Below are 53663 nucleotides of genomic sequence, written 5' to 3'. Positions count from 1 at the left end.
CTGGCCGCACCCGGCGCCAATTTTTGCCGCACTACTGCGAGCACAAGGTTGCTCAGCAGTGGCCCCTGCCGGTCAGTCATTGCATCGCGGAAACGCAGCAGGTCGCCTTCCACAACGGGCAGCATGTCATCGGCCCCACGCATAGTTAGTGCCACCCCGACGTGCCAGAGAACAAAGGCGATGTCGTCAGCGTAACGCGTGCCCGCCTGAAAGTGCTCGTGGTTGCGCATCGACTTATACGCCGCCACAATCAGGTCGGTATCAAGGAAGTCCATTACAAAACTGTATAGGTTAAAGTCGTACATCCCCCACACGTGCCCATCAATCAGCACGTGGGCAATCTGGCGCTGGAGTGTTGCCGGCATCCGCAATTCCTCGTTGGCCGCGAAGCTATCAATCATCCAGTCGAACACGGCGACATTCAGGTCGCGCATAAAGTACGCATGATCCGCCGTATCACGCCGGTAATCCGCAGCCGCCACCCGCGCTTTGGCAACGGGCAAGCCCACGCGGAGTGCCTTAATGCGCCCGAGTGCCTTGATGAACGGCGAATGAAACATCAGTGAATCAATCCGCAAATCGCTGGGTGCCACACCAATGTTGGTCATCACCGCATTGAGTGCCGTGTTGCTCAGGTTTGACTCGCCTCGTTCAAAGCGCGACAACACGGACACCGAGGTGCCAAAACTGGCTGCTTCCAGTGTAATCCCCCGTGTTTCCCGGAACTCCTTCATGGTGCTACCGAGATCCGAGTAGACATTCTGTTTAGTCAAAAGCATTGCCTCCGTTCATAACGGTCTCAAATTTGCTTTTATTGTACGCCATTATTAGTCAAAAAAACCGGCAATTCACGATGAATACGCCGGTTTTGGGGTGCTACATTAATTTATTTGTCGTCCTGCAGAATGAAATGGTGAATTGCTTCCGCGACGCCCGTCTCGTAGTTCGCCTGGGTGACGTACTTGGCCAGCTGCTTCACGTCGTCAATGCCGTTGCTGACGGAAACCGGCATGCCGACCACCTTCAGCATCGGAATGTCATTGGCATTGTCGCCAAACGCCATGATTTCGTCTGGCTTAATACCAAGACGCTCAGCTAGCTGCAACGTCGCACTGCCCTTGTTCACGCCGTGGTGGTTGAACTCACCGTAGCGGGCAGAGGAATACGTTAGGTCTACTTTGTCCCCCAGCGCTGCCTTTACTTCTTCAGCCACCGCGTGCCGAGTCGTGATGTCGGGGTTCATGAAGATGACCTTCATGATGTGCTTATTGGCGAACCGGGTGAAATCGCGGTCTGGCATGTCGATGTACTCCACGCCGCGGCTGGCAACATAGTCCAAGTCGTCCTGGCGTTTGTTGTAGATGTACAGGTGGTTGAGCGTGTAGACGTGGATGTCAACTTCCGGGTGGTCAGCGAGCAGGTCGAAAATCTGCTTGGCATCGGCGTACGGCATCTCGCCGGTGGCCAGCACCTGGTTATCCTTGTTCTCGATCACCGCGCCCCCATTGTAGGAAATCACGTATTGACCGGCCTGCTGGTAGGTCCCAATCGCCTGCAACAACTTCTGCACGGAGGCAAATCCGCGGCCAGTGTTCGGCACAAATTTGATGCCGCGCGCGAGCACCGCCTTAATTGCGGCGGCATTTTCTGGGGAAATACTCCCATCGGCCCGCACGAGTGTTTCGTCCAGGTCACTAACTAATAATTTATACATGGAACAGTCCCCCTAGTATTCATCCCCGCCGCATTGGACGCGGATGTGATGGTAGAATTAATCCCCACCAATGTCCACTGCCTAGATTACCATATTTTGACGAAAGCGTTTTTGCAAATTTGCTTTTTTCGCCGAAACTTGTGCCACCCGCAGCTTACATCCCGTCAATTTTTGCAAAAATCACCGCCGTCCGCAGCAAAATGGTAGGATAAGGGTAGTAAACAAATCTGCGCCAATCGCAACCAAAGGAGCCACAATTATCATGGAACCAATTACCGTCTACCTCGTTCGCCACGGCCAGACCCTGCTCAATCGCTACAACCGCATGCAGGGCTGGTGCGACTCACCACTCACCGATAAGGGAATTGAAGATGCAAAGCGCGTCGGCCAATACCTCGCCCGCACCGAATTCACCCACGCGTACTGCAGCGACACCATGCGCGCCCAGAACACCATCAAGTATATCCTCGCCGCCAACCACTACCAAAAGACGACTGGCTTGACGGTGACGCCGAACTTCCGGGAAGAGTGCTACGGCTATTTTGAAGGTGAAGATTCCGCCCGCACCTGGTACATGGTCGGCATGCCCCACGGTGGTCACCGCACCTTCTCCGCGATTATCGCGGCCCTCGGCGTGGACGCCTCTAAGGACCTGATGCACGAAACCGATCCGTGGCACGATGCCGAAGACGCCCGCACATACTGGACCCGCCTGATGCACGGCTTCGCGGAACTGCGCCGCGATAACGTGAACGGCGGCAAGGTGCTCATGGTCAGCCACGGCACGACCATCCGCAGCATCGTCGACAAGTTCGGCAAGCAGGACGGCTTTGTCGTGACGGAAAGCCCGAAGAACGGCTCCATCACCAAGATTGAACTCAACGACGAAGGCATCAAGGTGCTGTCGTACAACGAATTACCATAACGCAAAAAAGTGCTGACCCCCATTTTCAGGAGCCAGCACTTTTATTATGCCCAAATTTCCCGGGAAATATTAGCCACAGACTACAGTTCAGCCAGGAGCCGAACCAATGTGTCCTCAGCCTCATCAGGAAGCGCGTTATAGCCCGCATTTGCGGTCTTTTGCGTCTTCACGTACTCTAGCCGGTCGTGCATCCGCGCACGCAGACGGGCCGTGTAATCGGCGTCAGTGAAGTCCACGGGGTAACCCGGCACGTCGAGGTAGGACACGTTCTGAATGTCGCCGAACGGAGTGAACGCTGCCTGGTTCTCGACAATTTTTTCAATGGAACCCAGGGTCACACCCGGTGTCACTTTCTTGCCGTTGAAGAAGCCGGTGTTCAGAATGTAGCACGCCGTCTTGCCGTCCGCGAAGATGCTGCGGAAGTCCGCGTAGTCTTCACCCAGTGGGTAGCAGCGGAACGGGTTGGCAAATGGTTCAATCACCAGCGCGTTCATGTCCACCTTCCCCACGAGGTTCTCGGCGGTCGAGCGCTTAGTCGCCAACGTCGCGCCGAACACCGCCGCGAGCGTCGGGTCAGTAATCTTGAGCACCGCCGGCAGCGTGTCGTCCTTCATAATCCAGAACACGGCGTTCAGTGGTTCTGCGAGGTGATCCACCCGGTTTGGCGTCAGGAAGCGGGACTTGATTGCCCGGCCGTTGTTGTTGCGCACTTCTTGGGTCACGAGTACTTTTTGCCCCGCATCATCCAGCGTCACCCCCACGTTCTGCGCGGTCAGGAAATACTGCAGTGCCGGGTCACTTGGCGCGTAGTCCGCGGTTTTATCGAAGTACGCGGGTTCCAGCGCGGTGGTCGTCCCGGTCTGGCGGTTAATCACGAAGGCATCATCGTGCAGCACGTCCACCTTGTACTTACCGTCGTGCTTGGCCAGGGTGATGGTCGATTTGCCGGACCCAGACAAGCCGAACGCCGCCATGGTGAACTTGCGGGTGCCCAAATCGTAGCGTTTCATCCCCCCGTGGCATGCGGTGAACCCATTCCGGTGCGCCGTCGCCCAGGCCAGCGTCAATGTGGACTTCTTCAGTTCACCGAAGTACCGCAGGCCCAGGATCGCCGCAACGTTGTGCGTCGGGTCAAACAGTGCCAGTCCGTTCGGGAAGTCCGGGTGCGCCCAGTCAGGATCAGCGTAGATGTAGATGTCGTTTTCAGGCAACGGATTTGAGTGGGCGTACCGCTCCAGCACCGTCGTGGTTGCGATTTGGAAGTTCAGTAAGTAGGAGTAGAAGTTCGCCGCGTAATCCTTATTCAGCAGCAGGTGCGCACGGACGGAGAATTCCTTGTCCAGACCCACAACCACATCGCCGGTGAAAAACTGCCGCCGGGTACCAGCAAATACGGCTTCCCGCAGAATGTCCGCGTAGTACTTAGCGTCAATCCCGGGTTGGCCGATGATGCGCCGCGCCGCTGCCGTCCGGCCAACCACGCGGCCGTCGTTAGAGACGAGGACTTTGGCGTCCGCCGGCAAGCCTAATTCATCGGTATGGGCAATTGGCATATCCGTCGTCACCACTCCCGGTGCCCGCCGCGCGTTCGCGTACGCCGTTGCCAGGTCGGTTACGCGCTCCACGTTGTTGCCATAGAACGCCGATTCCACCATGACCTTGAAGTTGGAAAACAGCGGGTTGTTCGGGCCAATATTGGTACGTGCAAATTCACGATTAGTAGCCATAACTCATACCTCCGTAATATAAGATTAATTAAGCTCATGCATAGCAACTAACTTAACTATATATTTAGTTTATCCGGTCGATGTATGCGCTGTCAAATCTATTGCAGAGGCATTTTGCGAATTCTGTTGTACCGGGATTTCTACTGGTTGCCGCGGCAAACTGCATAAAAAATGGGGGCCAACCTTGCATTATCTGCAAGGCAGGCTCCCATTAATCGCTAAGCAATCAGCTTTTCGCTGGCCTTAGCCGTGGCAATGTGGCGGATCTCAAATCCAGTTACCGGCATGCCGCTTTCAATCAATCCCTGGTGCAATTCATTATCGTCGAAGTTCTTGGCGTCGGCCACTTCGAGAAGCAAGGTGTTGTGTTCAGGGTTCCAGCACCAATTGCCAAGCTTAGCTAATTTCGCATCAGCTGTGGGGTCGAATTCGCTGTAATCTGCATCACTGTAAAAGATTACCCGAACGAATTCACCATTCTTATCTTCCTTAGCTGCGTCGAAAAACTTCTCGGCCTCATTCTTATCACTCATCACATATGCCTCCGTATTTTAACTAGTTAAAATCAAAGCATCGAAATGGCGTAAGCGGAAAAACCGTAGTGCGTGTCCCGGTGTACACGTTTAGTTTAGTTCTGCATTGCGGCAAGTGCAAGTATTCACGCACTGGCAAACCTGCCATGAACGAAAAAAAAAGAAGCCGCACACGGCGACTTCAATCTGGTTAGAACTTGTTAACGTCAACAGCGACACCAGGGCCGAATGTAGAAGTTACAGACAAGCTCTTAACGTAACCACCCTTGACAGATGCAGGACGCACCTTGTTCAGAGTGTCGTTAAGGGTAGTGAAGTTTTCCATCAACTTAGCGGTGTCGAAACTTACCTTACCGATAGGAGCGTGGATGATACCAGCCTTATCAACACGGTAGGTTACCTGACCAGCCTTGATGTCGTTCACTGCCTTGGTAACGTCCATCGTCACGGTACCAGTCTTAGGGTTTGGCATCAAACCCTTAGGACCGAGCACGCGACCAAGACGACCAACCTTAGCCATCATTGGTGGGGTAGCAACAGCAACGTCGAAGTCGAGCCAGCCGTCAGAAATCTTCTGAACGAGGTCATCGGCACCAACGAGGTCTGCACCGGCTGCTTCAGCCTGCTTTGCCTGTTCGCCCTGAGCGAAGACAATCACACGCTGAGTCTTACCAGTACCGTTAGGAAGGACAACAGCACCACGGAGCTGCTGGTCAGCCTTCTTTGGGTCCAGGTTGAGGCGGTATGCTACTTCAACCGTTTCGTCAAACTTTGCGAAGCTAGCCTTCTTTACGAGTTCCAGAGCTTCCTCTGGAGCGTACGTTGCGGTCTTGTCGACCAGCTTGGCAGCTTCGATGTACTTTTTACCTTTTTTAGCCATTCTGGGTTTTCCTCCTTGCAAATGTGGTCAACGGGAAATTATCCCTTCCACTCTGATTGTGACGGTTTTCACCGTCCATCCGGATAGCTGGGTTTAGCCTTCGACAACGAAGCCCATGGACCGAGCAGTCCCTTCAACCATGCGCATTGCAGCTTCGACGCTGGCAGCGTTAAGGTCTTGCATCTTCGTTTCAGCGATCTGCTGAACCTGAGCCTTGGTTACCGTAGCAACCTTCTTGGTGTTAGGTTCGCCAGAGCCGTGTTCTACGCCAGCGGCCTTCTTAAGAAGAACAGCTGCTGGAGGAGTCTTGGTTACGAATTCGAAAGAACGGTCTTCGAAAACGGTGATTACAACAGGGATGATCATGCCGGCCTGATCTGCAGTCCGTGCGTTGAAGTCCTTGGTGAAGCCCATGATGTTAATCCCGGCCTGCCCAAGAGCAGGACCAACTGGAGGAGCAGGAGTTGCTTTCCCAGCAGGGATCTGAAGCTTAACAATGTTTGCTACTTTTTTAGCCACGAGACATTACCTCCTTAGTCCGTGATGTGGTTAGATGACCATCATTTTTGGTCTCCCACATGTATGCAAAAACATACTTGTATAACTTAGCATAGAAACCGCCACTTTTCAAGGCACGCACCAAACTGTATCCGTCTCCAAGTGCGCACCCCCGGAAATATTTCCCGGGCAATAACTAACGGCCACTCGTAACTTTGATGCCAACAATGCTAATGATGAGCAGGCCCACAAACATCATGGTTGTAAGGCTCAGGTGTTCTCTAAACAACACCACCCCGGCCAGAACGGCCCCGACCGCGCCAATGCCCGTCCAGACGGGATACGCAATCGCCAAATCAATCTGACTGGTCGCCTTGGCCAGCAGCACAAAGCTAATAATCATCCCCACCACTGTCGCGATAGTGTACGGCAAGACGGTGAAGCCACGGCTTAATTTCATGAACGACGACCAGACCACTTCGAAGAGGCCGGCAATAATCAGGTAAATCCACGTGAGCATGTTTGTTTCCTCCATTAGTTGAATTCAGACAAAAAAACAGCACTACCCCCGCTGCGACTAGACCTAACGCAGTGGACGTAATGCTGTTGGTACCCGGTGGCACCATTGGTTAATTAATTATTGGCAAGGCACAAAGAAAAAGATATGGAAGTATCTTCGCTCGTTCCTCGCTACGAGTTAAGTGACAGTACGCCGCAAGCGGCTACTGTCACTAAATTTTATCTGCCTGGTTGAAGTCGAGTTCAGCGGCAGTTTCGCGGCCAAACATGTCGATGTTCACACGCAGCTTGTACTTGTCGTGATCCACTTCGGTTACCTTACCCGTCATGTTAGAGAAGGCACCATCGATAATCTTCACGGTTTCGCCAACTTCGAAGTCGACGTCGGTGTGGCGTGTTTCCATCCCGATTTCGCGCAGAATCTTCTCGATTTCCTCAGGCATCAGTGGTGCAGGCTTGCTGCCGGCACCGTGACTACCAACGAAGCCGGTCACGCCAGGGGTGTTCCGCACAACGAACCAGGATTCGTCGGTCATCACCATTTCGACCAGAACGTAACCAGGGTAGGTCTTTTCCTTTTCGACCTTTTCCTTACCGTTCTTCATCGTGTGCTGTTCTTCTTCAGGTACGATTACACGGTAAATGTAGTCGTCCATCCCCATTGAGCTTGCACGTGATTCCAAGTTCGTGCGGACCTTGTTTTCGTAACCGGAGTACGTGTGCAGTACGTACCACTGCTTCTCTGATGATTCCATGTTGGCCATCCTTTCAATTTTCGGGCAAAATAAAAAACCTCTACACGCGGGTATTGGTTCGTCTGCAAGTATCATATCACACTGGCAGACAATCGCCAACGTAATTCGGCGCAAATAAAAAACGCGGGGCAAATGCGCCCCCGCGTTTTGGGTTTAGAAGACAAACTTGTTTAGAATCGCAATCAAGGCCCAGTCAACTACTGCGAAGTAGATGGCGAACAGGATGGAGGTAAGAATAACCGTACTCGTGTCCCGCCGTGTCTCTTTTGCCGTTGGCCAGGTGACCAACTTCATTTCGTCAATAACGCTCTTCAAGAACTTCATGTCCGACCTCCTTACTTCGTTTCGCGGTGGCTCGTAACCTTGCCACAGTACTTGCAGTATTTATTCAACGTCAAGCGTTCGGTGCGCTTCTTGTTTTCGGGAATGAAGTAATTCCGCTGACCGCACACGCTACATGCTAGCGCCACTTTTTTAACACTCATGGTGGTCCTCCTATAATCGAGTCAATCAATAATTAATTGTCCTCAGCAAGGTGGAATTTCCACCCAATTCTATAGCAGTGTACCATTTTCACGAGGTGCAAACAAGTGCCGGTGGCATAACTACACGCAATCAAGCAGAAAAACTAACCCTCATCCGCCATGAACTTCGCCCACTTGGCCCGCACCCGCTCCCGGGCCCGGGCATTGCTACGCCCATGTTCCTCGGTGCCCGCCACCCAGTCGCGGACAGCACCGAGCTCTTTAGCTGACAACTGCTTCAGGAAAATCGGAATGAGAATCCGTGAATGGACGTACTCGTCAAACGAGTAGCCCATCTCGTTGATTCCCTTGCCCAGGTTCATCTCGTCCTGTGCGTCCCCAAATGGCAGCGTCCGCATTTGCCCTTCGCGCTTCTTGGCCCGCGCATCCCGCATCATGGAGAGGTAATGCTTGTTTAGAATCATGCGGTAGTAGGATCCGAACTGGGAACCGTGCGTCCCATCGAACTTAAAGCAGGTCTGATGCATCACCTGCATGGCCTCCGCCGTCCAGTCCTCGCGCGACATCCCCGCCAGGTAGAACCGGCGAATTATCTTATTCACCAACCCGTGGTATTGCTCAAACAAAATTACCAATGCATCTGAATCGTAACGGGCGCGCACGATTAGCTCGAGCTGTTCTTGCTCCACGTTATCATCCCCTTTTTTTGATTTGGCAACCGCGCCGGTGCACACCAGCAACCATTGCCTACACATAATGTTAAGGGGGTGTCTAGGTATGCGGTAGCGAACGTATATTTGCAAAGGCTTACAAGTGCTTTTGAAATGCCTTTGCACCGGCGTTTTGCCGCCCGCATCCTAGAATCAACTTTTTTTGCGATTTTTTCTAATTATAGAATAAGCAATGTTATGAATCAGAAAGGTGTAGATTTGACCAACATTTTTGCTATTTTTCGGCCGGAATCAAAGCATTGCTCCAGGCCAGATTGCCCCTGATTTAGCCGCGAAACGGCACTAAAAAACGCCGCTCAATTTTGAGCGACGCTTTTACTTCAGTTAAGTTATTCCGCACTTTCACGCGACGTGAATGCTTGGTAGAGCAGAATCCCGGTTGCCACGCTGGCGTTCAGGCTCTGTACGTGCCCAACCATCGGAATCGAAATCGTGGCGTCCATGAGCTTGGCCACACCAGGGGAAATCCCCTTGCCTTCGTTACCGATGACCAGACCCACGGAACCCTGTGCGTTCCACTTACGGTAGTCCTGACCTTCCATCGCGGTGCCGAAAATCCACATGCCGCGCTCCTTCAGCTGGCGAATGGTTGCGGCCAGGTTGGTCACCCGCGCAACAGGCACGTGTTCAATCGCCCCCGTGCTAATCTTAGCCACGGTACTCGTCAGGCCGACCGCCCGGTGCTTGGGAATAATAATCCCGTGCACACCGACCGCATCCGCCGTCCGCAAGATTGACCCCAAGTTGTGGGGATCTTCCAGGTTATCCAGCAGCAGGAAAAATGGCTCCTGGTTGGCCTTGGCCGCATTCGCGAAGAGGTCATCAATGCTAGCGTAAGCGTAAGGCGTCATCGCGAGCATCACCCCTTGGTGGTTCCCGCGGTCGCTCAGCAGGTCGAGCTTAGACTTAGGTACCTGGCTGACGATGATTTTCTTCGTCTGGGCCGTCTTCACGATGTCGTGAATCTGGTCCCCCTTCAGCTCGGATTGGACAAATAATTTGTTAATCGTCGCCGCACTGCCTTCACGCAAAGCTTCCTGGACGGCATGGCGCCCGAAAATGAATTCGGAGTCATCATCGCCTTCAGTTGCCGGCACTTCGCGCTGCTTGCGGTCAACTTTGCCTTTACCCTGGCCATCACGCTGGCCGCGAAAATTGCCCGGTTTGCGGTTGCGCTGCTGACCTTCGTCGCGTGCGCCGTTATTGCGGCCACCAGCATTTTTGCCTTGCCGTTCGCCGCCGCGTTTATTATTCCAATTTGCCATGCCCAGTTTGCCCACTTTCTACGTAATCAATGCACCACTGCGCCAGTTCGGCAACCCGGTCGGTGCGCCCGAGCATCTGCAGGGTGCCGAACAATGCTTCGAACCCAGTGGAGATACGGTATGTGACGACATCAGTGTTCTTGGCGTGCGTGTAGCTCTTCGCATTGCGCCCGTGCTTGAACATCGCCCACTCGTCCTCAGACAGCAACTTTTCTTGCTCCATGCCGTCAATCAGGGCTGCCTGCGCCTTGGCGGAGACGAAATTCTTCGCTTCCCGCTGCAACTGCGCCGGTTTGGTGAGGCCCCGGTCCAACATGCGCTGCCGGATGAAGACCTCGTACACCGCGTCACCCAGGTAGGCCAGCGCGATGCCGTTTAACATTTCTGGATTCACACTCATGCGCGGCGCCACCTCGTTCCCTGCGCGGTATCTTCAAGAATAATGCCCTGCGCGGTCAGTTCGTCGCGAATCCGATCACTTTCCGCCCAGTTTTTCGCTGCCCGTGCTGCATCGCGTGCCTTAATCTGCGCGTCAACGTCTGCATCCAGCAAGCCGGTCGCGAACGTGAGGCCGAAAATCTGCACCCATGCATCAAACTTCGCGAGCATTGCCGCAACGGTATCTGCCTTAACGACATCTTGTGCACTATATTCGTTCATCAGCTTAACTAGGTCAAACAAAGTGGTTAACCCATTTTGAACGTTAATGTCATCATCCATCGCCGTCACGAACGCGTCTTCAAGCTGTTCTAGTTGCGTGGTCATCGCCGCATCAACACCTGATTCCGCACCATTTTGCCGGAATACCAACGCCTCGCGGGCAATCTTCAGACGACTGACACTTGCCTTTGCCTCTTCCAGATTACCTTCCGTGTAGCCAATTGGCTTGCGGTACTGGGTCGTGGCCATGAAGAACCGCAGCACCTGAGGGTCAACCGTCTTGATGATATCGTGCACGGTGACAAAGTTCCCGAGTGACTTGCTCATCTTCTGCTGGTCATCGCCCACGGTCACAAACCCATTATGCATCCAGTAGTTCACAAACTTCTTGCCGGTTTTGGCCTCACTCTGCGCAATTTCGTTCTGATGATGTGGGAATTCGAGGTCCTGACCACCACCATGAATGTCAATCGTGTCCCCCAGCAGCTTGGTGCTCATCACTGAACATTCGATGTGCCAGCCAGGCCGACCAGGACCGAATGGTGCGTCCCAGTAGATTTCGCCGGGCTTAACTTTCTTCCACAATGCGAAATCAATTGGATCTTCCTTGCGCGCGGTTTCAGCATCCGCCACGTGTTGACTTGCACCTTGTTCCAGTTCATCAATGTTTTTGTTTGCCAAGGCGCCGTAATTCTTCGCCTTGCGGGCGCGGAAGTACACGTCACCATCACTGGCATAAGCATATCCTTTGGCAATGAGATCCTGGATAAATTCAATAATATCCGGAATCATCTCACTGGCCCGGGGGTTAACCGTTGCGGGTTCAATGCCCACTGCCTTGGTGTCTTCCATGAACGCATCGATGTACGTCTGGGCCAGATCCAACGGTTCAACGCCTTCCTCGTGGGCTCGATTAATAATTTTATCGTCAACGTCGGTGAAGTTCGAAACATACGTCACCTTGTAACCGCGGTATTCGAAGTACCGCCGGATTGTGTCGAAGGCAATTGCGGAACGTGCGTTACCAATATGAATGTAGTTATAAACGGTTGGGCCACAGACATACATGTGAATTTCGCCAGGAACAATCGGCTTAAACTCTTCTTTCGTCCGGGTCAGGGTATTATAGATTTTTAGCACTATATCTCCTCTGGGGTGTATCCCCGCTGGTTGCTGCCAGCTTGTATTACTTTATTTATCCACAACTTCAAACTTGGTGGGTGGCAATTCCCGCGCGCCAAACTTATAACTAATGGCGTCGAGAATGCGCTCGGCGGCCAAACCGTCGCCATAGGGGTTGGTCGCATTGGCCATCTGCGCGTACGCTGCGGGGTCATCAAGCAGCTGCAGCATATTTGCCCGTACTGCCTCCGGATCCGTCCCCACGAGCCTTAACGTGCCCGCAGTGACCCCTTCTGGCCGCTCCGTTGTGTCGCGGAGCACCAGCACGGGTTTCCCCAGCGATGGCGCCTCTTCTTGCACGCCGCCAGAGTCCGTCATGATGAAGTAGCTCCGCGCAGCCAGGTTGTGAAAATCAACCACGTCGAGCGGATCAATCAGGTGAATCCGCGGGTCATCACCAAGAATAGTGTGCGCCGCTTCCTGCACCACTGGATTCAGGTGCACTGGATAGATGATTTCCACATCACTATGGCTATCAACCACATCCCGCATCGCCTTGAACACGCGCCGCATTGGTTCGCCCTGGTTCTCCCGCCGGTGCATCGTCACCAGAATCATTCGCTGGTGTGGGTCAATCAAATCGAGCACATCGTGGTGGTATTCTTTGGTGACGGTCTGCTTCAAGGCATCAATCGCGGTGTTCCCGGTGATGAATATATTTTTAGCCGCATGGTTTTCCTGCAGCAGGTTCGCTTCACTTTGCGTGGTTGGCGCAAAGTACAGGTCTGCTAGCACGTCAGTCAGCTGCCGGTTCATTTCCTCTGGATAAGGACTGTACTTATTCCACGTCCGCAGCCCGGCCTCCACGTGGCCAATTTTGGCCTGGTGGTAGAAGGCACTAATGCTGGCAGCGAACGTGGTCGTGGTATCCCCGTGCACCAATACGATGTCCGGCTTTTCCGTGTCCATAATGTCGCTCAGCCCAGTTAACACGTTACTGGTAATCTGATCCAGCGTTTGCCGCTGCTTCATGATGTTCAAATCGTAGTCAGGCGTAATGTGGAAAATTTCGAGCACCTGATCCAGCATTTGCCGGTGTTGCGCCGTCACGACGGTCACCGCCTCGAACTCGGAACATCGCTTCTTCAAGGCCTGAACCACCGGCGCCATCTTAATCGCTTCAGGACGCGTACCAAAAACGGTCATCACTTTGATTTTACGCATCACGCACCTCCTAAACATTACCGTAATTATACACTAGGCAGTACGAATCGCACAAAGCGCATGGCATTAGGATGATAACCAAATTTTCCCGTGATACAAAAAGAGGAACGTTGATAAATCAACGTTCCTCCTCACTTCTACCGGTGATCGGGGTTTACGGATTTATATAACCCCCGCCATGACAGACTTCCTATTTAAAAGCGGTCGGTTTTGGTCGGTATAATACTAGGCATTCCATTCTAAATTGGATAAGCCGTTCGTTAGTAAATTCGTGTTACACTATGTATGAAGCCTCCCGTTGCCCCGCTTGCTGGGCCGAGTTGCCTCATGTTTCTCGCTTACTTACGTGACTGGTGTAATGCCAAAACTGCGCATACAGCTGACACCACTCCCGCAACGGTCGCGATGTCTCCGCCACTTATTGTTAGCGAAAAACTGAAAGTTAATACGATCATACTGGGGTAACCCCCTTCGTCGGTACAGTATGGTGTCTGGTCTAACACCACCGAAAGCTACCGGCTTTTACATTCTAACAGATATTCATCGAATGTTTGCACAAGTTCTTACTTACGTGTTAGAATACCCTTGAAAGTTAGTATGACTATTGGGTAGCCCCATGCCGGTTTTGGTCGACCGGCGTCGTAGTCATTTATTGTCTCCTTCCTGCCTGCCGTGGGAAGGTTTTTTTGTGCAAAAAATAGCCCCGTCAACCGTGTAGGCTGACGGGGCTATTCGTTGTTACTTGAAGGTACCCCACTTAGGGGAAACACGCTTCCCGTTTTTCTCAGTACCGGTTGCGAGATAGCCATAGCTGCTACCGCGCTTCTGGCGAATCCAAACGTACCCATTGTAGAATGCGTAGGCGTTGTACTTCACAGAAGAGCCTGCAGGTAACGTTGCAATTAATTTGCCTGAAGCAGATGCCGACTCGCGCAAATTGATTGCTCGATCAGACTTAAAAGTACCGTTCTCGCTTGTCCACTTAATGCCTGCAGACTTGGATGCACCGCTCGCAGCAGAACTTGTTGTCCCACTGTACTTAGGCCGCGCATATCCCCGAATCTGACCAGCACCAACCGAGAGCGTCCGGCGAGCAACCTTGTTGCCCTTGTTGCCTTCAATCGTGGTGATGGTGCGACCACTGACCTTTTCGACGAAGCCAATGTGATCGGCAAAGCCATCGTTCGGCTGGGTGTGGTCATCCCAGTTGTAGACGATGATGTCACCCGCCTTGGGCGTCATGTTACCATCCTCGTGCCAAATACCAAGTGCCTTGAACAGTTTCGTGTGCCGTTCAACGCCGCACTCAGTCTTCGTTAGGGCTGCTGCACCGGCAGTAATCATCACAAAGCTGACAAAGGTGTCGCACCAGTTGTCACTGGCACGCACCTTGTAATTCTGGGCGAGCGGCTTGTGGTTGTTGTACACGGAAAGAATGTGTGCGTGGTTCCCTGAACCATTACCAACCGTGCCCAGATACTGCCGGGCAATTGCTAAAACCTGTGCTGCTGAAGCCATTATTCAGCATCCCCTTTCTTCGTGATGTCATACAGGCCGGACGCAGACAGACCAGACAGCAGTCCGGCCATCAGGTAAGGTCCAATCTGGTCGACATGACCAAACGTGAGCGCCCACAGCCCCGCCAGAATAATTCCGACTAAGATGGCCACCAGGATACAAATCTTGTCACTGATACCGGCGGCCTGTTTGATACCCTGAACCACCGCTGTGGTGATTGGGGCAATGACAACCGCGATGATAATCAGCTGCATTAATTCATTTTGCATTTAGCTTGTTCTTCCTTTCTTTGCGCTGTTTAGCGCTTGGCTGCTTACGGTAGTGATACGTCAGATAGGCCACAGCAATTGGCGCCACAGCTTTGACCAGGTTGGTGAGGTCACCAAGAAGCTGGTGCCAACTAGTCCAGTTCATCCGTATCACTCCTCACCGCGAGGACTACAATCAGCGCCAGAAGCGCAGCGTCCTGTACCCACGGCATAAATCCGCCCGTGTGCGTTACGTGAAGCAGTTGATACACCGTCAATGTGCCGACAAAAAAAGCAGCAAACTCAAGGTTTACTGCGTCCCACTCAACGTGATGTGTCGGCCCAATCGTCCACATCAACATCATCACGCCAACCAGAATGAACGCGACATCAAAGCCGTGGTCGTTGGCAATATCCCGCACGTACGGTGGCCAAATGAATGGCTGCGGTGCGCAGATCATGTTAATGCCGACACCAATCAAGGCTAAGGCGATGATGACGTGGTAGGGATTGTCTTTAACCCCCGCCAATGCCACCCGCGCACTCTGCTTGAATTTTGCTAACAATGTTTCCTCACCTCTTTTCACTGCAAACTAAAAGACGACCTAATTGGCCGTCTCGGATGATGTTTCGTTTGACTTTGCTGCTAGTTCTCGAACTGCAGTCTCGACGTCTGCCTTGATGCTGGTTGGAACGTCCTGTGGCTTACTGATGTCCAGCGTTCCGGCTGCTACACGATTTGCGAAAAGCCCTGCTAATGCTGACATGCTCATTATGCTGCACCTCCTTCAGTGCTTTCTGGTTCGGTCGGCTTCGTTTCGGTGGTGTCAGCAGTATCAGATGGCAAAGTTGCTTGCGCCAGTTCAATGACCGCATCAGTAGTTTGCTGCAGTTCAATACGGAGTTCAGCTGCTGTAGTTTTTGCATCGGCGGCATCCTGCTTTGCCTGAATTAAATCCTCAGTCGCCCTTTTGTCAGCAAGGACTTGTGCATCTTGCGACTTATCCATCCACTGCTGAGTGATTGGGTCAAAGAATGGTAGCTTATCAGTACCCTGCAATTCTTCAGGAATTGGTTTATCAGTGTATGGGTGCTGGGGCTTGTACCCATCATTCTCGGTAATCAAGGATACGAATGTAAGTCCTAACTGCTTAAATTCTTCTTCAGAATAGTAACGAAAAATGGTTTTACTCATTTACAGTTCCTCCTTCTAGTGCGGCAACGCGTTTAACCAACGCATCATAATCTATTTTTGTAATAATTGGTGAGCCACTAACAGTTGGTGCTACCGAAAAATCATTTTGGCCGCTAAACACATTGTCTTTACTCTGCTTAGCATATCCAGATGTATCAATATCTCCTGTCGTCGCATCTGGATACTGCCCACCAACGCTTGTAACCACAGGTAACTGATAGTCATGCGGAATTCGGCCATGTTCAACCATTACGCGACGAACGTATATATCAATATCCCCTAAACCCGAGTTGCCATAAACACAGATGGCACTACCCACATTTACACATGTGCTAATTTGGAAAATTCTTGACCACTCATCTGCTGCAAAATGGTTTTCTCCACCATTTTCGCCTGACATTCTTCCGATTGATCCAACGCCTTTAAAATCGAGACTGACGACATAGTCCTGCCCCAAAAAAATATTTTTAGGGGCACCAAAATAAAATCCGGCTATACTGCCGTTGCTTGTGCCATCGTTTTTCTGAACTATGTGAAGGACACTTTCTCCGTCTAACGTTTCTTTAGTGACCGTTGCACCGTTTGCGTGCCAATAAAAACTAAAGTCATTTGTGTTATGCAGTAAGTTGATACCACCAGCAGTTACAGTGACGCCACCCTCATCGTTGGGTTTAAGACCATTAATCGTCTTTACCGGCATCATTTCCGAAATCAATGTCACCGTATCTTCCCGCGTCATCGTCGCCGCTGGATTAATCTCCAAGCTAACGTTATCGCTATTGGATACAGATGTGATTAGCTTAATAATCAGCCCCGTACTGGTGACTGAATTAAAAGCTGGAATAAAAGCATTCTGCTCCGCGGTCGTAACCGAGTATAGAATTTCACCAGCTGTTGGATCCTGTGCATACAACCCGATGGAGTTCAGATAGTAACCCTGAGTTAACTCCGAGTTCTCAATGGCAACCTCAACTGTCACCGTGCTCGAGTTGGTCACAGTAACATTGGAAACCAATACAGACTGCTTAATCGCAGAAATATCAGTCAATGCTTCAAGCTGCTCATCCTCATAGACAGTATCCGAAGTCACGACCTTTGTGAACTTCGCAGTGCCCTGATTATTTAATAGCTTGGCCATCAGGGCGTGGCCTTTTGCTGTGATAATCGACGTTTTGAATTGCGTCACAATTATCCCTCCTATTCGCTTGCTACTTCGATTACTTCCAAGCCGGTAATAACACCCGCAGTCAGCTGATTACCATGCAACACGGTATCATCGTGCCAGTCGTGCGTCAGTGTCTGTGTGTCAACACCAAGCACACCTGTAGCATTAAGCGCCACTGCTTGCAGTGACTCATTACCCCGCCAGTCGTTGGTCAGCCCAAAAGTGTCAATTGACGCGACGGCTGCAACGTCGCGGGCTTCAGCCGAACTCTGCTGTGTACTGCGCCAGTCATTCGTCAGCATGAACGTATCAACGAAGACCGCCCCGGCACAAAAAAGTGCCACACCCGAAGCTGCAGCACTAATCGTATTCTTCGCGTTAATGGCCATGTTCACCGGCACCACAGTCGTCAGGATGTGGTCCAGCTCATCGGTTTGGTTTGGTTGGTCCAGACTCACATCCACGTCTAGCTGATATTTATCAGCCTCCAGTTTGACCGAGGCGGGACCGCCCAACGTACTAAGCACCGCACGTAGATATGTCATCGTGTACGGTTTACGGTTAAGCAGCCGGGCAAAGATAACTTTGCGTCGTGATTCCACTGTGGATCCAGCAGACTTTGTGATGCCGAGCATATCCTCAAACACCGCCAAACCATCGCTGTCAGCAGTTGCTACATACATATTGAGTTCTGCTTGTTCAACGTGAACATTCAAGTTGTCGAGCTGTGGCTGCTCCGCGGTGGCCAGCGTGTGCATATCCACCACGTCGTCGTAATAGTCTGACAATAGGCTATTCAGCCGCACGAGTTCACCCATTGACGGTCACCGTCCCCACAATTGGCAACTCAGAGGTGGTACTGGATTCAACCAGTTGCACGTCCTCATCCTGGCCGTCTAGCACTAAGTCGGTGGCGTTCGTGATGCCCTGAATTTTCAGCACCGCAAACATAATCTGGGCTCGGAACACGCTCACACTGTAGCCGATTGGTTTGGCACTGCGCTTGGCCCACGCCTTGCGTACCGTGTCGAAATACGCCTCAACGGCCGCAGCAACCTGAGTCTGCAGCGCGGCATCGTCAATTGAACCATCGGTCTGAATCGTCATACCCACATTAATCGCACGTGCGGTTGGTGCTACGACAGTTACCACATGTCCAATCGGAGCTAGACCGTAGCCACCTCCTTGATCTGGCGCTGGAGCAATCGCCTCCTGCACATCAGCAATCAATTCAGTTGCTGCGGGTTGAAAATCATTGTTAACGATGACTAGCTTTACGGTGCCCCCACCTTGCCAAGTTGGATAAACCTGCACCGCGCCAACGGTCTTAAGTGAGGCACACATCTGCTCATAATCGGCAACGTTCCCACCGTATGAGGAAGTGTCGTACTGCGCCATAATCCGTGCGCGGTACTCGTCGTCAACTTCATCGTCGCGGGCCGGTGCGGTGACTTCAGTGATGGCGGCCATAGCCAGTGCATCATTCGGCGTCACTGGCAAAATTTGACCAACATAATGATTTGCCCCGGTCCCAGTGGACTCGCAGGTCAGTTCTGCTGAACCGGCCGCGGTCACGTCGGAAACGGTGTAGAAAAACGGCTCCGCACCAATTGAAGCGAATCGGTCACCCACCTCAACAGCCACCGGCGCACCTTGCGCATCCGTGAACGTCGCTGCAGCAATCGCATTGGTTGCCAGATAACGTTCAACACCACGCTCCTGACCGCGGTAATCCAGAAACTCATTGGTTGCCGTCTGGACATACCCATTCATAATCAGGTCATGCAGCTTCATGACGATTTCGGCATAGCTATACGCAACCGGTGCTAAGGCGTCAAAGATGATTGACCCCTGTCGCGTATCGAAGCCTGCCGGCACATGCTTGAGTGCTTCACCAATGAAATACTGATAATCGTACTGCTCCAAGCTGGCAGCCAAATCTGCTGGACTCATAGGCTCACCTCCGTTTCTACATTCAACTCACCACTAACCGTCGTGACAGTCAGCCACACGGCAAGACTGTTATCATCAATCTGCTCCATGCGATCAATCGTCACCTCATCCACACGGTCATCGGCCTTCAGAGCATCGCTTAGCATCCGCTTGACCTCGTTGCGCGCATACGGCATAGACTTACCAATTAGCTCCAGTAGGTCATTACCGTACTGATCATCGTAAATCGGCCAAACAAACCGTTCGGTGCGCAGAATCTTTTCGACGGCCTGACGCATTGCATCCTGGTCATCAATCAGACCACCCACTCGACCGTTAACAATTCGGTAAGTGAGTGACGGTAGTGTCTGCTCCTCAATTTCCATGAGTTCAGTCATCAGGCGCCACCTCCTAGCTTTTCAAAGATGTACCAAGACTGGCCACCATCAGCGCGGATCATGGCCACACCATCACCAGCCTGTAGTGACTCATCAATTGTGACGGTCTCGGTGCGCTTGACATCACCCTCAGTGGTCCGGTCGGAATACGTGAGCTTGGCCTGATATTTAGACGCATGGCGCCCGACCATCAGCACACTAACCGGCAGAACCATGTTGTTACTCAGCTGCACCTGCAGTGGTCCGGTAGCGATAACCTTTCCGAAAACAATGTCGGCGTAGTCATTGGGTCCACCACCACGCGCTTGCATCTGTTTTAGCATCCAGTCACCCGTGCTCGGCATCACCAACTCACCTCCATGTCTGTGGTCCAGTTATCCGGATCAAAGTTTTGCGTGCATTTACCAATCGTCACCACTCGCGATTTAATCCCAATGTCGGCCAAACTCTGCACCTTGAGCACAAACGTGCCGCCGGTCTCAAAGTCGAGGCTGCCAACGGTGGTGACCTTCATCGTTTCGGCTTCAATGTTGGTCTGCTTCAGCCGGGACTTTGCTTTGGACTGCATCTGCGCCTTGTTCATCTTGTCATTCGTGACCTTCTCAACAATCTGCAGTTTGCCCCACTTGGAAACCGTGTTACCGGTCGCCGTTGCGGTGGCGCCAATCTTCGACGAGTCGTCCTTGCTGTTCTTCTCAATCTTGACCGAATTGGCCGCGTCATCAATGCTACGGTCGTACTCCCAAGACGTGGCCATACTGCTATCACCAATCACCGGTACCTGCTTCGACGTCGGCAATGGGAATGCACACAGCTCAACCGTCCCAAAGTTATCGCGGATGAAGCTGGCCTGACCATACTCAGCCTTGGTTGTATCGACGTCTTCCTGCAGCATCTGAAAGTAGCTCACGCCGTCGCTGACCTTGGTCGGCAACTTGTAGCCACTGTCATATACCACCTTGTGCGCAATTCCGGCTGCAGCACACGCCGTATTGAATCGTTGCGCAACCGTGGAAACCGGCCAGACGATGCTGTCCTGATTCTTCAGGTAGCGCGTTTTGTCGTATGCCGTACAGCTGAACACCTCATCACTGGTGTAGTTGCATTTGAAGATGTACCCAAAGAACACATTCACGCCGTCCCACTGGAACTTAACTTCATCCCCGTTGTGCGGTGTGAAGCCCTCTTGAACTTCAATCAGATCGAATGTGAGCGTACCTGCAGCGAAATCTGGATCCGTGGTGTAAGTTGGCGCCGACTTCAAAATGGTGCGGCAGTCCCAGTAATTGGCACTGCCACGCGTATGAATCTGCATCTGCGTTACTGCCATCTAATCACTTCGCTTTCACTGAGCCGGCGGTTACCCACCCGCGCCACCCACCAGATAGGGTCGTGACGTGGTAAGGACACTTGCGCCCCGGGGCTGTGAAGTTAATCTTGCGCGTGGCATTGTGCTCGGTCTGGCCTGGGCCCGCCCCGTAGCTGTCTCGATGCAGCCGACCATTCACAATCACCGTTGATCCAACGCCTATCTTCTTGGCGGGCTTGGGACGTGGCGCTTTTTTCTTGGCCACCACGGGCTTAATCACTGTCTTCAGTGCCTTAACCTCGTGGTACTCAGCAAACTCCAGCGTGTAGTCCACATCAACCGTGCTGCTCTTACCCGGTCCGTATTCGAAGGCCGTAATGACTGCGGTCATGTTCAGATTGGTCCCAGAAACAACTAAACGCACCGGTTTCTGTTTCTTCCACGCGGTCTGAAAAAAGCTGATGTAATCATCAGAGCTCCCCAGCAATTCTTCCGCTGTACACCACGGCGAGTTAGCCGGATCCAACGGAAAATTGTTGCTGATTGTGGCCGTGCGCAATTTGGTCATGCCCAGCCGGCGAATTTCGCCAAGTCCGAGAATGGTCACCGTATCACCGCCGAGTTCCGAGCGTGTCGTAAACTCGGCGGGTGCTACCGGCAGTTCCACCGTTTTATTGGCGGAGTTTGTAATGTAGACACCCACATGTTCCATAACGTTCACCTCTCTTAAAGTTGTGCTTCCTGGCGTTGCTTAAGATAAGTCTCAAGCTTAGCCACAATTGTTTCAGCATCGTCCGGATTACCACCGTTCACCACAATGGCACCCTTATCGACATGTATCGAATTATCCGTGTGCGTGGCCGTAGACGTCCGCGTGTAGCTGTTACCACCAGATACACCAGAGGCAACCTGCGAAGGCGTGTCGCCGTCACCTGGGCCACCAGTGAGCCCGTAGAAGTCACCACCCGTACCAGAGGTATCGATGTCGCCAACGGTACCAGTTGCCACAGTCTGTGGCGCCATGTTCTGCCCACGCCCAACGATGTCCACGTTGCTCATGGCAGGTAAAGCAGTGAGCGCGTTAGTAATCGAACCAACCGCATCAGCAGCACGCTGGAACCCCGCGGCAAGAATGTCGCCAGGGTTGTGGCCCTTCACGCTCGGAGCGTTCACCTGCAGGCTGGTATCTGTAGCCGCCTGCATTGCCGCCACATCGCCTGCAACCATAGCTGCTGGGTTAGTGCTCGTCACAGTCGGTCCAGTCATGGTCATCCCACTACCGGCATCGACCACTCCGTTCATCGCGGAGGCCATCGCGTCTGTTGAAGACCCGGCACGCTCGTTCACACCAATGGTGTAGCCTTCGAGGGTCCAGCGCCCGAACTTCTTGAACAGCTTTGATGGTGAACCGATGTGCAGCAGTGACTTAGCCTTACCAACGATGCCACTGACGACCCCGCCCACAGCTTTCACTGCGGACTTGGCCATGCCAGTGACACCTTTGATGAGCCCGCTGATAAGATCTTTACCAACGCTGACCAGCGAGGAACCAAACGTTTTGGCCGCTGAAACAGCATTGCTAATCCCAGTACGAACCGCCGAGATAACCCGACTCATCGCACTGGTGATAGCAGTCACCAGCATGGAACCCGCACCCACGAATGCAGTAGCGAGCGCCATTACGGCGACACCCAGTCCAGCTAATGCTACCGAGGCCACAGCGACTGCGGCCGCAACTGCTAGAACTCCAGCAGACACAACCATCAGCCCGGCGCCGAGCACGACCGCACCAGCGGCTGCTACCAGAGCACCCGCACCCAGAACCATGAGTCCCGCACCCAGCGCAGCGACTGCTGCAGCCGCCATCAGCGACGTTGGCGCAAGCGTCAGAAGTGAAAGACTCATCATTCCAAATCCAGCGGTAACGGTTAGAACCGTCGCCGCAATCAGTGGCAACGTAATCGCCAGAAGCGTCATGCCTGTCCCGACAAGTAGCGTCGCCGCACCGAGCAACATCATACCGACAGCCAGAGCAGTAACGCCGACTGTAGCAACCAGTACAGCTGCGCCGAAGACCAGTAACCCAGCCCCCAGTACAATTGCCCCGGCCCCTGCGACCAGCGCACCCGCACCAAAAAGCACAAGTGCTGGCGCCAATGCCACGAAGGCCACAGCAGCCTGCAAACCGTATTGCGCCACGGTTGGCAGAGCGGTGGCCAGAAGAGCCATCCCCGCAGCCGCAATCAGAACTGACGTAGCCACGAGCGCGAGACCGACACCAAAGAGTATCAGTCCCACTGAACCGGCAGTCAGCGCCGGCCCCAGAATCACGGTGACCGCAATCATTGCGGCAATCGCCGCGGCCAGAGCTACGAGGGCACCAACCGCTGGCCAACCACCTGCAGCTAACTGCGTGGCGGCTTGAACCAGAATCCACATGCCAGCAGCAGCCAATACAATGGCGCCACCAATCATGAGAGCCGCACCGGCAAACTTGAGCATACTGCCCGCACTCATCCCGGCGGCTTTACCAACCGCAGTTTCACCTGCAGCAGCAGGCGCCGAAGCCGGTCCAATGAGAGCAAACATCTTCACCAAATTCTGGACTGATGACGAAATCTTCGAAGCCGTCTGCAGACCTTTGAGTGCCACCACGACAATTGCCAGGGCAGCACCCGCAGCCTTAAGTTCTCCCGGACTCCAGGAGCCGACGAACCGAGCCACCCCAGTCGCCAACGCAATCAGCATCCCTGATTTGAGGTTTGCAAAGATGCTACTGATTACTGAGTAGCCCTTCAGTGCAGCGAATAGAGCGAGTGCCCCCTTTGCCGTGTCCTGAATGGTTTGTGGATCCAGCGCGCTAACCCAATTAGCGAACCCCGAAACGGCGTCCGCAGCTTTGGCGATACCGTCACCGGCGGCTTCACCTAGGTCTGCCATCGTCTGCAGTCCGGATTGACCAGGCTTAATCCCAGTCAGTGCGGTGACCACATTCATGATGGCGCGCTTCATATTGCCCATTGCCAAATTGACTTCGGGCATGGCCATCGTCTGCTTAAGTCCTTTACCGAACGCCGCAAACTTCGCAAGCAAGCCATCGAGGTCGAAATCAGCAATCTTATCACTCAAACCGGATAGGAAGTTAATCCCGACCTTGCTCGTGCTGTCAAACGCACTCTGCAGTTTGTTGGTGATTGTTTCCTTCAGACCATCCGCAGCTTGACCAATCGTCTTGAACTTCGTGGCCATAGCCGTGAAGTTGGCGTTGGTACCCGTCTTCGCAATTGCGTCAAAGAAGTCCTGAGTGGCGAGCTTGCCATCCTGAACATTCTTGATCATCTGCGTGGTGGACACGCCCATTGTTTTCGCGACCGCGGCCACACCAGCAGGAGTTTGTTCCAAGATTAGTTTGAAATCTTCCCACTGGACCTTTGGCTTCGCAGCCATCTGCGTTGCCTGCTGACTAAGTGTCGTCATGGCCTGAGTTGGTTCTGCGGAAGCCGCGGCCAACCCACCGAACCCCTTCACCAGTTGCGTGGTGTTCTTCGTACCAACAGCGGCAAGCTGGGAGTACGTCGACGCCATGTCTGATGCCGAGTAAATGGTCTGCTGTGCGAACTTCTGCAGTTCCTTCTTGGTCGAGTTGATTTGAGCCTGTGGCATACCGATGTTGCTCATGTTGCCCTGGAAGGTCTGCCAAGTAGCCGACGCTTCGGACAGGTCACCGTACAGTCCAGAAAGACTATCACGAATCATGCCGATGCCGGCGCTAATGCCATTACCGATGAGCTGAGCCCCCAGCATCGACCTGAACATCCCATTTGTCTTGGTGAGGTGTGAGTCAATGCTAGTGAGGCCATTCTCAACGGTGGTACCTAATGGGAAGCCACCAGATGTTTCAGCAGTCTTTATGAACCTGCCAAATTCATCACGTGCTTGACCAGAAGCCTGTGCTGATTTCCGCAAAGATTCATTCAGACTGTCCGTCCCCATCTTAGGAGACGTCCCCGCTGCCTTGTTGAAGTCATCCATCGAGTCAGTGGCTCGATTTGCTTCCTTATGGGTTTTTGTTAGTGACTCGGATATTGCGTTACCTACTGGCTGGTCTTTGAAACTGATTGATCGCGAAAAACCCTTCATGGATCCAGTCGCCTTTTCGGCGGCCGACGCAGACTTGTTCAGTTCCGCAGACACCGCACCGGCCGAACCGACTTTGATGCCATTTGCCGACGTCTTCAGCTTGTCGAAGTTGCCCTCAGCCTTACTGACAGACGCAGCCATCTTGTTCATCACCGGCGAAACCTTATCCGTCAGTGACATGGAGCTTTTTAAGGTTGCCACTTGTACCTCCTTTCTAGGTCACACAAAAAGCGCGCCGGCTAGTGGTGTTTGGCTTTCGCCTCACGCTCCGCTTGCTTCTGTGCGCGCTCCTCTTCCTTGACCCGAATATCGATACCAGCGATAACCATACCCTTCTCACGCCGAGTTAAGGCCAACCAATCATCAGGCTTCCATCCGAAGTTGTTCATCGTGTAGAAGTAGTAAAGAAACTCGGCCCCCTCGTCGGCCTTGATTAGTTTTTTACATCTTCAGCCACTTCATCAACGTCCTCTTCTTCGTCAAACCCGCTGACCTTCTGCACCTGGTTACCGAGTTCGGCATATTCACCAGCAAGTAGCATCGCGCGCAGAGTATCCAGTGGTTTACCTGGAGTGCCGTAGCTCTTCTGCAGGTCGGCGTTATTCAGGTCAGGCTGGACAACCGCGGCTAGAATCAGGCCGTCAACGTAGCCGTTCTGATTCAGCTGAGCGGTCGTGCCACCAAGCTTGTTCTTTTCCCGCTTCATGTTAGCCTTCCGGATAGTCTCCGCTTCCGCCTGAGATAGTGGCTTCACAATGAATGGCGCCTTGAAACGGTCAAAATTGACCTCTGCGTTCTCAATTGGCGTAACGTTCGGTGCCAGAAATGCTTCGATAGATGTAGTCATGATTATCGCTCCTCGTATTAGTTATTTAATGCCATCAAATGGGGTGACCAGTTCGCAACCTTCAAACGTGAAGTCCGTCTCGTCGGTGATAACGCCGTCGTCGGAACTTAGGCTGAGCAGATTGATGTCGTCCAGGTTCACGCCTGTAATGAGAATCGTCTGCTTACCAGTGCGACTGGTCTTATCTTCAATCGTGGCGTTGATGCTGAAGTACAGGTCAGCACCACCCTTGATGTAATCCATTGCCTTCTGTAGCAAGACGGAATCAATTGTGTACCGATTGAATGAACCAGTACCTTCGATGCTGGTGGTCTTGTGCCGGGTCCAGTGATCACCAATGGCGTTCACCGACTCCTTATTCTTCTCAATCTTCGCCGTCAATTCAGTCGCAGAGATGACAGTGTAATTCGTGTCATCAATCGTCATGAAAATCGTGGCATCCTTGGAATTAATGGTGTCGCGGCCTTCCAAAAACTTAGCCGCTGCTGATTCTGTCGCCATGAATTAATCCCCCTTCCTAGACCGTAACGGTCATGTACAGCTTTTCCATGGCGTCAATTGGCGTGATGGCCAACTGCACCTGAATCTGGTCAAGCTCATCACCCTGAGCAACCGTAATGGCATCCGAATCGAATGCCTGAATGGCACCAGCGTTAACCAAGCCATTGAGATATTCAATGCGATTGCCCTTGAACAGGTCACGGCCCACAGAGTCGTTGTTAACCTTGCCAATGAAGCTAGACTCGAACGTTTCCTTGGAGTTGTTGGCAATATCGTCAATCACCCGCAGTGTCCGGTTCTTGCTGAGCACCTGACTCTTGGTAGCGCCGTATGTGATCAGGGAGTTAATATCCTGTTCGATTACGACCGCACCAGACGTCCGCATCGCAAACACGAGCAGACCAGATGCCAGGGCATTGTCGATACCGCTAGAAGTGAGCCGACCATTGACGTCAGACGCACCAGGGTATTCTGCAAACGTCAGAGACTGGTTGACTGCGGCTGCAGCTTCAGCACCGGCAACATAACCGGCTGCCTGACTGGCACTGAGAACATCCCCGTCTTCAAGAACAACCCCGTTACCAACAACGATGACCCCTTCATAGTCCGTTTCCGCACCGGTACCGTCGGGAATGACTGCCTGAACCTTCTGGCCTTCTTCATCACGCAGACGCTTTGCAGTAGCCACCAGCAACTGGTGAATCTTCGCATCGACTGCGTAGCCGGCTGCAGTCATCGTATTGAATTCCTGCACTTCCATTTCCGCAATCATAGCGTCTGTATCGATATCGGCCCCGGTGTTAGATGTCCCACCGACGAGCGGCTTAGTAACACCCGCGGTAAGTCCATCAAGTAGCGCGGCCCCATCGTCAGCCTTTGCCGCTTCGGTGACCGTAAAGTTCACGTAGTCGTTAGAAGCCAGCTGACTGGCCTTGGTGATGGTCTGCGCGTCAACCTGCAGTGTCCCAAACAACGTCTTGACGACGGTCTGGGTCGTATCCGCGGGGTTTTTGGCCACACTGATACTGATGCTGTTCCCACGGTCACCAGCGTATGCCGCTTCGACCTTCCACGGGAGCGTGTCATCGGTGAACGTTGCCTTGGACCCATCGTTGATGTTGTAGAAGAGCACCGTCTGGGCCGCCTTCAGCGTTTCGCGCAATCCAACCAACGTGGACTGCAACTGCGCATCCGCAGTGACGGTTGCTCCGTCCTTGGTAGCAGTGGCGTCAACTGCTGGCAAGTCAGAGTAGATGTCTAACCCAAGAAGCTTGCGGAAGTTGGATCCAGCATTCAGTGGGATGACACCTGTCTTACCCCAGCCGAGCTGATTGCCACCAACAAAAAAGACGACCCCACGAGTCGTCTCTGCACTTGCCACGCTCTTCTGCGGAGCGATGACATTGATGTAAGCGCCAGGCTGGCGCTTACTCATGGAAGTGAATGTACCACCTGCCATTAGAACAAACCTCCTTTAAGCGCTTGGACTGCAGCCTTAGCTTCGTCCAGCGTGTACATTTTGTGTTTATCCAGCGCAACCATCAGCTGGTCCCGCTGCGCACCCGACAAGCTCGTGGCCGAAAGCAATTCGGTCTTAGTGAACTGTGGTGCCTTTTTCTCTGTCATGAATTAATCCTCCCGTCGTATTGCATGGTCTGCTGCTTCACCGTGTCGTCAGTTGGAAATGCCCGCATGAAGATGTTGAATTCCATGTGCAGTTCGGTGTCCTCTGGGTCGAACTCAATGTCCTTGAACTCCGCATAACCGGGTAATTCGGTGAAGTTAGCAGCAAGCTGTTCAATCATGGTGTCCATGTCGGCATGCGGCTTATCCGGATCCGGAAAATACACAATCTGAAACGGATAGGTGCGTTCCTGAATGCCCGAAAAGGCACGCCTCATGGTCATCGGCCGCCGGTGGATATAAAAAGACGGCTCCGTGAATCCGTCTGCTTGATTTTCGCGATAAACAGCAACGTCTGGGAATAATTGTCCTAAACGCTGCGCCATCATTCTAACCATATCTTCCATTAGCTCACCTCAATCGAAAATTGACTTAACTGCTGCATCGAACCCCTTCTGCAGGTGCTGATTCACCGGGTCTTCCACGTAGGCCATCCCGTCGCGCATCATGAACTGGCCATCAACCCACTTCGCCTTGAGCCGCTTACCGATTGCTGGAACATAACGTCCCGGCTTCTGGCGGTGACCCTTTTCGACGAAACTGGCATACTCCTGATTGTTCACGATGTCGACGATGAGATGGTGACCGGGCCGCTTGGGGCCAACCACACGCCACTTGCGTTTCAGCTCACCTGTATCCACTGGAGTTCGGGCCTTAATCTCCTGAATTGCCATGTCCCCGGCTTCTTTCATCACCGGTGCCATCTTGTTCATGAGTGCATCCGACTGACCTGCAGCGCGCAACTTGTCCGCGAACTCGGTGAAGTCACTGAAGTCCATCTTGAAATCCGAGGACATTCAATCACCTACGCTTTCGTATCCAGCACCATCGCCACTTCTTGGTGGCTAAGGTAACCGTAACCGCGGGTCGCTCGCTTGTAGTGAGTCACCACGCCGTTGATGTTGGTAGCGTCGATGGTACATCCTGCCGGAATCTCTATCCCGGTGTCGATGACGAGTATTGCATCATACTGATCAGGTAGAAACTCGCGCTGTTCTTTGCTACTTAGCCCGCCCTTAATCACACGCGCCGGGTAGTCCGTCACAATCGCCACCGGTTCCCCCTTATCCGCAAAGTCCGGGTCATCCCCAGGACCAAGCGTCTTGATGGTCACCGTTGCGTTATCGAGTTCGTGTTTAATCTTGGCCAGGCGTTTGCCAGCCCGCTGAATTGCACCCCTCATCGTTTGACCACCCGGAAAGTATTGAGCTTTGCCTGGTAGTTCGTGGTGATGGTATTTGCTCCTGAGAGCGCCTGATAAGCCGCCAATGGTGAAACGAAGGAAACGGACGTGTCGCCTTCTGAAAGGCTGGCAACGGCCGCGTTGTCGTCAGAAACGGCATTCAGCAGTCCCAGTTCAGCAATTGCATTCAGTGCGAGGGCCACAATCGTGGTGTCCAAGGCTTCAGGGAGTTCTTCAATCGGAACGTGTGTGTAATTCGCTACATCATCGACCACCTTTTGCATCGTGAACTCCGTTATTGCCTGGTACTCCTCATCCTTTTGACCGTCAGCCTTAACAGATAGCGTGCGCACCTTATCGAGTAACGCTTGCATTCTTGGATGTGCCATCTATGCTGCCTCCTTAAGCTGCGGCCGCCACGGTAACCTTGCAGTCACCAGTGAATGTGCCGCTCGTCGCCGTGATGGTGGCCGTACCTGCAGCAACTGCTGTGATGGTGCCATCGGCCGCCACTGTGGCGATGGTCTCGTCACTGGACTTGTATGTCGTTGCGGCAACCACTGCGGCCGCGTCTGCAGCATCAGCTGGATCAGCGGCAAGTGTTGGCTTCTTTGTGTCGCCAACCTTAAGTGACATCGTTGCCTGCAGCTTAATCCCGGTCGCCGGTTTTGGCTGTGCAGCATCAAACACTGCCTTAGCAGGAGTATAGGCCGCGGTGTAAGCGTCCTGGTATTCCTGTGGCTGGCTGGAGTTGTCTGCTGCAGTCTTGCCGGCGTCACCGTCAGCCTTCCCTGCAGCTGTACCCTTAGCCGCGTAATCAGGCAGCGTGGTGAATGCCGGAACATCCACCTTGTCACCGTACTTGTTACCATCAGTGAGGGCCGCCTGATAATCACCTGCAGCAACTGCAGTTTCTGGACTCAGCCCGGTGATTGCGGCCTTGCCGTCATCGCCTGACGTAACCAGCGGAGTGTCCTCACCCTTCTTGAAAATAGCTAGTTTTGCCATGTGCTATCCTTTCTGCCTACTTGGCATTCACGATAGCGCCGTCCGCAGTAGGCGTTACATTAACACCGGACAGCGCTAGGCTTCCCCCTGGGCTGTGCCAGTGCCGTCAGTGGTTGCGGGCTTGGCCTTATCAGAAACATGGAATGCAATCCCTGCAGACTTGGTTGGCAGCAGGAACACGTCATCGTAACTGATTTCGCGATACAGGTAGTTCCCGCCGTTAGCAGCGTTTGGCTGGTCAAAGCCTACAAAGCTGTACTTCTGCGGTGCAATCTGAACCCCGTTGTAGACCAGCATCATGTCAATCTGCTGCGCGTCATCAACGGTCTTGGAACCCACCGCAAAGTCGAACTTGGTCTGAATCAAATCAGAAGGCACGACAACAATCGTTACTTCGTCCAGCGTGTGAACCGCACGGGAAATGTTGTTTGGATTGCTGATCAGAAGAGTGCGGTTGAGCGCATCTGCCTGTTTCAGAATCGTGTTGGTGTGTGAGTTCACATAGAGCAAACGACCCACTGCAGGAACACGCTTTTCGTCCATTTGTTCCATCAATTCATCGAAGATTGTCAGAATGTTGGAAGCATCGAGGGATTCAGTGTAGATACCGCCGTCATTCTTGGCAGTCTTATCTGCGTAGAGCTTTGAGAACATGTAACGGTCCTGTTCAGGCATCTTCTCGTCGAGGTTGAACTGACGGGTCACGTTCGCAATTGAAACAACCTGATTGGTCTCATCAACGTCGATTGGATCAACAAGCGTACTCCATTCACGTTCGTGAGTGAGCTGCATTGGTGTCCAATCATCAGAGTAGTTCGCCTGAATTGCGGTTGAACTGCGACGTGTGTGGTCTGTACGACCAGCGTTGATTTTCAGTGTTGGCACCTTGATCGTCTTGGCTCCAAGAAAACTAATCCCCGCATTCGCTGGGGACAGCCAGAGAGCACTTGAATAAAGTGAAGTTGGGTAAAAACTTTCTTGAACTGCCGCCATGTAGGCTTCGGCATAATTAATAGTTGTACTTTCGGGCATCACTTAAACCTCCTATTTTTTTGCGTCTTGGGTTGGTAAACCTGTTTTGAAAACATCCGCCATGGCTTGCGTTAAATCAGGTGAACCCGTCTTACCGTCAGATGGCTTGTAATTGCCCTTCACACCCTCATCAAACAGATAGCCATCGCTTTCTTGCAGCGCCTTAATCTGTTCGCTCAAGTCAGGAGCCTTACCTTCGTCATCCAGTTTGAGCAGGTCTGGGTCAAGCAGAGCTTTTGCGGCCTTCACGTTGCGCACCTTGGCCGCAGACAGTTGGCTTTCAATCGCCTTGTCGAGTGTGCCCTGGGTGAGCTTACCGTTAGCTTCGTTGAGCTGCTTGGTCAGGTCATCAACCTGATTGGCTTTCTTGGTTAGCGCCTTGATCTGCTTATTCGCATCCTCAAGCTTTGTGCCTTGTTCCGAGTTGCCTGCTGTGACATCGGATAACTGCTGCTCCAGCTTACTGTTTGCATCACGCAGTTTCTGCGTCGCCTTACCATGGTTGGCCATCACTTGGTCAATCTGCTCATCTGATAATCCTAGGTTCTTCAATTCTTCACGATTCATGGTTAAATCCTTTCCGCCCTTACACGATTTTTTACGTGGTGTGACCACGACAGGGCATAAAAAATAGACCTTTTAACGCCGTGCCTAGGGCGAGATTTGGGTAAAAGAAAACACCCACCAAATGGCGAGTGCTAATTTGCTAATGTTTTTGCATGTTCAATAATTCTGCGAAGCTTTTTTAACCAAGTGCCTCTGTCTGGTGGCGTATATGACTCGGTCAGTTCAGGAATTAGGTCGTTTAGAAAATCCTCCATTTTCGGACTGTCCTCAGCAAGTTGGTCGGTTTCATCGGCAAAATAATCTTGAATGTAAAAGACATACGTTTCTAGTTCACTATCAGTAAACGCGCCCTCAAGCACATTTATTGCTTCAGTCTCACATTCCATCAATTTTATTCCACCCCGGTTTGCTTTGTCGAATCATGGTCGCTACCCATACGCTACGCCACTACTTTCTCCAACTGCAAGACCTGTGCTTTTTTGCATCAGGTGATACAACAGCGCGTCTGAAGAAGGAGCGCCAATATCACTATCTTGCAACTTCATTTCACCGCTCTTACGATCAATAGTGCCACTTGCAACACGACTCGTGAACATGTTCTCGAGTTTAAACGTTTCGATTGTGTCATGCTTTGACATCAAAGTGATTTTAATCATCGTGCTCCTCCTTCCATCGCCTTACTGCTTCCTCGTAATTATATACCAGATTGGCCTTAATGTGTGCATCCCGGTATGCCATACCATCTTCATCCATGTATTTTGCTTCAAGCTGTTCATGCACTAACAGGAGTTTATCATATTCGCGTAATTAACCGTTGTGCATTCGTAAACGAATAAGTGATTCGGACATATCGTACGATGGGTCAAAATGAACCAGCCTGCCATTGTCCCATAGGTCATACTTCGAGTCTAGAATATGCTGAAGGCCTCGTTGAGCAGCCTCTACACTTATTCCAGAACGTTGTGCAGATACTTCAACGAGTGATTCTCGTTTAGCTTTCCGTAGCATTTCATATGTGTCATCCGCATATTTGGAACGTTTTTCCAAAAATGGATCATTATCATCGTTAAGTGCTCCAGAAACAGCTCCAGATTTTGAATTGTGATTAACTTGGTCTACAATTTGCTGATATTTCTTGTAAGCCGTCGGATAAATTTTCTTAATCAGCTCCAGAGACTCCGGATTATTGATGGTAGCAGAGGTCATTTCAGCGAATGCTTCCTTCTCCTGGTTACCAGGTGTCCAATAGTAGTTCTTTTTATGGCCAGTGCCAAACAATCCACCCTCAATACCAGATGATGCACCAGTCATATCGGACACGTCGCCCAAACTAGACTTTGAATATTTAGTGCGTAATTCGTCCCTGACTTCGTTTTGAGTCAGCATGCGGGCACTCGATGGCGTGAGCTTGCCGTTTTTACCAAACTTAACCTCCAACGTGTCGTAATAACTCTTGCGTCCGTATGTGACCAATTTATCTGAATCTTTGGTTACATCATTCCGGAAGCGATTAATGCGGGGATTCATGAAATTGTCATAATCACTATTGAGTGCGTTCTTGAAATCTTCGTTAACTGAAACGTTGCCGGCTTTATTATCGATAAGATGAGCCATCTCGTGGAAGTATGCATCCAACCGGTTTCTACCATTTGCACCCTCGATGTCTTTAGGCCGTAAGGTGACTTTGCCGGTTCTATTATTGTAGTGGGAACCTAATGTCGGATTATCGGCATCATCATCAATTACCATCTGATTAGCAAACTTGGACCATAAATGCTGCATGTTCTTTGGCGCATTTCTGAGTGTCGCATCAATGTCAGCAGCAGTCTTAGCTCCTAATTTTTCAGCCGTATTAGCGTTGACTAGGGACTTAGGCTTCGTGGGCGACTTTCGCAACCCGTTCTGCTTGGCCCATTCGTTGAAGCTAACCGCATCGACCATCTTGCGCTTACCAGTTTCAGGATTCTTGCTCCATCGCTTCCCGATTGGTGGCATGTCCTCATTCCACGCGGCGGTCGTGCACCGGCAGTACGGATGAATAGTCGGATAGTTGACTCCGGACTTTTTATCAGAGAGCTTAAATCGCTGCAAGTCGAGATCACCGCAAATGGGACACGTGTGACTCTCAAGGGTGGCCATGTAGGTGTACTCTTCAACACCAGTATCGGCGTAGCTCTTAAACGTGGCCTCTTCGGTTACGTGTGCGAGCTCTGACTGCACTAGACGATGAATGTTAACCTCGCTGAAGGTATTGTTAGCAGCGGCAATTCGCTTGCTAATCTTCTTGGAGTTTTCACCCAGCACTGTCCCGCGCATGACGGCGTCCGTCAGCATCTTAGGCAGCTGGTTCTGGAAATTGTCCCAGATACGCTTGCTGAACATCTGGCCATCGCCCCAAGGGTTAGATACCGCCATCTTGACGGCCGTTTCATCATAGTTGGCGAAATTCCCTTGCATCCCCGTAATGCCCTCGTTCAAATACGTGGCATGTTCGTAGGTATCAAGGTAGGTCTGCTGCAACTGTTCGGACATCGAATCAGTCAGCTCCGGAACAACCGGCGCAACCTGGTTCATGATTTGGCTCTGCAGCTGCTGCAGTCGCGCGACCTGTTGCTGAATGTACTGCAGGTCCAACTCGTCCTCGTAGCCGTCGAGTTTGGCCTTCCGGATGAAATCATCCAGTGTGGTTTCCCAGTCTTTGCCCCGGGCACGCTTGAGCTCCTGCGCCGCGGTGGCGAAGTCGATACCTGCAGTACGAGCATATCGCTTGTACCAGGCAACAATCATCTGGCTGATTTGCGTGTTGATGGTGTCCATCTGCTGAAGCATCTTGCGTTCGTACTGAACCGCGGTTCGCTCGCTTGATGCCTTCAGCTGCAGGTAACGCTTTTGCCAGTATTCCCGGCTATTCATCGCCTACACCTTCATCGTTGCTGAGGCTCTGCGCAGCGCCTGGGTTAGCAAACGGATCCGGATGCTTAGCCTGAGATTCCATGGCGTCGTCCTTGTCCTTCTGCAGCTGTTCAAGTTCGCCTTGCCAGTCATCCCCGACCAGCGGGTTATTCTTGGCGATGGTTTCCTGACTGCTGTATTCGGCGAGCTTGGCCACCACATCGGCCTGCTCGGTATTGTTGCTAATCAGACTGCGAGTCCATGTCTGGTCAATGTTACGCGTATCTGCGCCGCTAATGTTCTGCTGACGCATGATAATCCGTACTAGGCGCGCAATTCCTTGCCGGAACCAAACCTCGGTCGTTGACGCCTTCAATTCAAGCTGACCATAAAGAAGCTTGATGGCCACCCCAGACATGCTTGTGCCAGTGCTCAGCTGTTTGGGATTGACGCCCTCACCATAAACGAAAATATTGTCGAACGTGAGGTCCAGCAATTTTTGGCGTGCTTCAGTGGGAATATCAATCGTAAGCGTGCTGAGGCCAGATTTATCGTCCGGTCCAACAGCATCGAGCTTAACTGCTTTATCCTGCTGCAGCTGATCCATAAAGTCGTGTAGCTCTTGGCCACCGTAATTGGTGAGCACCAAGATTACCTGCTGCACGTCTTCGAGGTCATTGGCGAAACCACTGTAAACTTCATCGTAAACATCAATGTAGCCCTTGTACTTGAACAAGTCTGGCTTTTCACGCTTCCCATTCCGGAATGGGATAAACGGCACTTCGCCAATTCCATGCTCCAACGTTGCGGTTGGCGTACCGGTATCCTCGCCGGTGGCCACGTCAAACAATGCGTACTTTTTCAGTTCATGTAGATCTTCGTAATTGGTGCGGTCAGTACGGTATGCAGTGACAGTCTTCTCATCCCAGTATTCAATGCAGGTGAACTGTTTTCCGGTGCTCTTGTCAATCTGAGCATACCGGCGACAAACACCGAGCAAGCTGCGGTCAGTATCGCCAGCGTATAGCGGGATGATTTGTTCCGGTGGAATGACGGCGTAACGCATTCGCTTTTCATCTTCGTCAAACCAAACGTGCAACCAGCCGACACCGGCATTCGATGCATCTACGCATAGCTCCTGCAATGTTGCGGCAAAGTCGTCGCCAAGCACCTGGCGCACCTTTTCATTGGCAGCATCATCCCCAACGTCGATTGTTGGCGGAGTGCCAGTCAAATAATCGGCTTTCTGATCAACGAGAATCTGGTGGAAGTTGCTACTAATACGCGTGTCTGCTTTACGCAGCGGGCCCTTGCTCTTGTCAGCGCCGTCAGTGTTCACCTTGGAAACACCACCGTTGCGAATCGTGATGTCGTTCTCGTTGTTGTAATACTTCTCACTTAGCTCAGCCTGCGCAACAAAATGCACCCGTTGTGGCTCACGGTTCTTCAGTAACTGCTTAAGATTTTCAAGTTCCAACTATCTTGCACCTCGTCTCATATCGTTCTGCAGGCTATACCTGATTGAATCTATCGTGTGGTCATTACCGTCGGGGTACCCCGATTTGAATCCACCAGTAGCATCGCGTGCTAACTCATAGCCACCAAACTCTCTGGCCGCGTTGGGGCAGCGAATCGGATCAATAATTATCTGGCGCAAATCCTGCAGCCACTTCATCCCGTGTTCGCGACTCCCCGGTCCTTTGCGCGCCCCAAAAAGATTAAGGCCCGCATCGTGAAACTCGTACACCGTCCGTGGCTCAGCGGAGTCGGCAAAGATGACGTCGTTGTTCGGATTCAATGCCTTGATTGCACTAATTGCATTGGCGTTGCTCATCCCCACTTTGTACAGCTCACCGTAAATGTATAGTCGGCGATATGTAGGGTCATAGTTGGCCATCACGTACGCCAACGGGTCATGCGCAAAACCAAAGTCCAGGCCGCGGCGCGTGTGGTCAAACTGGGCCACCTCGTCGTCACTGAGCTCTCTTAACGTCAGGTTGGTAAATACCTCTGCACCTGTCCCAGTGACCTCACCGAGGTATTCATGGGCGTATGCCGTGGGGTTATCCTTCTTCAATTGCTCCGCATCAGCAATAAAGCCAAGGCCCAGCCACTTTTTTGGCACAGTCAAATAATCTGACCGATGAACCAAGGCGTCTGGTCGAAACTCGGCGGCCTTGACCGATTGGTTTGCCCAGCTGTTTTGACTCGCTGGCGGATTGCAGGATCTGAATTCGACAATGCCATCACCACCACGGCCGAGTGACTGGCTTACATTTCGTAGCTCAGCCTCACCGTTAAATTCATCAAATTCTTCGTAGTGGATGAACTTGCACCAGCCCACACGAAACTTCTGTGATTTGATTTTTTTCGGCTTATCGACTCCTTTAAATCGTATCTGCTGACCAGTTGGCCTGTACGTCAGCTGCAACGGACTCACAGAAACACGCCACAAGTCCGAAGCACCAAGTGCGTCGATTGCCCAAAGATACTGGTCAAACACAGACTCTCGCAATGTGCTGGCCACTTTACGCAAAACCACCGCGTTTGCATCTTGGTCTCTCATCATTCCCAGAACAACAATCACAGAGACGAAACTAGACTTCGTGGAACCACGCCCGCCAACCAAGTAATACTTGCTGAAGCGGTGTTCAAGCACATCCCAGAATACCGGGTAGAATGCTGGCGCAATAATTTCACTAGCTTTCACCTGCATCGTTCTGGCCTCCTTCAGTAGACTTGCTTGCCGGTATATCAATGCTTAGCCCGTATGACGTTTCTCCCTCCGGCGTGTTCACGATGTCTGCCCGTGACTGAGCAACATCCGCATCTGCTTTTGCCTTGCGTTGCTGTGCCGCCATCAAACCATCCCCGACTGCAGGCAGTGCCTTGAGCAATACTTCCTGGGCTCGCTGTTTGTCATAGAGTTCAAGCCTGATGTGACCTTTTTCGATGGCCACCGTCTTGATTAATGACGTATCGACCTCAGCTTGTGGTTTGAGATTCACCCGGTGCATGTAATAATGCTGTGGTTTTCGTGTCTCCGGATCCATTACCACCTTGCCTTTGCTATCAAATACGGTGTGCTCTTCAGTGGCGAAATCGAGAAAGTCCCCGATGTTCGCATTGGCCTGCTTCGCCACCTCGGTTAGTACGTCCATCGCGGTGATGTCCAGTTGCCGAGCATGCTCCTTTTTGAGCTCATTCAAAAGCTCAACAACCTTAGGATTTCTTAGGAGACGAGAACCCTCAACTGCAGCAACATTTTGGCTGCCACCGTATGCTTGCAAATATGCCCAGGTGGCGTTGAAACGTTGTAGATATAGGGTTGCGAAGACTTTACGTTTTTCCGGAATATCAGCTTCAGCTACTTTTTGAGCGGCGTGATTTGAAAAGGAGCGCTCCCTTTCAAAAGGAGCGCTCCTTTTCGCGTTACCATCCCAATTATCCTCGGCCTTCCACTTTCGAATCGTCGATGGTTTCTTACCCAGCTGGTCAGCAATATCTTTCAACGCCAGCTGTTTGTTCGACGCCAACCACAATTCATGCGCCTGTTCACGTGCTGGATCTCGCTTGCGTGGCATTACATATCACCCACCTCCCGTTAATAATTATCCGAATGCCAAAAGCCATAAAAATACCGGCATCCTTTTCCACGAATGCCGGAACTGTTGCAAAGACGATGATAGCCTTGTCTATGACCTAGTGGCCAAGGCGTGGACGCGGAATCGAACCGCGAAACTGAACCCACGAATCAGTTAAAACCATTTCCACGCTCCATTCTGAAAGGAGTCGCAGCTGACCATGCTGCGATGGCGTCCGCAGATTTGACTCTGCAGCTTCAGCAGATGCACTACTAAGCGCTGACGTCACCGGCCGTATTCCAACGACCGTATTTACTTCGCAGGTGTTTTCCGCCACCCACTAAAGAGAAATATTTATGAAGTGCTGGTTACCCAGCAAAGCCAGGACAGTGGTCTGAGCACTGCCTTGGCACGAGATACTTGGAGGCTGCGCCACTTCATCATTTTGGCACGCTACAAGAATATCTGAAGTAAACTCCCATTATCCTCCCAAATAACTCCCAAATTAGTCCCAAATAACTCCCATTAATTTTTCGAATCACGTTGAAGACCAAGATAATAAGATACCGCCAACAGAGCCTGGGCCTTAATCCTGAAATAATGCGATGATGAAATGTCTAGCACGTCCATTGCCGTGAGGTCCGGGTGTTGCGTTTCACTGCCATCAACATATCTGGCCAGCAACAGGCGTTGGTGCAGTTCGCGTGGCAAGTGATCAATACTGGCCTCAACCCATGAGCAGAAGCCTCGAGCACGTTCACGGTCTTCCAGCAGCTGTTGAGCATATGGGCTACGCGGTGCCGTCGAGTTCGCGGTGCCATCTCCCCAAGAGCTGGTGAGCTTTGGCATGGCTGGCATCCGGACAATAGCACGCTTTTCCCGGTACTGCTCCAGTACCTCCTCTGCTGCAGCGCGACTCTTTTTCTCGTCAATCGGTAAAAGCTCCATCGCCCGTCACTCTCCTGTGGTAAAATGTTTGCTGTGGGCATCCATTTTTGGATGAGGGCGCGTGCCTTTTGGGCGATGCGCTTTTTTTATGCAATCAGTGGTTTCTACACTTGATGGCGTCAATCTCCATGCTGATTGAATGAACTGACCATAAGCCTGTGAGAGCGCCTGCACTGACAATCAAGACTAACTGTATTGGGTAGTGATGATAAAGACTGAATAATAACGCTCCAATGGCATAACCTGTTGCTACACATCCAAGTAACAGGAAAAACCAAAGGTAGCATGGAACCCGGCGCGAAGACCCAAACTCACGCTTTAATTCGACTCCCATCAATCTCTGAACCAGTAGTACCAGAAGCGACACCAACCAAGATTTTTTACCGTGCATCCCCGCTGTGGCTTGTTCATACTCCCATAAGGCACGTCGTAAAGCTGAACTCGCATCAAGGTACCTACTGCGTCGCGGATTCTTCATGATCCATTTACGCTCGTTTTCTGCCTGTGGTTTCGTCATTCTGTTCACACTACCTCCGTTTAATTCATTAACCATGCTGTGCTGCGTACCGTTCAGCATTAACGACCAGCTGTAATACATATTCGCTACCCATGTAACCACCCGATAACGACCAATCACCAAGTCGTGATTTGAGGTCCAACAGCATTTCTGCAGGTAACTTTGAACTTACGGCACGAAGCCTGGACGCATACTCACTTACCCGCTCATTTCGCTCCCGTTGTGCTTTAGCCGCCTCTCCGTAGATCAGGTAAGCTGCTACCCTCATCTGGTGCAGGGTGTCCATAAACAGCATTGAGCTCCATTCACGAAACCTGATAGAAACTGGTAACCAGTCTAATCCCGCCATTTCAAAATCGTCCTTCATTTCTTGCTCGTTGTTCTGTGCAAAAATACACCTAAGCATTCCGATAAATGACATCGACGCGTCACTATCTGTTACAGCCTTCATAATCCAGTCGCACCGTTCCCGAACAAAATCAGGCAGATCACCATCTTTAGGCAGCACTGTTGCTGGTTCATCATTTTTTCGGTAAATTGTCGCGTAGTTTTGAATTATTTCATCATCTGGTCCGAATTCCTTGTACATCAATTTTTCTCCCTTCGTTTGACCCTGTGTGCTTTTGTTACCATCTTGGCTAAATTGAGTGCAGCGAGATTAATCTCCGGATCAGCTGAACTCAACCCCCGACGGTTGTATTGCAGCATCTCTGCCTTCGTCATCAGCATCAAGTTATCAAGTGACACATTCAGCTTGTTACCGTCAATGAAGGTGATTGCCATCCCCGCCGGGCGCGGCCCGTGTGCAGACTCCCACTTCAATACATGAGTCTGCCGCCACCGCTTCCACATGGGGCCAGTATCCTTGACCTTAGTCCACAGGTAGCCATCACTTTTTACTTTGGTGGTCCCGATTGGTAATTTATTTACCGGTTCATGACCGCTCTTAAATTCAGTTGCTGGATTACGGTGTTCGCCAGGCTTGATTTGCATCTTGGCATTGAGCACCTGCCGTTTCTTGATTCGCCCATCAAATCCCGTCAGCAGGTGATGATTACGAACGTATGAGTGCACCTGACTAACAGTAAAAGTGATTCCGAACTCCGTGTGCACGAATTCGGATATTTCAAAATAGTGGTGGCCAGGAACGTATGCATCCAGCACAGTCCGTTGCTGTCGTGTGAATCGGCTACTTCCCATCACTGGCATCCCCAAGGAGAATTCGCGGTCGGTCTTTGGTCGCTGCACTAAGGTTGTCACCGAAAGCAATTTTAGCTTTCAGAATGAGCGCAGCGTTTTCAATTATGGTGCCACCAAGACTAGAAATTGCATTAGACCGCTTTATTTCAGTATCGATTCGATCATCGCTAAGGTCCTCATCATCTAACCGTTCCATCTCAGCAAATAGATGATTGTTCAAATCATCCATAGTATTCTTTATTCCCATAAAATCATCTCCAAGTATTTTTGATTCCATCTAAAATCTGATTATTCAGTTCCTTTTCTGCCTCTTCGGGTGTGACATTAGGCGCGATATGTGTGTATGAGTGTGGTCCACTTGTCCAGGTGAACGAAATATGCTGATGCAGTCCACACTGAACATGGTGAAGATCAACATCCCGCAGCGGTTCAACACGATATTCGCAATCCTCAATCTTCGGTGCCTTGTATTCTGTGCGTAACTCAAACGCGAAATAACCAATAACGCGTTCGTGATATAGAACACAATACCAATCAGTGCCACCCATCCCCGTGGTGTGCGCTGGCAGTTTCTTCCCCCACCATTCAATTACCACATCAAAGTTGATGGTTAGACCCATGAACACCAATGGAACCAGTGGAACTTCAATGAATTTACGTGCCATCACACCACCTCTGGAAATTGAGAATCATAGAACGGGGAACCCTGGCGTCGAATTATAACGCTGTCCCGATTGATAGTGTGTCCATTGACTGATAGTGATCCAATTACAAGCCACCCGTTTCGGTTCCAATGAGGTTGTTCAACTGTATGCACTGGTAGTGTGAGATTGAAGCGTTCAACCTGGCCGAACTTGTCGGTATATTCAACATGCCAATTCTGACGATTAGGCTTCACTGTCATCGGCATCCCCCATAAAGAAATTGAGTAGTGCATCCTCTTCAATCAGCTCACAGCGAAAAAGATTGCACACGCCTTTCACGGCTTCAGGTTCGTACTTCATGCGATCAAAACTAAACGAGATTAGAATCGCAATCATAATTTTTTGTAGCTTCGACTGTGACTCCCACTGCGCGGTCAACAATCGAGTAGCCACCTCGGGCTGCAATACAGCTAACACCGCAATATCATTGCCACCCGTGCCCATTGCTTTCAGAATCAGTTTTTCACTCTTTGTGAGTTTAATCATGCTGCATCCTTTCTGCGCCACAATCTAAGTAGCGCGCTCCATTCACCAGTGACTGGATTCTTCTCGTATTCGATTGGCGCGGTAATCTTCCAACCTGAATACTGTTTCTCAAAGAAGATGAACCCAGCCGCAGGATCAAAAGCATTTTCTCTTAACCGTTTCCGGCTGTATTTGTGGTCATTATTGCGTGACACTGGTCGTTTCAAATTACGTGAGCTCGACCAGCGTTTCTTGCCCTTTGGATTCTTGATCATGTACATGGCCAGACCCTCGACACCATTACGAAGCTTGTCGAAATCCGGATCAATACGCTTGGTGCTCACGAGGCCCAGCTTGTGCATCCCCGTCTTGCCGTTCACCAGCATCCGCTCTCGCCACAAGCCTTCGAGAGTATCCCGGTCCATACCGTTCATCAGCAGGTGGTGGTGAATACGAGTGGTCAGGTGGCCGTCTTCATCCTCGTTGTATTCAGTGACAAGGATGTACTTGAGTGGATCCAGACCGAGCTTCTTACGCTTATCCTTTACCCGCCGAAGAAATTTGGTTACATGCTTCTCGGCTTCATCAACCGTCTTGGGTAGGTACTCATCTGTGTAGGTCAGGGTAACAAACAGGTCATTCTCACCGAAGTTTCCATTCGCCAATTGAGTAAGGTATCGGCGTGCATTCTTATCGTTCAGGTTACCCTGGGCTGGTGCCGTTTCCCTGACTCGTTTGCTTCTGGTTCCCTTCTTTTGTGGAGCATCCTGCGCAGTGTCTCGAGCAAAGATATCTACCTCCATGTACCCGTCCACCACGGTCTTCTTCTCTCGCACGTACAGCATGTTCCGGCCTCCTCTGTTTTTCTCCGTCGTAATGTTAATAGCTATAACAAGCCCGACATTGACCTGACACCAGGTCTAAAAAAACAGTCGTTGACCGACTGCACCTACTTGATTAGAATGAAGTTGTCTAGGTTTCATTCTTGTCGTTGGCTTCGGTCAATGACTTTTTTTATGCTCATTTTTTGAGCACCAGTTCTGGGAACGAGGACTTGATGACTTCGATAACACCGTCCCGATCCTCATTCGTGCCCCAGAAACGAACCGCGATAGTGGCGGTCTCATCGTCAGCGAATGGCTCTGATTCGATGTCGACACTAGCCCCACTGGCAACCCGCTTAATAACTGGCTTCAGCTTGGCTGGTAACGACCATGCAAACTGCATGGAGTCCTCAAATTTCAATTCCTGGTGCTTGTTTACTGCATTGGTCATAATGCTTGCTCCCTTTCTTGTCGTCGCAGTCTACCCACGGCATCGTCGTAATCTGCTTGTGCTACTTTAAGCTCAACATTCACGTGCGTCAGGGCATCAGTAAGGCCCTGACGTTGGCCGATAATGTCTAGCCGTTCGTGAACGGTCTTGGCACGCTTTTGTTCCGCTTCGCTGCGGTCAATGTCTGTTAGGATTTCAGCGCGCACGTTTTGCAGGTGAAACACTTGCTGCCCACGTTGGTGCAATTCCTCGGTGAGGCTCCGCATTTGCTTGTTTGCTCGCATCCTCATCACCTCCTTCAGGCGCCAGATCAATAGCAATAAGAAATGCGTGCCAACCGCGCAGCTCGATATACGTCGCGGCACTCGCTGCACACGCGACAATCAGCAGCGCAGCGATAGTTCGCTGATGCCCGAACGTCCACTCAATTATTTGACCGAGCGGCTGCATGAATGAGTTCATCATGTTCTCACCTCCTTACTGAGCGGTTTGTATTCTTTCCCAGTTCTTCTCAATCCAGAAGCACATGGCACGGGCTTGGATTCGATATGGTCCGTTTGACTTGACTGTCGGCTCGTCTTTTGGAAAACGAACGGGGCCACCATTCCGGTGATCAAGTTCGTGCCAGTTAGCACGAAGAATCACCTGGCTTACAAACTTGCTATCACGTTTGACCGTCTTGGCCACGTCCTCGAGACTCCAGGTCACTCCGTATAAGTCGGGGCGAACGTAATCTGGAACCTCGGGAAACGTAATGCGGTCTTGCAGCTTTGTTCTTGGCATGTATGACACCTTCTTTCTATGAGATAATGAGTTCAACACTATACGGGAGACGATACTGATGAACTGGATTGGACTAATCGTGTTACTAGTGGGTATATTTCTTGGCCGAATACTAATTACAAAAGACAATTTGAATAAGGTTTGTAAAATCGACGAGCAGTATAACGACTGGGTTGTAGACACTACCAAAACCAGACCGAGCAACGCTGTATTTGCCGATCTTTACAAGGCATACTCAGGCAACACAACACTTGGTGTTCCCCATTATCGAGGTAATCGCGCGGTCATAATCACTGAACAGGTTGATGTCATTGCCAGCTTTCCTTCAACGGACAGGCAGATTATGTCTCAACAGCTGCCCTTGATTGGAACTATGAGAGACTTCTTCAAAGAACGATATGCCGAAAACTTCTCAGTAATCTTCTGGATTAAGCAGGTAATATACCTACCCCAGTCCGCATTCCGCTATTTGGGCATTAAAGAAAACTCCATTGCTAATAAGCTTGGAAATTTCATCTGGTGGATTATCATCACCATTGGTCTAATATACAAACCGCTACTCGCTAAGCTGATTTCTTCATTTTTATAATTTGGTAAACCAGTTTGAGAAACGTGCCGGCAAACGTTAACGTAAAGGCAACTATTAGCATCGTTCGTACATCTCCGTGGCTAATTAACGTGCCAAGCCCCAGCAAAGTTGCAAACCCCAAACCTGCAGACAACTCTTCCGCCAGTTCATTGGCGGAATTTTTTTTTGCCAATAAAATTCACCACCATTTACAGGACCCGTGAGCTCATATGTTACTGGTCTTCACAATCACAATCAGATTCACGATATTCATGATTAAGTTCAAAATCAGCACAATTGTCAGCAACACTAATCACTCAACTCCTTCAACTTGTCTCGATACAGATAATCGATGGCACAAACCAGGTCGAGCAACGCCTTGTGCCCTTCCTCGGTGAGTGATGCGTACAAATCAGTAGCAAGACTGATGCGCAACTGATGAATTTGCTCCACGGTAAGTCCGACCGTCAGTCCTTTACCATATTCGATAACAGTTCTATCAATGGGATCACTCGGGTCGAAATTGTGCAGCTCCTCCGTGAAAATCATCCCCATCACCTCCTTTCTATGTGGGATAATTGGCTCATCTTCTGATGAAAGGAGGTGACAAAATGTCTCTAAAAGTTGATACCGATGGCTTAGACGAACTCGCACGTAATGCTCATGAGTTATCCAAGCAAAAGGAGGTTTCAATTTACGAACTGATGAATAACCAGTTCGTTAGTCATCACTCCAAGTTCGGCAGCCTTGATGAGCTGTTGGCTGCGGCCGGAATCCACAACCAGCAACAATTCGAAGAGTATCCAGATGAAAAGCTCGATAAATTCATTGCCGAAAACACAGACCTGAGCAACTGGACGTCTATGCAGGAGGACGCCATGACTTCTTGGTTGTCTAAGAGCCTAGGTTTTTAGACTCATCATTCATGTACCGCGCTATTTGCTCTAAAGTTTTGATTAGCTGCTTAGATTGGCTAGATGCTAGTTTGAGCAGCTTTTCTAGTTCACGCACTCTTTGTAGAGCATCGATGGTAACGCTCGCCAACTCCATCACCTCCCTTTGTCGTCAGCAGTGAATAGATACTCTAGCGGCGAATAAGATCATTCAATATCTCACCGTGAGATATTAGTCTTCAAAGAAAAGGGAACCAACCTTTAGCCCCATCTTCTTCGCTAAAATGTACATCTCGTAATCGTTGAATGGATACGCCCCCCGTTCCTTAAGCTCATATTGTCGACGACTAACGCCAATCAAATCTGCCGCGTATTGTGTCGTCCATTTTCGTTGGCTACGCTCGCCAAGAAGCTTAGTCTTTGGCTTCAAAAATTGAACTCGAAGCTCCTCCTTGGTTGTTCCTAATGGCATTTGACCACCTCATTTCGAAATCAGTATCTCACATTGAGATATTTTGTCAACGGATATTTTCGCATTTTGAGATATTTATGTTGTCTTTCTCCAAAACTGTGATATTCTTATCTCATAAAATAAAGGTAGGTTCAAACATGGCTACTAACATTCTAGGTCCTACAATTCGCGCTTTGCGTAAAGAAAAAGGACTAACGCAAAAAGATTTAAGTAATCTGACCGGAATCGCCCAGAACACAATTTCAAATCACGAAAATCAAAACAGATCACTAGATGAAAACGACATTCGTATATATGCTAATGCGCTAAGCGTTCAAGTACAGGACTTATACAACATGGCTGAGGCCATGGCCACCAAGAATCAGCAGATGCGTGAAATAAATGAACGTCAAACGTCCATTGATCACATCTATTCAATTTTGCCACAACTCAATTCAGATCACGTTAAGTCAGTTGAGGAATTTGCTACAAAGCAACTAACCGACCAGCATGAAACATCAAAACTGGTTAAGCCTTTCAGCACATTAAACGAACCCACTGCCGAGTACACCTACGACGAACCCGAACTACTCGCCGCCCACATCGATGACGACGCCACACCTGAAGAACGAGAAGCCATTATGGAATGGGCCAGAAACAGAAAAAGATTACGTAACAAAAAGGATTGATTGCATGGACGTACAAGAACGATACCTTGCCGATAATGACAGTTATGAGTATATTTTCACCAGCGATTTGCCGTCCAAGCTTGGTGGTATGTGTGAGGACAACGTGATTTACATTGACGCTAGACGTGACTACCGTGAACAAACGGCAATCATTGCTGAAGAGGTCGCCCACCAGCTGGTTAGTTCTGGCGACACACTAGACTACAGCGCTCCTGGCACCGCCCAATCAGAAACACAGGCGCGACGGCTTGCCGCCAAGTCGCTCGTCCCACTTGAAAGTCTAGTTAAAGCCTGGCGGGACGCAGCGGTGTGTGTGGCTGAGATAGCTGATTACTGTGAGGTTCCGGAACACTCAGTGCTTGAAGCAATCGAGGCTTACCGTGTTGAATATGGCGAGCATTTTATGTATGACGGTCTCACGTTTGACCTGAGCAACGGGTTACGAATTTTAGAGTGATGTAAAAGGAGGAGCATTATGGGATTTGGGGATATGTTCAAGGCTAAGGAGTTCAAAGCGGAGATAGACCGACTACAGGCCGACAACGCTGAGCTCAAACAGCAAAATAGCAAATTAAACGAATTGAATCAGCGCAAAATTGCTCTAGAGGCAATGCCTGCAGAACAATTAGATGCCGAGATTGTTCAACTCACACAAACGAGAGATAAACTCGCATCTGCTCTATCTTCCGGCACCGAGACTGCTAAACAGTTGCAGAGTAAACTTGTAGCCATGACCGATAAGAAAACAGCGCTCGAAAAGGAAATTCTTGTGATTACAGATGACGTGGCCATGCAGGACTTCGGTTTATACCGTCCGCAGTACGCATTTGCCAACGCGCTCGACTATAAAGATAAGTTGGCAGACATCCGTGCTCAGCAGAAACAAATGATTAAAAACTCCAGTGCCGGAAATATTTTCAGGCCAATGACCTTGGATGGTTCATCATCTAAGGGCCGGTCTATGCAAAACAAGAACATCAAGCAGCTACTACGATCATTTAATGGTGAATGCGAAGCGGCTATTGGCAAGGTGACCTATTCTAACTTTGACCGCGTAGTTGCTCGGATAAATAAATCCTTTGAACAGCTCAACAAGTTGAACGATCCAAATGGTGTTCGCCTTACCGAAGATTACCGTAACCTGAAACAGGATGAATTACATTTAGCTTTTGAGTATGCCAATAAGAAACAGGTCGAGAAAGAGGAGCTTCGTGAACAGCGCGAACGCGAACGCGAAGAGAAGCAAGCACAAAAGGAAATCGCCGATAAGCAGAAGCAGTTGCTGAAGGACCTCAACCATTATCAGAAGGCACTCTCCGAACTGCAAGAAAAAATGGAATCTCAATCCGGTCAGGACCGTGCTGATACAGAGAAAGCAATCGCTGAAATGCAGGCTAAAATCGACGAATCTGAAGCACAGCAAAAAGATTTGGATTACCGCAAGGAACACGCAACTGCTGGCTATGTATACATCATTTCTAACATCGGCTCCTTCGGTGAAGACGTCGTTAAAATTGGTGTTACCCGTCGTCTGGACCCTATGGATCGCATCGATGAACTTGGGTCAGCATCCGTACCCTTCAAGTTCGATGTCCACGCATTGATTTTCTCCTATGATGCTTACGCGCTCGAGGCAGACTTACACAAGCGGTTTGAAAAACAAAGAATCAACAAGGTCAACATGCGTAAGGAATACTTCAAGATTCCAATCGAACAGGTTGAATCAGTTCTTGAGGAATACAAGGACTTGACAGTCGACTTCAACGCACGACCCGAGGCGCCAGAATATCGTCAATCCTTGGCTCTTGAAAACTAACAACATACCTATGACACTCTCAGAGGAGTAGCTCAACAAGCACAAAATAAAATCAACAAGTTAGGAGTAAAGCCATGACCAGCAAACAATTTAGAGTAATTGCAATTTCAGATAAGTACACACTTGCAATTAACGCAGGTATCAAAGATAAAATAAAAGAAGGAGACCAATTTGATATTCTGGATAATGATACAAAGCAATTAATTGATCCAGAAACCCATGAATTATTGGCGACCATTCAACAAAAAAAACAACGAATTTATGTAAAAGAGGTTTTTGAAAAATATAGCGTGTGCCAATCACAATACAAGCAAGAGTCAATTTCGGCGGGCAATTTAGCGACTGCTTTGCTATCGGATGCTTCAAGAGTTAGTGATCCGCGAATTCGCACACGTATAATCGGTAGGCCGATGAATGTTAATTCTAAAGACGCTTCAAATATTTTTGCAAAGTATAACTTTGGAGAAATCCATATTGGAGATTATGTTGTAAAGGTAAACAAATAATTTTGACATTTCGGGGAAAAATAGCTATACTCAAATTACTTTGAGAGGTGCTACGGTTCGATGGCACACGGCAAAACTCCCCGACTGATGTCGAGGAGTTTTTTCGTATGACAAAAAAATCAGTATTTGATAAACCCTTCGTTGACTTTCCTGATTTGATAGACGTTCTTAAGAAACGTGGTTTAACAATTATCAATGATTTTCAAGCTATTGATTTGCTGAAAGATTATGGATATTACAAGTTGATCAACGGTTATAAAAAGAATTACCAGCAGTCCCCTAGTAACGGAGATGAGACGTTCATACCAGGCGCAACCATGGATCAACTATTTGCCCAATTCGTACTAGACTCTCAGTTTCAGGAACTTTTTTTAACAACTGTTTTCCCTGTTGAAAATCATTTTAAAAATTTAATTGGCTACGAAGTTGCAAAAAAGTTCGGAGTTAACAACTTTACGAAGGATGACCCTAAGAATCCTGATCCAAAAGTACAATCATATCTGCATCCTGATAACTACACGGGGAGTACACGAAACGATGTTGTAAGTTACATTCACAATCGAGTACTAGATAGTGACGACAATCCAGTAGCTTATTATAAAACCCACAAGAACCATATTCCGCCTTGGATAATGATGTCAAACATGACTTTGGGGTCGGCAGTACGTTATTTCCAAATACTACCAAAGTCACTCAAAACAAATATTGTTCAAGAGATTGTGGACCCAATAGATGGCGAAGATATAGGTGCAAAAAAGGAACTTGTGACAATTGGTTTTGAAATTCTTCGTCAATTTAGGAATGCCTCAGCCCACTCAAATCCGTTATACCTCTATAAAGCCAAATTAGAATCAAATCCCTCTCCGAGAATAATGTCAACCTACATTGGCTCAGGCATAGTTAGAAAAAAATCATTGGTAGGTCGAAACGATTTATTCTCGGCATTATTGTTTCTACTAATGCTTACTCAAAAACCAGTACGCAGATCACTTTTTATTCAGTCATTACAGGATATAGAAGACAGTTATTTATTTGATGAAAATGATTTCACCACTTCTGTATACAACGACTATCTTATCAATTCTGGACTACCGGTTAATTATATTGAACAGCTTCGAAAAGCCAATGTAGAACTTACTAAACATTCTAAAATTCATAGTCAAATTACTGTAACCTCTACGTCAGGTGATTCGCTAAACGTACCTTTAATTCTGAATCGACACCCAAGCGGCTCGGTTGCGCAGGAACAAACCGTTTGGGTTACCAAACGAGGAAAAAGTTACCACCATAGTAAGGAGTGTGCCGCACTAAAAACTTCATCTCAGGAACCGTACGAAATAACACTAATTGACGCGCAATCAAAGGGTTTAACCAAATGTAAGCGTGAAAAATAAAAATCCCTATCCTCTCACTTTGGCGGGCGAAGGATAGGGATGATGAACAAATCGCGTTAGAATGCGACGCTTTTTGTATACCCAATTTTAACACAAGGAGAGATTCACATGACCATATATAAGCGCAAAAATCGCGCCAGCAAACCCTGGGTCTTCGAATGGACCGAAAAAGATGCTGACGGCAAGCCACACAAACGAACTAAAAGCTTCGACAAGAAGGAAGATGCCAAGCAGGCTGAAGCGCACTACATGGTGGATACGACTGGGGAAATGCCCAATAACCCAGACATGACCTTCGTTGACTACTTTGAGCTATGGCTGGATACGTACAAGAAGCCAGTGGTGTCGGCTGTCACCATGACCAAGTACGCCACTTCTCAAAACATCATTGCCGGTTACTGGAAGCAGACCAAGCTGCGCGACATCACTCGCACCAAATACCAGAAATTCATGAATTGGTACATTGACGATGGCTTTGGGCATAAGCACAGCAAGCAATCTGTCGAGAAACTGCACTCACACGCCCACCAGTGCCTCCTGTCCGCACTCGATGACAACTACCTGCGTAAGGATCCCGCGGTGCGTGCTGTCCTCGGAGGGACTGAGGGCAAGTCGGAAAATGACAAGTTCCTAGAGGCCGATGACTTCGAGAAGCTGCGCGACTACGCAAACCATTTTGCTGACGAGACGCGCATCGGCTTATCCATGGTTCAGTTTGCAATCTACACCGGGGCACGCGTTGCTGAGGTCCAAGGCATCAGCTGGCACGACATCGATGAGAAGGCCGGTACCGTCAGTATCAACAAGACGTTTAACTACCGTACATGGCGCCCAGAGAAGAACGAGCGCGGCGAAGTCATTTGGGATAAACCAGACAGGGTGTTCCTGCCCACCAAGAACCACGAGACGCGCGTTTTGGACATCTCCCCTGTACTTATGCACTCGTTACACAAACTCATGTTGAGGGCTAAGATAAGCGCCAAAACGAACCCATACGGTCTGTTGTTCATCGGTCCTGACGGCACACCGCCAACTGACAACGATGCCAACAAGGAAATGCGCCGTGCCATGCAGCGGATTGGCATCTATGAAGGCAAAGAACTATTTTCCTTTCACGGCCTGCGCCACAGCCATGGCAGCTACCTGTTAAGCCGAGGTGTCGACGTACAATATGTCTCGAAGCGCTTGGGCCATAAGAACCTCGCTATTACCCTGAAGGTATACGCCCACGTCCTAGACCGGCTAAAGCGTACTGAGGCCAAGAAAGCAGTCAGTGTACTATGATAAATACAAAAAAATCAGTTTTGCTCTTACTCTCCCAAGGGTTACAGCCGTTTTTACCGACCAAATTTCTAAAAAATAAGCGTTTGGTCGGTAGTTGGTCGGTGAAGTTGCTCCGTACTCCCCTTTACTTACCGGTACAAAAAAAGAGGAACGTTGATTTAACAACGTTCCTCCTCACTTACCGGCACTCTCCGTTACTGGAAAAATGCCATTTCTACCGGTGATCGGGGTCGAACCGATACTCTATCTCTAGAACTGGATTTTGAATCCAGCGCGTCTGCCTATTCCGCCACACCGGCATAACTATAAAACTTCCAGCGGCGGGGCCGCAAGGAAGGCGGTAACCGGATTTGAACCGGTGATTAAGGTTTTGCAGACCTCTGCCTTACCACTTGGCTATACCGCCATCAAATGCTATCCCAACGGGAATTGGGATAGCTGGATTCGAACCAGCGCATGACGGAGTCAAAGTCCGTTGCCTTACCGCTTGGCTATACCCCAATTAAAAGGGCGGTATGTGGGAATCGAACCCACGTATGCTGGTACCACAAACCAGTGTGTTAACCACTTCACCAATACCGCCATAAATATTTTGTTACCAGGGATAGTAGGAGTTGAACCCACATCGACGGTTTTGGAGACCGTTGTTCTACCATTGAACTATATCCCTATTACATGGGGGATGTAGGACTCGAACCTACGAACCCGAAGGAGCGGATTTACAGTCCGCCGCAATTGCCGCTATGCGAATCCCCCATAAATGGCGCGGGACGGAATCGAACCGCCGACACATGGAGCTTCAATCCATTGCTCTACCAACTGAGCTACCGAGCCATTTAACGGTCGCAGCGGGACTCGAACCCGCGATCTCATCCGTGACAGGGATGCGTCCTAACCAACTAGACCATGCGACCAAAATATTCAGTTCAATTGCGGGAGTAGGGTTTGAACCTACGACCTTCGGGTTATGAGCCCGACGAGCTACCAGACTGCTCCATCCCGCGATAATAAGGAGAATGAGGGATTCGAACCCCCGCGTGGTTTGACCCACCTGACGGTTTTCAAGACCGTTCCCTTCAGCCAGACTTGGGTAATTCTCCATTAAAGCTGAAACTATGACCCGTACGGGATTCGGACCCATGTTACCGCCGTGAAAGGGCGGTGTCTTAACCACTTGACCAACGGGCCATCAACGGAGAAGGAGAGATTCGAACTCTCGCGCCAGTTTCCCGACCTACACCCTTAGCAGGGGCGCCTCTTCAGCCACTTGAGTACTTCTCCATGATGGTGATATTAAATTATAATGGGCCTAAATGGACTTGAACCATCGACCTCACGCTTATCAGGCGTGCGCTCTAACCAGCTGAGCTATAGGCCCATAAAGCGGGTGACGAGAATCGAACTCGCGACAACAGCTTGGAAGGCTGTGGTTTTACCACTAAACTACACCCGCAAACCTGAATGGCGCGGGACGGAATCGAACCGCCGACACATGGAGCTTCAATCCATTGCTCTACCAACTGAGCTACCGATCCGATTCACCGGTCGCAGCGGGACTCGAACCCGCGATCTCATCCGTGACAGGGATGCGTCCTAACCAACTAGACCATGCGACCAAAATATTCAGTTCAATTGCGGGAGTAGGGTTTGAACCTACGACCTTCGGGTTATGAGCCCGACGAGCTACCAGACTGCTCCATCCCGCGATAACCATATTATATTACCAAACTCCGCCCACCTTGTAAAGATGGACCTTGTAGGACTCGAACCTACGACCGGACGGTTATGAGCCGTCTGCTCTAACCAACTGAGCTAAAGGTCCAAGACCAATCGCGGCGGGGGGGATCGAACCCTCGACCTCCCGGGTATGAACCGGACGCTCTAGCCAGCTGAGCTACACCGCGAAGTGCTTAAACGGACTTTCGTCCTA

General features: G+C 50.5%; 68 protein-coding genes and 19 tRNA genes (1 of these 87 running past the window's edge). 9 read left to right on the top strand and 78 right to left on the bottom strand.

Annotated elements, in window-relative coordinates:
* Window positions 1-773: the 5' portion of a helix-turn-helix domain-containing protein gene (locus tag FC18_RS09750; protein ID WP_054678714.1), read on the bottom strand. Its footprint begins 121 nt before the window's first position; the window shows 773 of its 894 coding nt (coding positions 1-773); the start codon lies at window positions 771-773; the stop codon falls past the left edge of the window.
* 113 nt (window positions 774-886) lie between these two features.
* Window positions 887-1714: a Cof-type HAD-IIB family hydrolase gene (locus tag FC18_RS09745; RefSeq protein ID WP_054678712.1), complete on the bottom strand. Its 828-nt coding sequence runs from the start codon at window positions 1712-1714 to the stop codon at window positions 887-889.
* A 262-nt stretch (window positions 1715-1976) separates the two neighbouring features.
* On the opposite strand from FC18_RS09745, the gene FC18_RS09740 reads away from it, so the two are divergent.
* On the top strand, window positions 1977-2639 hold the full coding sequence (locus FC18_RS09740) for a histidine phosphatase family protein (RefSeq protein ID WP_054678709.1): 663 nt from the start codon (window positions 1977-1979) through the stop codon (window positions 2637-2639).
* 80 nt (window positions 2640-2719) lie between these two features.
* Here FC18_RS09740 and FC18_RS09735 read toward each other — a convergent pair whose 3' ends face one another.
* The 54 genes from FC18_RS09735 to FC18_RS09480 form a co-directional block, all read right to left on the bottom strand.
* Complete coding sequence (locus FC18_RS09735; RefSeq protein WP_054678707.1) at window positions 2720-4366, bottom strand: phosphoenolpyruvate carboxykinase (ATP); 1647 nt, start codon at window positions 4364-4366, stop codon at window positions 2720-2722.
* 218 nt (window positions 4367-4584) lie between these two features.
* On the bottom strand, window positions 4585-4899 hold the full coding sequence (locus FC18_RS09730; protein WP_056976176.1) for a hypothetical protein: 315 nt from the start codon (window positions 4897-4899) through the stop codon (window positions 4585-4587).
* Window positions 4900-5089: 190 nt separating this feature from the next.
* Window positions 5090-5779 carry a 50S ribosomal protein L1 gene (gene rplA / locus FC18_RS09725; RefSeq protein ID WP_054678701.1) on the bottom strand — a complete coding sequence of 230 codons (690 nt, stop codon included), beginning with the start codon at window positions 5777-5779 and terminating at the stop codon, window positions 5090-5092.
* 93 nt (window positions 5780-5872) lie between these two features.
* Window positions 5873-6298 carry a 50S ribosomal protein L11 gene (gene rplK / locus FC18_RS09720; RefSeq protein ID WP_054678699.1) on the bottom strand — a complete coding sequence of 142 codons (426 nt, stop codon included), beginning with the start codon at window positions 6296-6298 and terminating at the stop codon, window positions 5873-5875.
* Between the two features lie 175 nt (window positions 6299-6473).
* Window positions 6474-6797, bottom strand: coding sequence for a DMT family transporter (locus FC18_RS09715; RefSeq protein WP_054678696.1), 324 nt, complete (start codon window positions 6795-6797; stop codon window positions 6474-6476).
* Window positions 6798-7008: 211 nt separating this feature from the next.
* Window positions 7009-7551: a transcription termination/antitermination protein NusG gene (gene nusG, locus FC18_RS09710; RefSeq protein ID WP_420806095.1), complete on the bottom strand. Its 543-nt coding sequence runs from the start codon at window positions 7549-7551 to the stop codon at window positions 7009-7011.
* Window positions 7552-7704: 153 nt separating this feature from the next.
* Entirely contained in the window at window positions 7705-7875 is a 171-nt protein-coding gene (secE, locus tag FC18_RS09705; protein ID WP_056976175.1) for a preprotein translocase subunit SecE, read from the bottom strand.
* A gap of 11 nt (window positions 7876-7886) precedes the next feature.
* Window positions 7887-8036: a 50S ribosomal protein L33 gene (rpmG, locus tag FC18_RS09700; RefSeq protein WP_054678690.1), complete on the bottom strand. Its 150-nt coding sequence runs from the start codon at window positions 8034-8036 to the stop codon at window positions 7887-7889.
* A 143-nt stretch (window positions 8037-8179) separates the two neighbouring features.
* Window positions 8180-8725 carry a sigma factor gene (locus tag FC18_RS09695; protein ID WP_054678687.1) on the bottom strand — a complete coding sequence of 182 codons (546 nt, stop codon included), beginning with the start codon at window positions 8723-8725 and terminating at the stop codon, window positions 8180-8182.
* Between the two features lie 371 nt (window positions 8726-9096).
* Window positions 9097-10032 (bottom strand): 23S rRNA (guanosine(2251)-2'-O)-methyltransferase RlmB, encoded by a 936-nt coding sequence (rlmB, locus tag FC18_RS09690; protein ID WP_082404042.1) that lies wholly within the window; start codon window positions 10030-10032, stop codon window positions 9097-9099.
* Complete coding sequence (locus FC18_RS09685; RefSeq protein WP_054678684.1) at window positions 10016-10432, bottom strand: Mini-ribonuclease 3; 417 nt, start codon at window positions 10430-10432, stop codon at window positions 10016-10018. Before FC18_RS09685 ends, rlmB begins: the two co-directional genes overlap by 17 nt.
* The gene (gene cysS, locus FC18_RS09680; protein ID WP_056976173.1) at window positions 10429-11832 is read right to left on the bottom strand and encodes a cysteine--tRNA ligase; all 1404 of its coding nucleotides are present in this window, start codon (window positions 11830-11832) and stop codon (window positions 10429-10431) included. The genes FC18_RS09685 and cysS overlap by 4 nt, the downstream gene beginning before the upstream one ends.
* Before the next feature lie 51 nt (window positions 11833-11883).
* Window positions 11884-13038 carry a non-hydrolyzing UDP-N-acetylglucosamine 2-epimerase gene (gene wecB, locus FC18_RS09675; RefSeq protein ID WP_054678683.1) on the bottom strand — a complete coding sequence of 385 codons (1155 nt, stop codon included), beginning with the start codon at window positions 13036-13038 and terminating at the stop codon, window positions 11884-11886.
* Between the two features lie 738 nt (window positions 13039-13776).
* Window positions 13777-14556, bottom strand: coding sequence for a CHAP domain-containing protein (locus tag FC18_RS12255; RefSeq protein WP_054678680.1), 780 nt, complete (start codon window positions 14554-14556; stop codon window positions 13777-13779).
* Window positions 14556-14825, bottom strand: coding sequence for a holin (locus FC18_RS09665; RefSeq protein ID WP_054678677.1), 270 nt, complete (start codon window positions 14823-14825; stop codon window positions 14556-14558). Before FC18_RS09665 ends, FC18_RS12255 begins: the two co-directional genes overlap by 1 nt.
* Complete coding sequence (locus FC18_RS12140; RefSeq protein WP_156300902.1) at window positions 14815-14970, bottom strand: hypothetical protein; 156 nt, start codon at window positions 14968-14970, stop codon at window positions 14815-14817. The genes FC18_RS09665 and FC18_RS12140 overlap by 11 nt, the downstream gene beginning before the upstream one ends.
* The gene (locus FC18_RS09660; RefSeq protein ID WP_054678674.1) at window positions 14957-15370 is read right to left on the bottom strand and encodes a hypothetical protein; all 414 of its coding nucleotides are present in this window, start codon (window positions 15368-15370) and stop codon (window positions 14957-14959) included. The genes FC18_RS12140 and FC18_RS09660 overlap by 14 nt, the downstream gene beginning before the upstream one ends.
* A 39-nt stretch (window positions 15371-15409) precedes the next feature.
* Window positions 15410-15577, bottom strand: a complete 168-nt coding sequence (locus FC18_RS12135) for a hypothetical protein (protein ID WP_162260714.1) — start codon at window positions 15575-15577, stop codon at window positions 15410-15412.
* The gene (locus tag FC18_RS09655) at window positions 15577-15999 is read right to left on the bottom strand and encodes a hypothetical protein (RefSeq protein WP_054678671.1); all 423 of its coding nucleotides are present in this window, start codon (window positions 15997-15999) and stop codon (window positions 15577-15579) included. The genes FC18_RS12135 and FC18_RS09655 overlap by 1 nt, the downstream gene beginning before the upstream one ends.
* Entirely contained in the window at window positions 15992-17185 is a 1194-nt protein-coding gene (locus FC18_RS09650; protein WP_054678668.1) for a phage tail-collar fiber domain-containing protein, read from the bottom strand. The genes FC18_RS09655 and FC18_RS09650 overlap by 8 nt, the downstream gene beginning before the upstream one ends.
* An 11-nt stretch (window positions 17186-17196) precedes the next feature.
* A complete protein-coding gene (locus FC18_RS09645; protein WP_054678665.1) occupies window positions 17197-17982 on the bottom strand; it encodes a putative phage tail protein in 786 nt (261 codons plus the stop codon).
* Window positions 17975-19117, bottom strand: coding sequence for a baseplate J/gp47 family protein (locus FC18_RS09640; protein WP_056976171.1), 1143 nt, complete (start codon window positions 19115-19117; stop codon window positions 17975-17977). Before FC18_RS09640 ends, FC18_RS09645 begins: the two co-directional genes overlap by 8 nt.
* A complete protein-coding gene (locus FC18_RS09635) occupies window positions 19114-19494 on the bottom strand; it encodes a DUF2634 domain-containing protein (protein ID WP_225353716.1) in 381 nt (126 codons plus the stop codon). The genes FC18_RS09640 and FC18_RS09635 overlap by 4 nt, the downstream gene beginning before the upstream one ends.
* Window positions 19494-19838, bottom strand: a complete 345-nt coding sequence (locus FC18_RS09630; RefSeq protein WP_054678657.1) for a DUF2577 domain-containing protein — start codon at window positions 19836-19838, stop codon at window positions 19494-19496. Before FC18_RS09630 ends, FC18_RS09635 begins: the two co-directional genes overlap by 1 nt.
* Window positions 19838-20824, bottom strand: a complete 987-nt coding sequence (locus tag FC18_RS09625) for an XkdQ/YqbQ family protein (protein WP_054678654.1) — start codon at window positions 20822-20824, stop codon at window positions 19838-19840. The genes FC18_RS09630 and FC18_RS09625 overlap by 1 nt, the downstream gene beginning before the upstream one ends.
* A gap of 4 nt (window positions 20825-20828) precedes the next feature.
* A complete protein-coding gene (locus FC18_RS09620) occupies window positions 20829-21515 on the bottom strand; it encodes a hypothetical protein (RefSeq protein ID WP_054678652.1) in 687 nt (228 codons plus the stop codon).
* A gap of 14 nt (window positions 21516-21529) precedes the next feature.
* A complete protein-coding gene (locus tag FC18_RS09615) occupies window positions 21530-25144 on the bottom strand; it encodes a tape measure protein (RefSeq protein WP_156660904.1) in 3615 nt (1204 codons plus the stop codon).
* A gap of 232 nt (window positions 25145-25376) precedes the next feature.
* The gene (locus tag FC18_RS09610; protein WP_054678637.1) at window positions 25377-25790 is read right to left on the bottom strand and encodes a phage tail assembly chaperone; all 414 of its coding nucleotides are present in this window, start codon (window positions 25788-25790) and stop codon (window positions 25377-25379) included.
* 21 nt (window positions 25791-25811) lie between these two features.
* Entirely contained in the window at window positions 25812-26291 is a 480-nt protein-coding gene (locus FC18_RS09605; RefSeq protein ID WP_054678634.1) for a phage tail tube protein, read from the bottom strand.
* Between the two features lie 16 nt (window positions 26292-26307).
* Entirely contained in the window at window positions 26308-27750 is a 1443-nt protein-coding gene (locus FC18_RS09600) for a phage tail sheath subtilisin-like domain-containing protein (RefSeq protein ID WP_054678631.1), read from the bottom strand.
* Window positions 27750-27917: a hypothetical protein gene (locus FC18_RS12130; protein ID WP_156300896.1), complete on the bottom strand. Its 168-nt coding sequence runs from the start codon at window positions 27915-27917 to the stop codon at window positions 27750-27752. The genes FC18_RS09600 and FC18_RS12130 overlap by 1 nt, the downstream gene beginning before the upstream one ends.
* Entirely contained in the window at window positions 27914-28321 is a 408-nt protein-coding gene (locus tag FC18_RS09595) for a phage tail terminator family protein (RefSeq protein WP_054678628.1), read from the bottom strand. Before FC18_RS09595 ends, FC18_RS12130 begins: the two co-directional genes overlap by 4 nt.
* A 9-nt stretch (window positions 28322-28330) precedes the next feature.
* A complete protein-coding gene (locus tag FC18_RS09590; protein ID WP_054678625.1) occupies window positions 28331-28771 on the bottom strand; it encodes an HK97 gp10 family phage protein in 441 nt (146 codons plus the stop codon).
* Window positions 28772-28779: 8 nt separating this feature from the next.
* On the bottom strand, window positions 28780-29157 hold the full coding sequence (locus FC18_RS09585) for a hypothetical protein (protein ID WP_054678622.1): 378 nt from the start codon (window positions 29155-29157) through the stop codon (window positions 28780-28782).
* Window positions 29154-29546 carry a head-tail connector protein gene (locus FC18_RS09580; protein WP_156300895.1) on the bottom strand — a complete coding sequence of 131 codons (393 nt, stop codon included), beginning with the start codon at window positions 29544-29546 and terminating at the stop codon, window positions 29154-29156. The genes FC18_RS09585 and FC18_RS09580 overlap by 4 nt, the downstream gene beginning before the upstream one ends.
* A gap of 13 nt (window positions 29547-29559) precedes the next feature.
* Window positions 29560-30165 carry an Ig-like domain-containing protein gene (locus FC18_RS12340; RefSeq protein WP_082404040.1) on the bottom strand — a complete coding sequence of 202 codons (606 nt, stop codon included), beginning with the start codon at window positions 30163-30165 and terminating at the stop codon, window positions 29560-29562.
* A gap of 75 nt (window positions 30166-30240) precedes the next feature.
* On the bottom strand, window positions 30241-31197 hold the full coding sequence (locus FC18_RS09570; protein ID WP_056976168.1) for a hypothetical protein: 957 nt from the start codon (window positions 31195-31197) through the stop codon (window positions 30241-30243).
* Window positions 31198-31209: 12 nt separating this feature from the next.
* Entirely contained in the window at window positions 31210-31764 is a 555-nt protein-coding gene (locus tag FC18_RS09565; RefSeq protein WP_056976166.1) for a phage scaffolding protein, read from the bottom strand.
* Window positions 31765-31895: 131 nt separating this feature from the next.
* Complete coding sequence (locus FC18_RS09560; RefSeq protein ID WP_054678611.1) at window positions 31896-32150, bottom strand: hypothetical protein; 255 nt, start codon at window positions 32148-32150, stop codon at window positions 31896-31898.
* 42 nt (window positions 32151-32192) lie between these two features.
* The gene (locus FC18_RS09555) at window positions 32193-32420 is read right to left on the bottom strand and encodes a hypothetical protein (protein WP_054678608.1); all 228 of its coding nucleotides are present in this window, start codon (window positions 32418-32420) and stop codon (window positions 32193-32195) included.
* 151 nt (window positions 32421-32571) lie between these two features.
* The gene (locus FC18_RS09550; protein ID WP_056976164.1) at window positions 32572-34677 is read right to left on the bottom strand and encodes a minor capsid protein; all 2106 of its coding nucleotides are present in this window, start codon (window positions 34675-34677) and stop codon (window positions 32572-32574) included.
* Window positions 34670-36133: a phage portal protein gene (locus FC18_RS09545; RefSeq protein ID WP_082620499.1), complete on the bottom strand. Its 1464-nt coding sequence runs from the start codon at window positions 36131-36133 to the stop codon at window positions 34670-34672. Before FC18_RS09545 ends, FC18_RS09550 begins: the two co-directional genes overlap by 8 nt.
* Window positions 36134-37372 (bottom strand): PBSX family phage terminase large subunit, encoded by a 1239-nt coding sequence (locus tag FC18_RS09540; protein ID WP_054678596.1) that lies wholly within the window; start codon window positions 37370-37372, stop codon window positions 36134-36136.
* On the bottom strand, window positions 37356-38240 hold the full coding sequence (locus FC18_RS09535) for a terminase small subunit (RefSeq protein WP_054678593.1): 885 nt from the start codon (window positions 38238-38240) through the stop codon (window positions 37356-37358). The genes FC18_RS09540 and FC18_RS09535 overlap by 17 nt, the downstream gene beginning before the upstream one ends.
* A gap of 525 nt (window positions 38241-38765) precedes the next feature.
* Entirely contained in the window at window positions 38766-39188 is a 423-nt protein-coding gene (locus FC18_RS09530; protein WP_056976162.1) for an ArpU family phage packaging/lysis transcriptional regulator, read from the bottom strand.
* 545 nt (window positions 39189-39733) lie between these two features.
* Entirely contained in the window at window positions 39734-40294 is a 561-nt protein-coding gene (locus tag FC18_RS09520; protein ID WP_054678587.1) for a DUF6877 family protein, read from the bottom strand.
* The gene (locus FC18_RS09515; RefSeq protein WP_054678581.1) at window positions 40294-40905 is read right to left on the bottom strand and encodes an HNH endonuclease signature motif containing protein; all 612 of its coding nucleotides are present in this window, start codon (window positions 40903-40905) and stop codon (window positions 40294-40296) included. Before FC18_RS09515 ends, FC18_RS09520 begins: the two co-directional genes overlap by 1 nt.
* Window positions 40895-41152 (bottom strand): hypothetical protein, encoded by a 258-nt coding sequence (locus FC18_RS09510; RefSeq protein ID WP_202813297.1) that lies wholly within the window; start codon window positions 41150-41152, stop codon window positions 40895-40897. The genes FC18_RS09515 and FC18_RS09510 overlap by 11 nt, the downstream gene beginning before the upstream one ends.
* 4 nt (window positions 41153-41156) lie before the next feature.
* Window positions 41157-41570, bottom strand: a complete 414-nt coding sequence (locus FC18_RS09505; protein ID WP_054678578.1) for a hypothetical protein — start codon at window positions 41568-41570, stop codon at window positions 41157-41159.
* Window positions 41571-41792: 222 nt separating this feature from the next.
* Window positions 41793-42095, bottom strand: coding sequence for a hypothetical protein (locus tag FC18_RS09500; RefSeq protein WP_054678574.1), 303 nt, complete (start codon window positions 42093-42095; stop codon window positions 41793-41795).
* The gene (locus FC18_RS09495; protein ID WP_054678571.1) at window positions 42092-42919 is read right to left on the bottom strand and encodes a rolling circle replication-associated protein; all 828 of its coding nucleotides are present in this window, start codon (window positions 42917-42919) and stop codon (window positions 42092-42094) included. The genes FC18_RS09500 and FC18_RS09495 overlap by 4 nt, the downstream gene beginning before the upstream one ends.
* A gap of 175 nt (window positions 42920-43094) precedes the next feature.
* Complete coding sequence (locus FC18_RS09490; protein ID WP_056976160.1) at window positions 43095-43349, bottom strand: hypothetical protein; 255 nt, start codon at window positions 43347-43349, stop codon at window positions 43095-43097.
* Window positions 43346-43633 (bottom strand): hypothetical protein, encoded by a 288-nt coding sequence (locus tag FC18_RS09485; protein ID WP_054678565.1) that lies wholly within the window; start codon window positions 43631-43633, stop codon window positions 43346-43348. The genes FC18_RS09490 and FC18_RS09485 overlap by 4 nt, the downstream gene beginning before the upstream one ends.
* Window positions 43634-43826: 193 nt before the next feature.
* Window positions 43827-44132, bottom strand: a complete 306-nt coding sequence (locus FC18_RS09480; protein ID WP_054678561.1) for a DUF771 domain-containing protein — start codon at window positions 44130-44132, stop codon at window positions 43827-43829.
* Between the two features lie 58 nt (window positions 44133-44190).
* On the opposite strand from FC18_RS09480, the gene FC18_RS09475 reads away from it, so the two are divergent.
* Entirely contained in the window at window positions 44191-44721 is a 531-nt protein-coding gene (locus FC18_RS09475) for a hypothetical protein (protein ID WP_054678558.1), read from the top strand.
* Here the strand turns inward: FC18_RS09475 and FC18_RS12125 are convergent.
* Both FC18_RS12125 and FC18_RS09470 read right to left on the bottom strand, forming a co-directional pair.
* Window positions 44696-44893 carry a hypothetical protein gene (locus FC18_RS12125; protein WP_156300894.1) on the bottom strand — a complete coding sequence of 66 codons (198 nt, stop codon included), beginning with the start codon at window positions 44891-44893 and terminating at the stop codon, window positions 44696-44698. The two genes, FC18_RS09475 and FC18_RS12125, sit on opposite strands and share 26 nt — an antisense overlap.
* Before the next feature lie 116 nt (window positions 44894-45009).
* Window positions 45010-45249 (bottom strand): hypothetical protein, encoded by a 240-nt coding sequence (locus FC18_RS09470; RefSeq protein ID WP_054678555.1) that lies wholly within the window; start codon window positions 45247-45249, stop codon window positions 45010-45012.
* Between the two features lie 62 nt (window positions 45250-45311).
* On the opposite strand from FC18_RS09470, the gene FC18_RS09465 reads away from it, so the two are divergent.
* Window positions 45312-45614, top strand: a complete 303-nt coding sequence (locus tag FC18_RS09465; protein WP_054678553.1) for a type 2 periplasmic-binding domain-containing protein — start codon at window positions 45312-45314, stop codon at window positions 45612-45614.
* 211 nt (window positions 45615-45825) lie between these two features.
* On the opposite strand, the gene FC18_RS09460 is transcribed toward FC18_RS09465, so the two are convergent.
* Window positions 45826-46065, bottom strand: a complete 240-nt coding sequence (locus FC18_RS09460) for a helix-turn-helix transcriptional regulator (protein ID WP_056976158.1) — start codon at window positions 46063-46065, stop codon at window positions 45826-45828.
* 137 nt (window positions 46066-46202) lie between these two features.
* Between FC18_RS09460 and FC18_RS09455 the strand changes: the two genes are divergently transcribed.
* From FC18_RS09455 to FC18_RS09430, 6 genes are all read left to right on the top strand, one after another.
* Window positions 46203-46733 (top strand): helix-turn-helix domain-containing protein, encoded by a 531-nt coding sequence (locus FC18_RS09455; RefSeq protein ID WP_056976157.1) that lies wholly within the window; start codon window positions 46203-46205, stop codon window positions 46731-46733.
* Window positions 46734-46737: 4 nt separating this feature from the next.
* A complete protein-coding gene (locus tag FC18_RS09450; RefSeq protein WP_054678547.1) occupies window positions 46738-47190 on the top strand; it encodes an ImmA/IrrE family metallo-endopeptidase in 453 nt (150 codons plus the stop codon).
* Window positions 47191-47208: 18 nt separating this feature from the next.
* Entirely contained in the window at window positions 47209-48549 is a 1341-nt protein-coding gene (locus FC18_RS09445) for an SNIPE associated domain-containing protein (protein ID WP_054678543.1), read from the top strand.
* A 74-nt stretch (window positions 48550-48623) separates the two neighbouring features.
* Window positions 48624-49055 (top strand): FlgT C-terminal domain-containing protein, encoded by a 432-nt coding sequence (locus tag FC18_RS09440; protein WP_054678537.1) that lies wholly within the window; start codon window positions 48624-48626, stop codon window positions 49053-49055.
* Window positions 49056-49162: 107 nt separating this feature from the next.
* Window positions 49163-50449 carry an Abi family protein gene (locus FC18_RS09435; RefSeq protein ID WP_054678535.1) on the top strand — a complete coding sequence of 429 codons (1287 nt, stop codon included), beginning with the start codon at window positions 49163-49165 and terminating at the stop codon, window positions 50447-50449.
* Between the two features lie 108 nt (window positions 50450-50557).
* Window positions 50558-51733 carry a tyrosine-type recombinase/integrase gene (locus tag FC18_RS09430; RefSeq protein WP_054678534.1) on the top strand — a complete coding sequence of 392 codons (1176 nt, stop codon included), beginning with the start codon at window positions 50558-50560 and terminating at the stop codon, window positions 51731-51733.
* A gap of 215 nt (window positions 51734-51948) precedes the next feature.
* Here FC18_RS09430 and FC18_RS09425 read toward each other — a convergent pair.
* The 19 genes from FC18_RS09425 to FC18_RS09335 form a co-directional block, all read right to left on the bottom strand.
* A tRNA-Leu gene (locus tag FC18_RS09425) sits at window positions 51949-52032 on the bottom strand.
* 36 nt (window positions 52033-52068) lie between these two features.
* Window positions 52069-52139, bottom strand: a tRNA-Cys gene (locus tag FC18_RS09420).
* Between the two features lie 23 nt (window positions 52140-52162).
* Window positions 52163-52234, bottom strand: a tRNA-Gln gene (locus FC18_RS09415).
* Between the two features lie 8 nt (window positions 52235-52242).
* A tRNA-His gene (locus FC18_RS09410) sits at window positions 52243-52315 on the bottom strand.
* A gap of 17 nt (window positions 52316-52332) precedes the next feature.
* Window positions 52333-52403: transfer RNA gene (locus FC18_RS09405), tRNA-Trp, on the bottom strand.
* Window positions 52404-52409: 6 nt separating this feature from the next.
* Window positions 52410-52489: transfer RNA gene (locus FC18_RS09400), tRNA-Tyr, on the bottom strand.
* 5 nt (window positions 52490-52494) lie between these two features.
* Window positions 52495-52567, bottom strand: a tRNA-Phe gene (locus FC18_RS09395).
* A 6-nt stretch (window positions 52568-52573) separates the two neighbouring features.
* A tRNA-Asp gene (locus tag FC18_RS09390) sits at window positions 52574-52647 on the bottom strand.
* A gap of 16 nt (window positions 52648-52663) precedes the next feature.
* Window positions 52664-52737, bottom strand: a tRNA-Met gene (locus FC18_RS09385).
* Between the two features lie 6 nt (window positions 52738-52743).
* Window positions 52744-52833, bottom strand: a tRNA-Ser gene (locus FC18_RS09380).
* Window positions 52834-52849: 16 nt separating this feature from the next.
* Window positions 52850-52921 (bottom strand) — tRNA-Glu (locus tag FC18_RS09375).
* A 5-nt stretch (window positions 52922-52926) separates the two neighbouring features.
* A tRNA-Ser gene (locus tag FC18_RS09370) sits at window positions 52927-53014 on the bottom strand.
* Between the two features lie 23 nt (window positions 53015-53037).
* Window positions 53038-53111 (bottom strand) — tRNA-Ile (locus FC18_RS09365).
* Window positions 53112-53115: 4 nt separating this feature from the next.
* Window positions 53116-53186 (bottom strand) — tRNA-Gly (locus FC18_RS09360).
* A 9-nt stretch (window positions 53187-53195) separates the two neighbouring features.
* Window positions 53196-53268, bottom strand: a tRNA-Phe gene (locus FC18_RS09355).
* Between the two features lie 7 nt (window positions 53269-53275).
* Window positions 53276-53349: transfer RNA gene (locus FC18_RS09350), tRNA-Asp, on the bottom strand.
* A gap of 16 nt (window positions 53350-53365) precedes the next feature.
* Window positions 53366-53439 (bottom strand) — tRNA-Met (locus FC18_RS09345).
* 42 nt (window positions 53440-53481) lie between these two features.
* Window positions 53482-53555, bottom strand: a tRNA-Ile gene (locus tag FC18_RS09340).
* 8 nt (window positions 53556-53563) lie between these two features.
* Window positions 53564-53637 (bottom strand) — tRNA-Met (locus FC18_RS09335).
* Window positions 53638-53663: the final 26 nt, after the last annotated feature.

The sequence above is a fragment of the Lacticaseibacillus sharpeae JCM 1186 = DSM 20505 genome (genome assembly GCF_001436225.1).
Lineage (GTDB): Bacteria > Bacillota > Bacilli > Lactobacillales > Lactobacillaceae > Lacticaseibacillus > Lacticaseibacillus sharpeae.
The sequence above is the reverse complement of the archived record's forward strand: the minus strand, read 5'-3'. Positions and strand labels throughout refer to the sequence as shown.

Excerpts from the sequence above, each read along its gene's own strand:
- FC18_RS09745 (WP_054678712.1), bottom strand. The coding sequence starts at position 1,714 with ATGTATAAATTATTAGTTAGTGACCTGGACGAAACACTCGTGCGGGCC.
- FC18_RS09740 (WP_054678709.1), top strand. The coding sequence starts at position 1,977 with ATGGAACCAATTACCGTCTACCTCGTTCGCCACGGCCAGACCCTGCTC.
- FC18_RS09735 (WP_054678707.1), bottom strand. The coding sequence starts at position 4,366 with ATGGCTACTAATCGTGAATTTGCACGTACCAATATTGGCCCGAACAAC.
- FC18_RS09730 (WP_056976176.1), bottom strand. The coding sequence starts at position 4,899 with ATGAGTGATAAGAATGAGGCCGAGAAGTTTTTCGACGCAGCTAAGGAA.
- rplA (WP_054678701.1), bottom strand. The coding sequence starts at position 5,779 with ATGGCTAAAAAAGGTAAAAAGTACATCGAAGCTGCCAAGCTGGTCGAC.
- FC18_RS09715 (WP_054678696.1), bottom strand. The coding sequence starts at position 6,797 with ATGCTCACGTGGATTTACCTGATTATTGCCGGCCTCTTCGAAGTGGTC.
- nusG (WP_420806095.1), bottom strand. The coding sequence starts at position 7,551 with ATGGAATCATCAGAGAAGCAGTGGTACGTACTGCACACGTACTCCGGT.
- secE (WP_056976175.1), bottom strand. The coding sequence starts at position 7,875 with ATGAAGTTCTTGAAGAGCGTTATTGACGAAATGAAGTTGGTCACCTGG.
- rpmG (WP_054678690.1), bottom strand. The coding sequence starts at position 8,036 with ATGAGTGTTAAAAAAGTGGCGCTAGCATGTAGCGTGTGCGGTCAGCGG.
- rlmB (WP_082404042.1), bottom strand. The coding sequence starts at position 10,032 with ATGGCAAATTGGAATAATAAACGCGGCGGCGAACGGCAAGGCAAAAAT.
- FC18_RS09685 (WP_054678684.1), bottom strand. The coding sequence starts at position 10,432 with ATGAGTGTGAATCCAGAAATGTTAAACGGCATCGCGCTGGCCTACCTG.
- wecB (WP_054678683.1), bottom strand. The coding sequence starts at position 13,038 with ATGCGTAAAATCAAAGTGATGACCGTTTTTGGTACGCGTCCTGAAGCG.
- FC18_RS12255 (WP_054678680.1), bottom strand. The coding sequence starts at position 14,556 with ATGGCTTCAGCAGCACAGGTTTTAGCAATTGCCCGGCAGTATCTGGGC.
- FC18_RS09665 (WP_054678677.1), bottom strand. The coding sequence starts at position 14,825 with ATGCAAAATGAATTAATGCAGCTGATTATCATCGCGGTTGTCATTGCC.
- FC18_RS12140 (WP_156300902.1), bottom strand. The coding sequence starts at position 14,970 with ATGAACTGGACTAGTTGGCACCAGCTTCTTGGTGACCTCACCAACCTG.
- FC18_RS12135 (WP_162260714.1), bottom strand. The coding sequence starts at position 15,577 with ATGAGCATGTCAGCATTAGCAGGGCTTTTCGCAAATCGTGTAGCAGCC.
- FC18_RS09655 (WP_054678671.1), bottom strand. The coding sequence starts at position 15,999 with ATGAGTAAAACCATTTTTCGTTACTATTCTGAAGAAGAATTTAAGCAG.
- FC18_RS09645 (WP_054678665.1), bottom strand. The coding sequence starts at position 17,982 with ATGGGTGAACTCGTGCGGCTGAATAGCCTATTGTCAGACTATTACGAC.
- FC18_RS09640 (WP_056976171.1), bottom strand. The coding sequence starts at position 19,117 with ATGAGTCCAGCAGATTTGGCTGCCAGCTTGGAGCAGTACGATTATCAG.
- FC18_RS09635 (WP_225353716.1), bottom strand. The coding sequence starts at position 19,494 with ATGACTGAACTCATGGAAATTGAGGAGCAGACACTACCGTCACTCACT.
- FC18_RS09630 (WP_054678657.1), bottom strand. The coding sequence starts at position 19,838 with ATGCCGAGCACGGGTGACTGGATGCTAAAACAGATGCAAGCGCGTGGT.
- FC18_RS09625 (WP_054678654.1), bottom strand. The coding sequence starts at position 20,824 with ATGGCAGTAACGCAGATGCAGATTCATACGCGTGGCAGTGCCAATTAC.
- FC18_RS09620 (WP_054678652.1), bottom strand. The coding sequence starts at position 21,515 with ATGGAACATGTGGGTGTCTACATTACAAACTCCGCCAATAAAACGGTG.
- FC18_RS09610 (WP_054678637.1), bottom strand. The coding sequence starts at position 25,790 with ATGACTACATCTATCGAAGCATTTCTGGCACCGAACGTTACGCCAATT.
- FC18_RS09605 (WP_054678634.1), bottom strand. The coding sequence starts at position 26,291 with ATGGCGACAGAATCAGCAGCGGCTAAGTTTTTGGAAGGCCGCGACACC.
- FC18_RS09600 (WP_054678631.1), bottom strand. The coding sequence starts at position 27,750 with ATGGCAGGTGGTACATTCACTTCCATGAGTAAGCGCCAGCCTGGCGCT.
- FC18_RS12130 (WP_156300896.1), bottom strand. The coding sequence starts at position 27,917 with ATGACAGAGAAAAAGGCACCACAGTTCACTAAGACCGAATTGCTTTCG.
- FC18_RS09595 (WP_054678628.1), bottom strand. The coding sequence starts at position 28,321 with ATGGAAGATATGGTTAGAATGATGGCGCAGCGTTTAGGACAATTATTC.
- FC18_RS09590 (WP_054678625.1), bottom strand. The coding sequence starts at position 28,771 with ATGTCCTCGGATTTCAAGATGGACTTCAGTGACTTCACCGAGTTCGCG.
- FC18_RS09585 (WP_054678622.1), bottom strand. The coding sequence starts at position 29,157 with ATGAGGGGTGCAATTCAGCGGGCTGGCAAACGCCTGGCCAAGATTAAA.
- FC18_RS09580 (WP_156300895.1), bottom strand. The coding sequence starts at position 29,546 with ATGGCACATCCAAGAATGCAAGCGTTACTCGATAAGGTGCGCACGCTA.
- FC18_RS12340 (WP_082404040.1), bottom strand. The coding sequence starts at position 30,165 with ATGGCAAAACTAGCTATTTTCAAGAAGGGTGAGGACACTCCGCTGGTT.
- FC18_RS09570 (WP_056976168.1), bottom strand. The coding sequence starts at position 31,197 with ATGCCCGAAAGTACAACTATTAATTATGCCGAAGCCTACATGGCGGCA.
- FC18_RS09565 (WP_056976166.1), bottom strand. The coding sequence starts at position 31,764 with ATGAATCGTGAAGAATTGAAGAACCTAGGATTATCAGATGAGCAGATT.
- FC18_RS09560 (WP_054678611.1), bottom strand. The coding sequence starts at position 32,150 with ATGGAATGTGAGACTGAAGCAATAAATGTGCTTGAGGGCGCGTTTACT.
- FC18_RS09555 (WP_054678608.1), bottom strand. The coding sequence starts at position 32,420 with ATGATTAAAATCACTTTGATGTCAAAGCATGACACAATCGAAACGTTT.
- FC18_RS09550 (WP_056976164.1), bottom strand. The coding sequence starts at position 34,677 with ATGAATAGCCGGGAATACTGGCAAAAGCGTTACCTGCAGCTGAAGGCA.
- FC18_RS09540 (WP_054678596.1), bottom strand. The coding sequence starts at position 37,372 with ATGCAGGTGAAAGCTAGTGAAATTATTGCGCCAGCATTCTACCCGGTA.
- FC18_RS09535 (WP_054678593.1), bottom strand. The coding sequence starts at position 38,240 with ATGCCACGCAAGCGAGATCCAGCACGTGAACAGGCGCATGAATTGTGG.
- FC18_RS09530 (WP_056976162.1), bottom strand. The coding sequence starts at position 39,188 with ATGGAGCTTTTACCGATTGACGAGAAAAAGAGTCGCGCTGCAGCAGAG.
- FC18_RS09520 (WP_054678587.1), bottom strand. The coding sequence starts at position 40,294 with ATGTACAAGGAATTCGGACCAGATGATGAAATAATTCAAAACTACGCG.
- FC18_RS09515 (WP_054678581.1), bottom strand. The coding sequence starts at position 40,905 with ATGGGAAGTAGCCGATTCACACGACAGCAACGGACTGTGCTGGATGCA.
- FC18_RS09510 (WP_202813297.1), bottom strand. The coding sequence starts at position 41,152 with ATGGGAATAAAGAATACTATGGATGATTTGAACAATCATCTATTTGCT.
- FC18_RS09505 (WP_054678578.1), bottom strand. The coding sequence starts at position 41,570 with ATGGCACGTAAATTCATTGAAGTTCCACTGGTTCCATTGGTGTTCATG.
- FC18_RS09500 (WP_054678574.1), bottom strand. The coding sequence starts at position 42,095 with ATGATTAAACTCACAAAGAGTGAAAAACTGATTCTGAAAGCAATGGGC.
- FC18_RS09495 (WP_054678571.1), bottom strand. The coding sequence starts at position 42,919 with ATGCTGTACGTGCGAGAGAAGAAGACCGTGGTGGACGGGTACATGGAG.
- FC18_RS09490 (WP_056976160.1), bottom strand. The coding sequence starts at position 43,349 with ATGACCAATGCAGTAAACAAGCACCAGGAATTGAAATTTGAGGACTCC.
- FC18_RS09485 (WP_054678565.1), bottom strand. The coding sequence starts at position 43,633 with ATGCGAGCAAACAAGCAAATGCGGAGCCTCACCGAGGAATTGCACCAA.
- FC18_RS09480 (WP_054678561.1), bottom strand. The coding sequence starts at position 44,132 with ATGCCAAGAACAAAGCTGCAAGACCGCATTACGTTTCCCGAGGTTCCA.
- FC18_RS09475 (WP_054678558.1), top strand. The coding sequence starts at position 44,191 with ATGAACTGGATTGGACTAATCGTGTTACTAGTGGGTATATTTCTTGGC.
- FC18_RS09470 (WP_054678555.1), bottom strand. The coding sequence starts at position 45,249 with ATGATTTTCACGGAGGAGCTGCACAATTTCGACCCGAGTGATCCCATT.
- FC18_RS09465 (WP_054678553.1), top strand. The coding sequence starts at position 45,312 with ATGTCTCTAAAAGTTGATACCGATGGCTTAGACGAACTCGCACGTAAT.
- FC18_RS09460 (WP_056976158.1), bottom strand. The coding sequence starts at position 46,065 with ATGCCATTAGGAACAACCAAGGAGGAGCTTCGAGTTCAATTTTTGAAG.
- FC18_RS09455 (WP_056976157.1), top strand. The coding sequence starts at position 46,203 with ATGGCTACTAACATTCTAGGTCCTACAATTCGCGCTTTGCGTAAAGAA.
- FC18_RS09450 (WP_054678547.1), top strand. The coding sequence starts at position 46,738 with ATGGACGTACAAGAACGATACCTTGCCGATAATGACAGTTATGAGTAT.
- FC18_RS09445 (WP_054678543.1), top strand. The coding sequence starts at position 47,209 with ATGGGATTTGGGGATATGTTCAAGGCTAAGGAGTTCAAAGCGGAGATA.
- FC18_RS09440 (WP_054678537.1), top strand. The coding sequence starts at position 48,624 with ATGACCAGCAAACAATTTAGAGTAATTGCAATTTCAGATAAGTACACA.
- FC18_RS09435 (WP_054678535.1), top strand. The coding sequence starts at position 49,163 with ATGACAAAAAAATCAGTATTTGATAAACCCTTCGTTGACTTTCCTGAT.
- FC18_RS09430 (WP_054678534.1), top strand. The coding sequence starts at position 50,558 with ATGACCATATATAAGCGCAAAAATCGCGCCAGCAAACCCTGGGTCTTC.